At 58.2% G+C, this 57,671-nt stretch carries 57 protein-coding genes, 1 tRNA gene, 1 other RNA gene, 1 pseudogene and 1 other annotated feature (1 of these 61 running past the window's edge); of the genes and pseudogenes, 20 read left to right on the forward strand and 40 right to left on the reverse strand.

Features of this window, described 5'->3' with window-relative positions; genetic code table 11:
* Both H8K11_17330 and H8K11_17335 read right to left on the reverse strand, forming a co-directional pair.
* The coding region (locus H8K11_17330; protein ID MCS6265514.1) for a DMT family transporter at nucleotides 1-532 on the reverse strand (532 nt) is incomplete at its 3' end.
* A 59-nt stretch (nucleotides 533-591) separates the two neighbouring features.
* A complete protein-coding gene (locus H8K11_17335; protein MCS6265515.1) occupies nucleotides 592-1,296 on the reverse strand; it encodes a class I SAM-dependent methyltransferase in 705 nt (234 codons plus the stop codon).
* A 29-nt stretch (nucleotides 1,297-1,325) separates the two neighbouring features.
* Here H8K11_17335 and H8K11_17340 point away from each other — a divergent pair, with 29 nt between their 5' ends.
* The 3 genes from H8K11_17340 to H8K11_17350 all read left to right on the forward strand — a co-directional run bounded on the left by H8K11_17340 (nucleotide 1,326) and on the right by H8K11_17350 (nucleotide 4,568).
* Entirely contained in the window at nucleotides 1,326-2,849 is a 1,524-nt protein-coding gene (locus H8K11_17340) for a carboxypeptidase M32 (GenBank protein MCS6265516.1), read from the forward strand.
* A gap of 497 nt (nucleotides 2,850-3,346) precedes the next feature.
* Nucleotides 3,347-4,051, forward strand: coding sequence for a response regulator transcription factor (locus H8K11_17345; protein MCS6265517.1), 705 nt, complete (start codon nucleotides 3,347-3,349; stop codon nucleotides 4,049-4,051).
* A 130-nt stretch (nucleotides 4,052-4,181) separates the two neighbouring features.
* Complete coding sequence (locus H8K11_17350; GenBank protein MCS6265518.1) at nucleotides 4,182-4,568, forward strand: hypothetical protein; 387 nt, start codon at nucleotides 4,182-4,184, stop codon at nucleotides 4,566-4,568.
* Nucleotides 4,569-4,662: 94 nt separating this feature from the next.
* Here H8K11_17350 and H8K11_17355 read toward each other — a convergent pair whose 3' ends face one another.
* Nucleotides 4,663-5,226, reverse strand: coding sequence for a hypothetical protein (locus H8K11_17355; GenBank protein ID MCS6265519.1), 564 nt, complete (start codon nucleotides 5,224-5,226; stop codon nucleotides 4,663-4,665).
* 153 nt (nucleotides 5,227-5,379) lie between these two features.
* On the opposite strand from H8K11_17355, the gene H8K11_17360 reads away from it, so the two are divergent.
* From H8K11_17360 to H8K11_17390, 7 genes are all read left to right on the forward strand, one after another.
* Nucleotides 5,380-5,811 (forward strand): transcriptional repressor, encoded by a 432-nt coding sequence (locus H8K11_17360; protein ID MCS6265520.1) that lies wholly within the window; start codon nucleotides 5,380-5,382, stop codon nucleotides 5,809-5,811.
* 95 nt (nucleotides 5,812-5,906) lie between these two features.
* A complete protein-coding gene (locus H8K11_17365; GenBank protein MCS6265521.1) occupies nucleotides 5,907-6,938 on the forward strand; it encodes an extracellular solute-binding protein in 1,032 nt (343 codons plus the stop codon).
* An 18-nt stretch (nucleotides 6,939-6,956) separates the two neighbouring features.
* A complete protein-coding gene (locus tag H8K11_17370) occupies nucleotides 6,957-8,561 on the forward strand; it encodes an iron ABC transporter permease (protein MCS6265522.1) in 1,605 nt (534 codons plus the stop codon).
* Nucleotides 8,562-8,626: 65 nt separating this feature from the next.
* On the forward strand, nucleotides 8,627-9,736 hold the full coding sequence (locus H8K11_17375) for an ABC transporter ATP-binding protein (protein MCS6265523.1): 1,110 nt from the start codon (nucleotides 8,627-8,629) through the stop codon (nucleotides 9,734-9,736).
* An 89-nt stretch (nucleotides 9,737-9,825) separates the two neighbouring features.
* Nucleotides 9,826-10,257, forward strand: coding sequence for a TonB-system energizer ExbB (gene exbB / locus H8K11_17380; GenBank protein ID MCS6265524.1), 432 nt, complete (start codon nucleotides 9,826-9,828; stop codon nucleotides 10,255-10,257).
* Nucleotides 10,241-10,615 carry a biopolymer transporter ExbD gene (locus H8K11_17385; protein ID MCS6265525.1) on the forward strand — a complete coding sequence of 125 codons (375 nt, stop codon included), beginning with the start codon at nucleotides 10,241-10,243 and terminating at the stop codon, nucleotides 10,613-10,615. The genes exbB and H8K11_17385 overlap by 17 nt, the downstream gene beginning before the upstream one ends.
* 563 nt (nucleotides 10,616-11,178) lie before the next feature.
* A complete protein-coding gene (locus H8K11_17390) occupies nucleotides 11,179-11,571 on the forward strand; it encodes an energy transducer TonB (GenBank protein MCS6265526.1) in 393 nt (130 codons plus the stop codon).
* Between the two features lie 9 nt (nucleotides 11,572-11,580).
* Here H8K11_17390 and H8K11_17395 read toward each other — a convergent pair whose 3' ends face one another.
* Together H8K11_17395 and H8K11_17400 are read right to left on the reverse strand one after the other, a co-directional pair.
* On the reverse strand, nucleotides 11,581-11,952 hold the full coding sequence (locus H8K11_17395; GenBank protein ID MCS6265527.1) for a hypothetical protein: 372 nt from the start codon (nucleotides 11,950-11,952) through the stop codon (nucleotides 11,581-11,583).
* On the reverse strand, nucleotides 11,936-13,033 hold the full coding sequence (locus H8K11_17400) for an FAD:protein FMN transferase (protein MCS6265528.1): 1,098 nt from the start codon (nucleotides 13,031-13,033) through the stop codon (nucleotides 11,936-11,938). The genes H8K11_17395 and H8K11_17400 overlap by 17 nt, the downstream gene beginning before the upstream one ends.
* A gap of 579 nt (nucleotides 13,034-13,612) precedes the next feature.
* Between H8K11_17400 and H8K11_17405 the strand changes: the two genes are divergently transcribed.
* From H8K11_17405 to H8K11_17430, 6 genes are all read left to right on the forward strand, one after another.
* Entirely contained in the window at nucleotides 13,613-15,061 is a 1,449-nt protein-coding gene (locus H8K11_17405; GenBank protein MCS6265529.1) for a hypothetical protein, read from the forward strand.
* Between the two features lie 60 nt (nucleotides 15,062-15,121).
* Nucleotides 15,122-15,583 (forward strand): hypothetical protein, encoded by a 462-nt coding sequence (locus tag H8K11_17410; protein MCS6265530.1) that lies wholly within the window; start codon nucleotides 15,122-15,124, stop codon nucleotides 15,581-15,583.
* Entirely contained in the window at nucleotides 15,568-16,254 is a 687-nt protein-coding gene (locus tag H8K11_17415; protein ID MCS6265531.1) for an FMN-binding protein, read from the forward strand. The genes H8K11_17410 and H8K11_17415 overlap by 16 nt, the downstream gene beginning before the upstream one ends.
* A gap of 23 nt (nucleotides 16,255-16,277) precedes the next feature.
* Nucleotides 16,278-16,796: a hypothetical protein gene (locus H8K11_17420; protein MCS6265532.1), complete on the forward strand. Its 519-nt coding sequence runs from the start codon at nucleotides 16,278-16,280 to the stop codon at nucleotides 16,794-16,796.
* A gap of 104 nt (nucleotides 16,797-16,900) precedes the next feature.
* Nucleotides 16,901-17,656 (forward strand): HD domain-containing protein, encoded by a 756-nt coding sequence (locus H8K11_17425; GenBank protein ID MCS6265533.1) that lies wholly within the window; start codon nucleotides 16,901-16,903, stop codon nucleotides 17,654-17,656.
* 62 nt (nucleotides 17,657-17,718) lie between these two features.
* Nucleotides 17,719-18,282, forward strand: coding sequence for a helix-turn-helix transcriptional regulator (locus H8K11_17430; GenBank protein ID MCS6265534.1), 564 nt, complete (start codon nucleotides 17,719-17,721; stop codon nucleotides 18,280-18,282).
* Nucleotides 18,283-18,534: 252 nt separating this feature from the next.
* Here H8K11_17430 and bfr (H8K11_17435) read toward each other — a convergent pair whose 3' ends face one another.
* The 11 genes from bfr (H8K11_17435) to H8K11_17485 all read right to left on the reverse strand — a co-directional run bounded on the left by bfr (H8K11_17435) (nucleotide 18,535) and on the right by H8K11_17485 (nucleotide 31,257).
* Entirely contained in the window at nucleotides 18,535-19,014 is a 480-nt protein-coding gene (bfr, locus tag H8K11_17435; GenBank protein ID MCS6265535.1) for a bacterioferritin, read from the reverse strand.
* 35 nt (nucleotides 19,015-19,049) lie between these two features.
* Nucleotides 19,050-19,526 carry a bacterioferritin gene (gene bfr, locus H8K11_17440; GenBank protein MCS6265536.1) on the reverse strand — a complete coding sequence of 159 codons (477 nt, stop codon included), beginning with the start codon at nucleotides 19,524-19,526 and terminating at the stop codon, nucleotides 19,050-19,052.
* 323 nt (nucleotides 19,527-19,849) lie between these two features.
* The gene (gene topA / locus H8K11_17445; GenBank protein ID MCS6265537.1) at nucleotides 19,850-22,186 is read right to left on the reverse strand and encodes a type I DNA topoisomerase; all 2,337 of its coding nucleotides are present in this window, start codon (nucleotides 22,184-22,186) and stop codon (nucleotides 19,850-19,852) included.
* Nucleotides 22,187-22,268: 82 nt separating this feature from the next.
* Nucleotides 22,269-23,405, reverse strand: coding sequence for a DNA-protecting protein DprA (gene dprA / locus H8K11_17450; protein ID MCS6265538.1), 1,137 nt, complete (start codon nucleotides 23,403-23,405; stop codon nucleotides 22,269-22,271).
* A gap of 119 nt (nucleotides 23,406-23,524) precedes the next feature.
* A complete protein-coding gene (locus H8K11_17455) occupies nucleotides 23,525-25,036 on the reverse strand; it encodes an Rne/Rng family ribonuclease (protein ID MCS6265539.1) in 1,512 nt (503 codons plus the stop codon).
* 145 nt (nucleotides 25,037-25,181) lie between these two features.
* A complete protein-coding gene (rodA, locus tag H8K11_17460; GenBank protein ID MCS6265540.1) occupies nucleotides 25,182-26,303 on the reverse strand; it encodes a rod shape-determining protein RodA in 1,122 nt (373 codons plus the stop codon).
* Entirely contained in the window at nucleotides 26,300-28,171 is a 1,872-nt protein-coding gene (gene mrdA / locus H8K11_17465; GenBank protein ID MCS6265541.1) for a penicillin-binding protein 2, read from the reverse strand. Before mrdA ends, rodA begins: the two co-directional genes overlap by 4 nt.
* A gap of 45 nt (nucleotides 28,172-28,216) precedes the next feature.
* A complete protein-coding gene (locus H8K11_17470; protein MCS6265542.1) occupies nucleotides 28,217-28,717 on the reverse strand; it encodes a hypothetical protein in 501 nt (166 codons plus the stop codon).
* Nucleotides 28,714-29,595: a rod shape-determining protein MreC gene (gene mreC, locus H8K11_17475; GenBank protein MCS6265543.1), complete on the reverse strand. Its 882-nt coding sequence runs from the start codon at nucleotides 29,593-29,595 to the stop codon at nucleotides 28,714-28,716. The genes H8K11_17470 and mreC overlap by 4 nt, the downstream gene beginning before the upstream one ends.
* Nucleotides 29,596-29,613: 18 nt before the next feature.
* Nucleotides 29,614-30,645, reverse strand: a complete 1,032-nt coding sequence (locus H8K11_17480; GenBank protein ID MCS6265544.1) for a rod shape-determining protein — start codon at nucleotides 30,643-30,645, stop codon at nucleotides 29,614-29,616.
* A 66-nt stretch (nucleotides 30,646-30,711) separates the two neighbouring features.
* Nucleotides 30,712-31,257 (reverse strand): RDD family protein, encoded by a 546-nt coding sequence (locus H8K11_17485; GenBank protein ID MCS6265545.1) that lies wholly within the window; start codon nucleotides 31,255-31,257, stop codon nucleotides 30,712-30,714.
* 73 nt (nucleotides 31,258-31,330) lie between these two features.
* On the opposite strand from H8K11_17485, the gene H8K11_17490 reads away from it, so the two are divergent.
* The gene (locus H8K11_17490) at nucleotides 31,331-32,029 is read left to right on the forward strand and encodes a SurA N-terminal domain-containing protein (protein ID MCS6265546.1); all 699 of its coding nucleotides are present in this window, start codon (nucleotides 31,331-31,333) and stop codon (nucleotides 32,027-32,029) included.
* Here the strand turns inward: H8K11_17490 and queA are convergent.
* The 13 genes from queA to ilvB form a co-directional block, all read right to left on the reverse strand.
* A complete protein-coding gene (gene queA / locus H8K11_17495) occupies nucleotides 32,022-33,062 on the reverse strand; it encodes a tRNA preQ1(34) S-adenosylmethionine ribosyltransferase-isomerase QueA (protein ID MCS6265547.1) in 1,041 nt (346 codons plus the stop codon). The two genes, H8K11_17490 and queA, sit on opposite strands and share 8 nt — an antisense overlap.
* Entirely contained in the window at nucleotides 33,062-34,273 is a 1,212-nt protein-coding gene (locus tag H8K11_17500) for a SpoIID/LytB domain-containing protein (protein ID MCS6265548.1), read from the reverse strand. Before H8K11_17500 ends, queA begins: the two co-directional genes overlap by 1 nt.
* Entirely contained in the window at nucleotides 34,255-34,509 is a 255-nt protein-coding gene (locus H8K11_17505) for a DUF2905 domain-containing protein (protein ID MCS6265549.1), read from the reverse strand. Before H8K11_17505 ends, H8K11_17500 begins: the two co-directional genes overlap by 19 nt.
* A gap of 3 nt (nucleotides 34,510-34,512) precedes the next feature.
* Nucleotides 34,513-35,532, reverse strand: coding sequence for an aspartate-semialdehyde dehydrogenase (locus tag H8K11_17510; GenBank protein MCS6265550.1), 1,020 nt, complete (start codon nucleotides 35,530-35,532; stop codon nucleotides 34,513-34,515).
* 10 nt (nucleotides 35,533-35,542) lie between these two features.
* Nucleotides 35,543-36,757 carry an SMP-30/gluconolactonase/LRE family protein gene (locus tag H8K11_17515; protein MCS6265551.1) on the reverse strand — a complete coding sequence of 405 codons (1,215 nt, stop codon included), beginning with the start codon at nucleotides 36,755-36,757 and terminating at the stop codon, nucleotides 35,543-35,545.
* A gap of 3 nt (nucleotides 36,758-36,760) precedes the next feature.
* Entirely contained in the window at nucleotides 36,761-37,837 is a 1,077-nt protein-coding gene (leuB, locus tag H8K11_17520) for a 3-isopropylmalate dehydrogenase (GenBank protein ID MCS6265552.1), read from the reverse strand.
* 18 nt (nucleotides 37,838-37,855) lie between these two features.
* Nucleotides 37,856-38,218, reverse strand: coding sequence for a cupin domain-containing protein (locus H8K11_17525; protein MCS6265553.1), 363 nt, complete (start codon nucleotides 38,216-38,218; stop codon nucleotides 37,856-37,858).
* 102 nt (nucleotides 38,219-38,320) lie between these two features.
* Complete coding sequence (locus H8K11_17530; GenBank protein ID MCS6265554.1) at nucleotides 38,321-39,868, reverse strand: 2-isopropylmalate synthase; 1,548 nt, start codon at nucleotides 39,866-39,868, stop codon at nucleotides 38,321-38,323.
* Between the two features lie 171 nt (nucleotides 39,869-40,039).
* Nucleotides 40,040-40,286, reverse strand: a binding site (T-box leader).
* Nucleotides 40,286-41,086, reverse strand: coding sequence for a CDP-diacylglycerol--serine O-phosphatidyltransferase (gene pssA / locus H8K11_17535; protein ID MCS6265555.1), 801 nt, complete (start codon nucleotides 41,084-41,086; stop codon nucleotides 40,286-40,288). It overlaps the preceding feature by 1 nt.
* The gene (locus H8K11_17540; protein ID MCS6265556.1) at nucleotides 41,083-41,733 is read right to left on the reverse strand and encodes a phosphatidylserine decarboxylase family protein; all 651 of its coding nucleotides are present in this window, start codon (nucleotides 41,731-41,733) and stop codon (nucleotides 41,083-41,085) included. The genes pssA and H8K11_17540 overlap by 4 nt, the downstream gene beginning before the upstream one ends.
* 50 nt (nucleotides 41,734-41,783) lie before the next feature.
* A complete protein-coding gene (gene ilvC / locus H8K11_17545; GenBank protein MCS6265557.1) occupies nucleotides 41,784-42,797 on the reverse strand; it encodes a ketol-acid reductoisomerase in 1,014 nt (337 codons plus the stop codon).
* 71 nt (nucleotides 42,798-42,868) lie between these two features.
* The gene (gene ilvN / locus H8K11_17550) at nucleotides 42,869-43,387 is read right to left on the reverse strand and encodes an acetolactate synthase small subunit (GenBank protein MCS6265558.1); all 519 of its coding nucleotides are present in this window, start codon (nucleotides 43,385-43,387) and stop codon (nucleotides 42,869-42,871) included.
* Nucleotides 43,388-43,428: 41 nt separating this feature from the next.
* Nucleotides 43,429-45,207, reverse strand: a complete 1,779-nt coding sequence (gene ilvB, locus H8K11_17555) for a biosynthetic-type acetolactate synthase large subunit (GenBank protein MCS6265559.1) — start codon at nucleotides 45,205-45,207, stop codon at nucleotides 43,429-43,431.
* Nucleotides 45,208-45,457: 250 nt separating this feature from the next.
* On the opposite strand from ilvB, the pseudogene H8K11_17560 reads away from it, so the two are divergent.
* Nucleotides 45,458-45,691: pseudogene (locus H8K11_17560) on the forward strand (glutaredoxin family protein).
* Between the two features lie 9 nt (nucleotides 45,692-45,700).
* Here H8K11_17560 and rnpB read toward each other — a convergent pair.
* Nucleotides 45,701-46,125, reverse strand: an RNA gene (gene rnpB, locus H8K11_17565) — RNase P RNA component class A.
* Nucleotides 46,126-46,609: 484 nt separating this feature from the next.
* Here rnpB and H8K11_17570 point away from each other — a divergent pair.
* On the forward strand, nucleotides 46,610-48,043 hold the full coding sequence (locus tag H8K11_17570; GenBank protein ID MCS6265560.1) for a hypothetical protein: 1,434 nt from the start codon (nucleotides 46,610-46,612) through the stop codon (nucleotides 48,041-48,043).
* Between the two features lie 47 nt (nucleotides 48,044-48,090).
* Here H8K11_17570 and H8K11_17575 read toward each other — a convergent pair whose 3' ends face one another.
* The gene (locus H8K11_17575; protein MCS6265561.1) at nucleotides 48,091-48,981 is read right to left on the reverse strand and encodes a M48 family metalloprotease; all 891 of its coding nucleotides are present in this window, start codon (nucleotides 48,979-48,981) and stop codon (nucleotides 48,091-48,093) included.
* A gap of 33 nt (nucleotides 48,982-49,014) precedes the next feature.
* Between H8K11_17575 and rnhC the strand changes: the two genes are divergently transcribed.
* A complete protein-coding gene (gene rnhC / locus H8K11_17580; GenBank protein MCS6265562.1) occupies nucleotides 49,015-49,725 on the forward strand; it encodes a ribonuclease HIII in 711 nt (236 codons plus the stop codon).
* Here the strand turns inward: rnhC and H8K11_17585 are convergent.
* The 9 genes from H8K11_17585 to H8K11_17625 all read right to left on the reverse strand — a co-directional run.
* On the reverse strand, nucleotides 49,722-50,498 hold the full coding sequence (locus H8K11_17585; GenBank protein ID MCS6265563.1) for a hypothetical protein: 777 nt from the start codon (nucleotides 50,496-50,498) through the stop codon (nucleotides 49,722-49,724). The genes rnhC and H8K11_17585 overlap by 4 nt on opposite strands.
* Nucleotides 50,499-50,575: 77 nt before the next feature.
* A tRNA-Ile gene (locus tag H8K11_17590) sits at nucleotides 50,576-50,652 on the reverse strand.
* Nucleotides 50,653-50,805: 153 nt separating this feature from the next.
* Complete coding sequence (gene rpoD / locus H8K11_17595) at nucleotides 50,806-52,611, reverse strand: RNA polymerase sigma factor RpoD (protein MCS6265564.1); 1,806 nt, start codon at nucleotides 52,609-52,611, stop codon at nucleotides 50,806-50,808.
* 2 nt (nucleotides 52,612-52,613) lie between these two features.
* A complete protein-coding gene (locus H8K11_17600; GenBank protein ID MCS6265565.1) occupies nucleotides 52,614-54,458 on the reverse strand; it encodes a DNA primase in 1,845 nt (614 codons plus the stop codon).
* 131 nt (nucleotides 54,459-54,589) lie between these two features.
* Complete coding sequence (locus H8K11_17605) at nucleotides 54,590-54,934, reverse strand: histidine triad nucleotide-binding protein (GenBank protein ID MCS6265566.1); 345 nt, start codon at nucleotides 54,932-54,934, stop codon at nucleotides 54,590-54,592.
* Entirely contained in the window at nucleotides 54,927-55,610 is a 684-nt protein-coding gene (locus tag H8K11_17610) for a bifunctional phosphoribosyl-AMP cyclohydrolase/phosphoribosyl-ATP diphosphatase HisIE (protein MCS6265567.1), read from the reverse strand. The genes H8K11_17605 and H8K11_17610 overlap by 8 nt, the downstream gene beginning before the upstream one ends.
* A gap of 15 nt (nucleotides 55,611-55,625) precedes the next feature.
* Nucleotides 55,626-56,396, reverse strand: coding sequence for an imidazole glycerol phosphate synthase subunit HisF (gene hisF, locus H8K11_17615; protein ID MCS6265568.1), 771 nt, complete (start codon nucleotides 56,394-56,396; stop codon nucleotides 55,626-55,628).
* 74 nt (nucleotides 56,397-56,470) lie between these two features.
* On the reverse strand, nucleotides 56,471-57,196 hold the full coding sequence (gene hisA, locus H8K11_17620) for a 1-(5-phosphoribosyl)-5-[(5-phosphoribosylamino)methylideneamino]imidazole-4-carboxamide isomerase (protein MCS6265569.1): 726 nt from the start codon (nucleotides 57,194-57,196) through the stop codon (nucleotides 56,471-56,473).
* Nucleotides 57,197-57,218: 22 nt separating this feature from the next.
* Nucleotides 57,219-57,671 carry the 3' portion of a hypothetical protein gene (locus H8K11_17625; protein ID MCS6265570.1) on the reverse strand. It continues 246 nt past the right edge of the window, so only the last 453 of its 699 coding nucleotides appear in the window; its start codon lies off the right edge, out of view; it ends in the stop codon at nucleotides 57,219-57,221.

Consider the following 57,671-nt stretch of genomic DNA (forward strand, 5'->3'; position numbering starts at 1 on the left):
TCACCTGGCGACCACCGATGGAATACAACGCCCAACTGACCAATCCCAACAACACCAATGTGCCGCCCAGCCAGGGATTGTCCCCGCTCGGCGCCTCCCCTCCGACACCGGACACGAGTGCGACTCCGGCAAAGGAGACCGCACAACCGGCCGCCACCGTGTTGAATGGAATGTCTCGCACGAGCAGAGACGACAGCAACGCCGTAATGGCCGGGCTGGCGCCGATAATGACGCCGGCGGTCGCTGCGCCGATATACCGTAGGCCGAAGAGGGTCAGAAGATGATTGCCCAACACCCCGAGCCCCAGCAGCGACAACAGCCTGAGATCGCGAGCAGTCCATGTCGTACGACCGCGTTCGCTCCACCACCACAGAGGAATCAGGATCACCAGCGCGCCGAAGCCGCGCAGCAGAGACGTTTCCACTGCCGAAAACGCGCCAAGCGCCAGCTTCTGTCCCACAATGGACCCGCCCCAGACCAGCGCCGAGGTGGTCAACGCGGCATAGGCGGCGAATACCGATGGTTTCTGCATGGACGCCATTCCTCAATCGACGACACACGTGGATTGCCACGGGCCGCGAGCACCGGATGCTAGGCAGATGGTGTTGGAGTGATGATCCAAATACCGTCCCGGATGGTCGCCAATACAGCGGACACCCGCCGGTCTGTCCTGACGACCCGGTTGAGTTCCTGAATGGCCGCCGTACGCTCGTCCGGAGGCGGCTCCAGTAGCACCTCGCCGTCCCACAGGACATTGTCGATGAGAATGACCCCACGCGGAGACAGCAACTCCATCGCACGGCGGTAGTAATTCACGTAGTTCTGCTTGTCGGCGTCGATGAAGATCAGATCGAATGGAGCCGTGAGTCCCGCCATCGTCTCCAAAGCCGGCCCCATGCGAATTTCGATCTTGCGACCATGGGGGGATTGCGCAAAAAATCGCCGGGCAACCGCCGCGGATTCGTCATCGATTTCACACGTCGTGACCCGCCCTTGCTCCGGCAACGCCTCGGCAAAACACAGTGCGCTATAGCCCGTGAACATGCCGATTTCCAGCACTCGCGTGGCCTGCACCAGGCGGGTCATCATATGCAAGAACGCCCCTTCGAGGGGCCCCACCAGCATACGCGCAAACTCCATCGTCCGTTCGGTCTCCTCGCGAAGCGCGCGGCGGACGGGAGTTTCGGGCAATGAATAGGCCGCCGCGTAGGCATCAATTTTCGGCAACACGAGATCGGTCATTGGTTTCACTCCGGCAGAGAGTTGTGCGACAATTCGCACCGGCCGCGGGATCATACCATGGACGTGCCCGGAGAAGGAGCCTGATGGTGAAGACACTGACGACATTGGAACCGCTGACGACACGGTTGTTGGAAATCCGGCGCATCCAGAGCGCGGCCGCTGTTCTCTCGTGGGACCAGGAGACGTATATGCCCGCCGGCGGCGGGGCGGCACGGGCAGAGCAGATCGCGACGCTCGAAGGCCTGGCCCATCAAAAACTCGTGTCCGCTGAGCTCGAAACGCTACTCACCGAATGGATCGACCCCGCGACCGGACAGGCCGCGGATAGTTGGGATGAACCTTCCCGGTCGCTGCTGCGTGAAACCTGGCGCGATTTCAGCCGCGCCAAGAAACTTCCATCCGACTTTGTGATCCGCCTCAGCCGCGAGTGTTCCCTGGCGCAGCAGGCCTGGGTGACGGCACGGGAAGAAAGCCGGTTCTCAAAATTTCTTCCTTCACTGAAGACCATCCTCGGCCTCAAACGTGATGAGGCTCAGTACCTGGGGTATCGGAACTCGCCCTACGATGCGCTCTTGGATACGTATGAGCCGGGGTCCACCATCGCCCAACTCGCGCCGTTGTTCACACAATTGCGGGAACGCCTTGTCCCCCTCTTACGGCGCGTTCAGGGCAGTACCGTCATCATCGACGACCGTTGCCTGCACCAGAGCTTCGACCCATCCAAACAGGTGGAATTCGGTCGGCTTGTGCTGACCGCCATGGGCTACGACTTCGAGCGCGGGCGCCTCGATCTCTCCGCCCATCCCTTCACGACCTCTTTTCATCCGACCGATGTCCGGGTAACGACACGAGTCTTCGAGAAAGATCTGCCGTCGTGCCTGTTTAGTTGCATCCATGAAGGGGGCCATGGCCTGTACGATCAAGGCTTGGATCCTCGCTATTATGGCTCCCCCCTCGGCGAATCCGTGTCACTCGGCTTTCACGAAAGCCAGTCCCGCCTGTGGGAAAATTGTGTCGGCCGGTCCCGTGCGTTCTGGCACTGTTTCTACCCGCTGCTGCAGCAGACGTTCCCGCAACAGTTGGCCGACGTGCCTCTCGACCGGTTCTATGCGGCCATCAACCGGGCCACGCCCTCGCTGATCCGCGTCGAAGCCGACGAATTGACCTATAACTTGCACATCATGGTACGCGTCGAAATCGAGCAGGCTCTTATTGAGGGACGAGCAGAACCGGATGAGCTGCCCGGCCTCTGGAACGAGAAAATGCAGTCGTATTTGGGTATTGTGCCGGAACGGGATGCCGAGGGGGTTCTGCAGGATGTGCATTGGTCGATGGGTGCCTTCGGATATTTCCCGACGTACACCTTGGGCAACCTGTATTCGGTACAATTCTTCGAACAAGCCGCACTCGAACTCCCGCAGATGGAGGAGGAGATGAGGGCAGGTCACCTCATGCCGCTTCGGCGATGGCTCGAGCAAAAAATCCACCGCTGGGGACGGATGTTCACACCCGACCATCTGGCCCGACGGGTAACGGGTAGCGGAGTGAACCCCGAGCCGTTTCTCCGTTACCTCGAAACGAAATACGGGGAATTATACCGCCTTTGATCTAGGGGACGGACTCTCGCCACACTCCATGAATCCACTGCCCTCCAGCCTCTCACTCTGAAGCCTTCCTTTCAATCAACTCAATCAATGATGGCGACCGTTTAGGTATCGCTCTAGGGCCACAACAGGGCCCTTTAGCTCTACTCGACCAATCGTCGTTCATGGTAGTTCTCCAACCCACATGAATTAGGAATTCCTCTTAGTTTGTTACCCTGCTCCAGGGGATGAATCGGCTGAGCACGTGGGATTAGGAATCGAAAGACAAGTCCTCGAAGGTTTCCGCCGGCCCGAATGGGATCCGGCAATACGAGGTCTTGAGCGTCGATGTCCGAATCAGTGGCCGCCACGACTAGACGACATACAGGAGCCCATCGAGTGTTCTCTCCGCGTACGACCCAGACATTGACGGCCCCCCATGACGACGCCGACTCGAGGGCGGATCGGCCCATTTCCCCTGCTCGGCCGGGAACGCACCGAGTTGTGTTCCGGGGTGCTCCATGAGCGGAACGCTGACCGTGGGTGCATGCCAAGACCTACCCCCGGCGAAGGCCGATGTCCGGATTCTGCTCGCGGATGACCACGCCTTACTCCGTCGCGGTCTGCGAGAGTTCCTGCGGGACTTCCTCGTTGAGGACGGATTGACGCCCGACATTGTCGAAACAACCTCTGCCCGGCACGCAATCGATCACATTCGCGCAGGCACCTGGGATTTAGTCATTCTGGACTTGAATCTCCCCGATATGCCGGGTCTCGAAGTCCTGCGAATTCTCAAATCGTTGCGGCCGGCCCTGCCCGTCCTGGTGGTCAGCATTTATGCCGAAGAACATTACTCGGCTCGTGCGATTCGAGCCGGCGCAATCGGATACCTGACAAAAGAGCGGGGCCCACAGGAGCTTCGACTGGCGGTCTCACGCATTCTTCAGGGTGGACACTACCTGCCGTCTCCCGAAACCGAACACAGCCTGGACGAGGGACCGCACCGGAATGGTCCCTCCACCGACACCCTCCCGGCAACCCTCTCGGATCGCGAGATCGAAGTACTGCAGTGGATCGCACAGGGACGGCGCCTGACGGAAATCGCGGAGCATCTCAATTTGAGCATCAAAACGGTGAGCACCTACCGTTCCCGGCTCTTGATCAAATTAGGCATGAGAACCACGGCAGAATTGATCCGCTACGCCCTGGACCAGCAGTTGGTCTGACACTGAATGATGATCGAGTTGATCGACCCGCTCCAGCACTATGCTCCAAACGGACGGGCACCTGTGATCGGTCTACACAGACTCCCACGGCCGCCGGTCAGTACACCCTGCACCCTCTCATCGGAGGACTATGGCCAATATTCTGATCATCAATGCCGACGCGAATCTGAAGCGGCTTATGAAGCTGGCCTTACCGGGCATGGAACATTTTGTTCAACACAGCGCGACCCTGCAGACCGCCTGCGCTCAGTCCACATCGTCCAAGCTCGACCTGGTGATCAGTCGATTCGTCGCGGACGACGATCAAGGACCGGAAGACTTGATGGAACTTCGCAACACCTTCCCCAGCGCTCGCTTGATCGTTACAGCTGCGCTGCACGATCCCGCCTTGGAAGGCGAGAAATTTCAGCGCGTCGTCCACGAACTCCAGATCGAGTATTGTTTGCTGGAACCGATTGAGACCGGTACCCTGCTCCATACGATCCAGTCGGCACTCGCCCTTCCGAAACGGCCCTAGATCGACCGGTTTTCGTCGGTCTCCCGCCACCCCACCATCCCACCGGTGCCGCACAATGTCAGCGCCGACGACCCGGCGGCCGAGGGCTTCCGGTTCAATATCCCATGGCCGTATTGAGCTTCGCCAACCGGCTTGGAGGCAGAAGAAACTCTGCCGACGTTTCAATGCGGGCAGGAACCAGCAGCGTGGTGTGGAACACGATATCGCGGATGGGAATCTTGAAATCGGGTTGCTGCGGGGTGCTGAGTTCGACTGTTTCGACGGACTGCGTAATGGCAGTGACATCCTGCGGCCCGTAGGTGGTGATCACCGCCTGCATCAGGTCACGAATTTTTTCATTGGTTTCGTTTCCCTCGATGCCGTTCATCAGCAGAGGAAGGACCTCGTCGCGAACCTGGTCCGACGGGCTGAAGTTCTCGACCCGTTCCTTGCGTCGAAGGGACGTCAAGTCATTGTCCAGATCGCGGCTGAAGGCGCCATAGGCAAACCGGACGAACTCGAAATGAAACCCCTTCATCCCCTTTCCAAACATCTGCAGTTCGCACAGAAAACAGAGCTGCTGCAGCTTGACGTCACTCAACAAGCCATAGGGCTCGGCCAGCGATAAGGCATACAGCAGTAGCACTCGATCGATCGTCATTTCGTGAGATTTGCGCACCTATTGAATCTCCTCTGAATCGTCCATAACCGGCAGGACTATAAACAGGCAGGTTTCGGTTCGTCAATTGATGATCGTACCGGCCGGATCCCCTCTTGACCCGCCGAGGCACTTTCGTCTTTAATGGGCGTCTTTCATGCCGGTTCACGCGCCATGAGCAAGACTCTCAAAGAAATGGACGTGCTTCGCCAGCACCTGGCCAAGCATCAGTTGAAGCTGACTCGTCAACGCGAACTCATCCTGACGGCGTTCCTGCGACAAGAACACGTCACGGCAGAGACGATGTATCATCAGCTGGCGAAGAAAGATCCCCACCTCGGACTCGCCACGATTTACCGCACGCTGAATCTCTTCTGCGAAGCAGGCATCGCCCAAGCCCGCCACTTCGGCACCCAGACGCAATACGACAATATCTCGCATAAGGGCCATCACGACCATCTCATCTGCACCGGCTGTGGGACTATTGTAGAGTTCGAGAATTGCGAGATTGAACGGCTACAGGAAGAGGTCGCGACCAAGAACGGCTTTGTGATCCAAACCCACCGGCTGGAGCTGTACGGCCTCTGTGCGCGCTGCCGCCATTGACGAATCGCTTCCGCATCCAGTACTATCTTGAGACGGTTTATCAATTTCAACTAGGATGGCCATTACAGGCTGTCCCCACTCTGGAGGCACGCCGCATGACTTCATCCTGTCGCACATTTTTGGCGCTGACGCTACTCCTCGGAGCGCTGACGCTTTCGCAGTGGGCCATTGGAACCGCGGAGGCCGCCGAGAAACTTGTCGTCTATTCGGGTCGCGCAGAACGGCTCATTAAGCCGGTGCTGGATGAATTTCAGGCCAAGAGTGGCATCCAAATCGAATTGCTGTCGTCGGGCACCACCGAGTTGGTCAACCGGTTACAAGCCGAAGGCGACCATACCCCGGCCGACGTCTTCCTGACGAACGATGCCGGGAGCCTCGAGCATGCCCGGGAACTCAAACTCCTCCGGCCCATGAATATGCGCGAAGTTGAACGAGCCATCCCGTCGCAATTCCGCGCGGCCGACAACAGCTGGATCGGACTCTCAGGCCGCTTCTGGATCGTCGTCTACAACACCAATCTCGTCAAACCCGATCAGATCAAATCACTGTTCGACCTCGCCCAGCCGCAATGGAAAGACAAAATCGCCGTTCCCAATTCCGGCAGTGAATATCTTCAGGCCGGCGTTTCAGTAATCAAAGCCACCTTCGGAGACGAACGGACGAAGCAGTTTCTGCAAGGACTCAAGGCCAATGCGGGCACGCAGGTATACCAAAAGAGTTCGCAGATTGTGGACGCCGTCGCGAAGGGGCAGGTCGCGGCAGGCATTGTGAACCACTACTATATCTATCGGCACCTTGCCACGCAGCCCACCGCTCCGATCGCCGCGGTCATGACCGATCAGCAGGAAGGCGGCATGGGCGCCATCATGAACGTGACCGGAATCGGGGTCACCCGCGCGTCCAAACACGTTGAAAGTGCCAAACTCCTGATCGAATTCCTGGTTGCCCAGGCCGGGCAAAAAATGTTCGCGGATCTGGACAAGGAATACCCTCTCCATCCGGACGTGAAAGCCGATCCGACACTCATCGACCGGCGCACGTTCCGTGCGGCGCAAGTCCCCCTGGCTCGACTGGCCGAATTACGCGAGGCCACCCTCACGCTGATCGAACAGGTCGGCCTTCGCTAAGCCCTTGTGTAGCCGCGCATGCTTACCGCCACAAGAGCTCACGCCCCCTCTTCGCTGCAATGGATCAGCCTGATCACTGCCGCATTTCTGGTGCTCCCCACCTGCTACATCATCTATGTGGCGCTCACCGCCGCACCGACCGTGTGGAGCCGGCTCTGGTCGACGCGCATTCCCGAACTTCTCTGGAACACCCTCTCGCTGGCCACCGGCGTCGCTTTGACCACACTGCTGCTGGGCGTCTCCCTCGCCTGGATCACCGTTCGGTACGAATTTCCTGGTCGCCGGGTCTGGGAATGGGCACTCGCCTTGCCCCTCGCCATGCCGACCTATGTGCTGGCCTATGTGTATGCCCATCTGCTGGGAATGGGCGGCCCGGTGGAACAAGGATGGCAGACGCTCATGGGGTCCGACGCGCGACTGCTCTCCCCTCAAAGCTTTGTCGGCGTCACACTGATCATGGCCCTCGACACGTTTCCGTTTGTGTACCTGCTGGTCCGAGGAGCACTGCTGAATCTGAATATCTCCTTCGAGGAAGTGGCACGCGTCTGCGGCGTTTCTCCTTGGAGCACACTCTGGCGCGTCACGCTCCCGCTCATCCGCCCCGCCATTGCCGCAGGACTAGCGCTCGTGATTTTGTATGTGATCTCGGACTTCGGGGCGGTCTCTCTGCTCCGCTACCAGACACTCACGTATGCGGTCTATCAACAGATGACCAGCCGCTACGACCATACGTCCGCCAGCATTCTCAGCCTGCTCCTCGTCGTGATGGCAATCATCTTCCTGGTCACGGAACGATGGTTTCGCCAGCGGAGTCGCTTCTACCAAACATCCGGCCGCTATCGACAGGCGACCCGGCACCACGCCGGCCCCGCTGGAACGGCACTCATCACCGGGTACGTCGTACTGGTGTTCGGAGCCGCATTCGGGATTCCGGCTGTCATGTTGATCCAGTGGAGTATCGAAGCGATTGCACAGGGCGCCCTGGATGCGCGCTTTTTCGGCTTCATCTGGAACAGCAGCTTCCTGTCGGCACTGGCAGCCTGTGGGGCCGTGATCATCGGACTTCCGCTGGCCTACCTCGCCAGCCGCCGTCCTTCGCGACTCAATCTTGCCTGCCTCCAAGCCGCCTATGCCGGCTATGCCTTGCCCGGTCCTGTCGCCGCCCTCGCGGTCCTTGTGCTCTTTACGCACTTCGTGCCGGTCTTGTACGGTACCGTCGCGGTGTTGCTCGTTGCTTACATCCTGCATTTTCTCCCGGTCGGCCTGCAGTCGATGGAGCCGGCTCTCCAACAAGTCACCCCCAATGTGGAAGAGGTGGCACGCACTCTGGGCTGTACGACCCGCCGGACCCTCCGGCGCGTGACCCTTCCGCTCATTCGTAACGGTTTTATTGCGGCCTGGGTCCTGATGTTCCTCCAGACCATGAAGGAACTTCCGGCCACATTGCTGCTGCGGCCGGTAGGATTTGATACACTGGCGATTCGTGTATGGCTCGAAGCCAGCGAGGAGTATTATCAGCTGGCGGCGCCCGCCGCATTGTTGATCGTGCTCCTGAGCCTGCCGGCCCTGCTGCTACTGGTATCCAAAGATTGGCGTGGACGTGACCAAGAGGTCGTTACTTGAACCCCGTGAACAACTCAGATATCGGCGAGCACCAGGCACAAGGTGCGTCCACGATGCCGGACGCCATGGATCTCGCCGCCGGGCAGTCTCCCGTCCTTGAACTTCGCGGGATCTCCTGCGCCTACGAGCCTGATCGTCCGGCTGTCGAACAGATCACGCTCACGGTCCACCAGGGCGAAATTCTCTGCCTCCTGGGGCCATCCGGATGCGGCAAGACCACCATTCTCCGCGCGATTGCAGGGTTTGAGCGGGTGACCGGCGGGAGCATTTCTCTGTCCGGCCGGCTCGTGTCATCGCGAGACGTGATGGTGCCGACTGAACAGCGGCACATCGGGATGGTCTTCCAAGAATACGCACTGTTTCCTCATCTGCGCGTGGAGAAGAATATCGCCTTCGGTCTCAACCACCTCTCCCGCCCACAGCAGAAGGCCATCGTCGATGACCTCCTCACCCTCACCGGCTTGCGCGGCCTGGAACAGCGGTATCCGCATGAGCTCTCAGGGGGGCAACAGCAACGCGTCGCGCTCGCCCGCGCCCTCGCCCTGCGTCCGGTGTTGTTGCTGCTCGACGAACCGTTCAGCAATCTCGATCCCGACATGGCCAGCCGCATGCGACAAGATCTCCACGCCCTGCTGCGACAGACCAAGACCACGGCCATCCTTGTCACTCACGACCACGACGAAGCGTTTTCCATGGCCGACCGCGTCGCGGTGCTAAACCGGGGACGGCTGGAGCAATTTGATACGCCTGAAGCGATTTACCACGTCCCCACGACTCCCTTTGTGGCCGACTTCGTCGGACAGGCAGACTTTATCCCGGGGATCGTGGCCAATGATGTGGTGACCACCGAAATCGGAGACTTCCCTAACACGCAGCATCTCGCGACCGGAACCAGCGTGGTCGTGATGATTCGCCCCGACGATATTCATATCGTTCCGACAAAGGGCGCAGATGCCCATATTCTGGCACGGCAATTCAAAGGCTCCGAAAATGTGTACACGATTCAGCTTCCCTCCGGACAGATCGTCCACAGCAGCGAATCGTCTCTGAGTATTTATCAAGTCGGTACGGCGATTGCGCTTCGAGTGGTGGCAACCCATACCGTCCTCTTCCCGCAACCACCTGAATCGTCAGAAAAGAAGAAGCCCGAACACGGCAACGCCCCACCCCCGTAAAACCAGGCTCAATTCAGGCCTCCATGCCGAGAGCAGGGCAGGGGGTTGCCCCCTTAGACAACCAACAGCGAGAGGCGGAGGATCGACGAATGGATCTGCTGAAGAATGCGGTAGAATATGGAATCATCGGCTTGCTGATCGCGCTCAGCATCTGGTCGGTGGCGGTGGCGGTCGAGCGGTGGCTCTACTATCGCCGCGTGGACCTGACCCAATTCACAGACATTCAAACGTTTGAAATGGCGCTGACCAAACGCCTGGTCATCATAGGCACGGTGGCCGCCAATGCACCTTATATCGGATTACTGGGGACCGTCCTCGGTATTATGATGACCTTTCACACGATGGGAACCTCAGGCACGATGGCTGTGAATACCATTATGATCGGCCTAAGCCTGGCCCTGAAGGCGACGGCTGTCGGCCTGCTCGTCGCCATCCCCTGCGTCGTGATGAACAATATTCTCCGCCGGCGGGTCACCGAATTGCTGACGATCTATAAGGTGCAACATGGAACGCGAGGTTAATCAAATCAACGTCATTCCGCTGGTCGACGTGATGCTCGTGCTGCTCGTTATCGTTCTCACCACCGCCACCTTCATCAGCACCGGCCAGATCCCCGTGAATCTCGCCAAGGCCAAAGAGGCCGGAGATCACAAAGATGTCCCCGTCGTGGTGACCTTGACCGCGAACGGCGATCTGTTCCTCAACGACCGCCCCGTCCCGCCGGACGGCCTCAAGACCGTCATGCTGGCGCACCCTCGTGAATCGCTGGTGGTCGTACGAGCCGACAAAGTCACGTTACTGGAACGGTTTGTCTCGGTGGTAGACGAAATACGAGGTCTGGGATTTCAGTCCGTCAGTCTGGAGGTGGTACGGCTGTGAGGGCCCGCCAGCCCGACATATCGGACCCCTTCATCCGCTTCCATGCGAGCGGGTGGATCATCTCGATCGGCCTGCACGGCAGCGCCATTCTCCTGGCCGGATTCTTCGTCGCCAAAATCGGCCTGGCACCACCCTCTTCATCCTTTCAATGGGATGTGACCGTCGTCGGTTCTCAACCTCCGACGCCTGCACAGGTCGCACCCGGTGCACCACCACCTGCTGCAGCAATTGTCCGACCGGCTCAACGTAACGTTGCAGCGACAGCTCTGCGTCCTACACCTTCTCCGGCAGCGCTCCCGACCATGCCGGCCTCTACATCAAACTCTCCGGCAACAGTCGAACGTGACACAATCAAACCAGTCCTCCCCCCTCCTCAGCAGGCTCCCGCACAACTGCTTGAACGCACTCCTGCGGTCTCCAGTCCTCCCGAACCTCAGGCAACGAAGGATGACCGTCAACCTTCCCTGCACTCGACATCGGCATCGGTCGAGGCCCCCCCTGACTCCCGCTCACTGCCCCAGATGGCAAATCCTCCGGTTGCAGACGCACCTCTCGCCCCGGAAATGTCAGAAACGACATCGCAACCGCCCTCTGAGCCCGCCACCTCTCCAGCCCAAACGGCATCGCTCGCCCCATCGACCAACACGGCTCAGGTTGCCCGAAAACCGGACTATGGCTGGCTCGCAGGGCCTTTGCTCCAGCGGATTGAAGCACTCAAACAATATCCCGCCACGGCGAGGCTGCATCGCCTGGAAGGTCGGGTGATTGTACGGATCGTGATTCAGCAAGACGGACACATTACATCGGCCACCGTCGCAAGAAGCTCAGGGCACGATGTGCTCGATCAAGCCGCACTGGAAACCATTCGGCAGGCCTCACCGCTCACCTTGTCCCAGCCGCTCGAAAAATCCTCGGTCACGATGCAAATACCGCTCGGCTACTACCTGGATCGATAAGCTGCAGAGTTATCCCTGGCAGGGTTGCTGTTCCCAGCCTCGCAAGACCGCCTGCTTGTCGAACGTCAAGACATAGGCCCGGCAGCCGCCTCCCCGCACTTGACCACCGAAGCCTGCCGTTCCGCTGCCGCGTTCGAAATAGGTCCAGATTTCTCCCCCGCCGGTAGCCGCTTGTGTCTTATGCGGTGATCCATATCGTTTCCCGACCATCTCTTGCGTCGCCTCGTTGACCGCATCGTGAAAATATTTGGAACTACCGCTGCATGCGCTCAATACGAGCAGGCCGACTACTATCCCTGCGAGCATACCTTCCCAGCGCCAACCAGGGGCCAAGCCCCATCCGGAACGTCCGCCTTGGATGGAATTACTCGATGCCATCATTCATCCTCACCCTCCCCTTGAGATACGAAGAAACCCAGACTTTGCCGTCGCGATCTACGATCACCGCACCGACCCCCGGCAACCGCTCAACCAAGGCCAGTCCTCGCTCACGTCCCATCACAAAGATGCCGGTATCCAGGCCATCTGCGGTCAGTCCGTCGCGGGCGACCACGGTCACGCTTTGGCAGTCACGAGCCGGTTGCAAAGTGATCGGATCGAGAATGTGGTGATAGCGCACTCCATCCCGCTCGAAGTACCGCTCATAGTCACCGGCCGTCGAAATTGCCTCATCCTGAAGCTCAATAAAAGCCAGCACAGCCTCTTCATGCCTCGGATGCCGGACGCCGAAGGGAAATTTCATGCCGCCCGGCAGTCTGCCGAAGGTCCTGATATCCCCCGAGAGGGCCACGACCCCTGCAGTGGCTCCGGCCGTCTGCATGGCTGCGACAGCCATATCCGCGGCAAAGCCTTTGCCGATCCCGCCCACATCTACCCGCATTCCCGGCTTGGCCAAATAGACCGTCCTCTCTGCGACATTCAGATGTAGCGAACGCAACTCCGTCAGCGGGCGAACCGCCTGCAAGACCGCATCGGATGGAATGTGCTGCCGATCGAGAACACTCCAGGCCTCAACCGCCGGGCCGACGAGAATATTAAACCCTCCTTCCGTCAGCCGAGCCATTTCGAGCGAGGCCTCCAGCACCTTCATCGTGTCGCGGCTGAGCATGACGGCGTCCCTGCCAGCGGCAGCATTCACCTGCGAGAGTTCGCTGGTCGCAATCCAGGTACTGAGCAACTCTTCCAAGCGATGAATCTCCTGGAATCCAGCCGATGCCGCATCCTGCGCCCGCCGACGATCAGACGCCACCGACGTAATGGTCACGAGCGTACCCATCTGCATCTGCGTTCGCTTCACGACGACAGGAGCGGATTCAGACCTTGTAGTCGCACATCCGGACGAGAACAAGAGCAGGAAGATCCCGCTCATGACTGCAAAACGATATCCCATCTCCACCTCACCACCTCCGACGAATATGACAAACAGACTGCGCTTACCACTCAATAGATCACACAACTTCATTGGCGCAGCCCGGCGCTGATTTACGCGCACACGCGTCCATCTTCTGCGGGACGCCTGCAAAATGCAAATGTCGCCCGTCGCGCCGACCGGCAGGCAAACACTCCTTTCCCGTACCCCACTCTATCCGACAAAATCACCTGTGGCAGGCGCGCAGCGCACACAAAAAAGCGGCCAACTTTTAATTGGTCGCCAGACTTGACATTCCTCCGCTGATCGGGATATTAATAATCGTTCTCAATTTTACCAACGAGACCGACCACCCGCTATGATCACAGGAAAAAGTTTGGCATCCCCTACCTGCCAAGACAGTGAGACGCGCTGCGAGTGCGGACAACTCATTGCCAAAGTCCGTGGGCAAGGCCTTGAGCTCAAATGCAAACGCTGTAAGCGCATCGTCGTCATCCCATTCACCTCAATCGAAGGCTGGGGCACCGTCACAGCATGATTCGATATATGAAAGGAGGCCTCACCACCAGGTACACCCCAGGGCATCGATCATGTACACCTGTTTTCCCTGTAGACCAGAGACCTTTGAGTCCCGAGTCCAACCAAACCCTTACTCGCGGATGGAGGATACCCATGAAAATCAGGGCAATCCTCGGGGCTCTCGTCTTAGCCAGTCTACCGGCAATGCCGGCACTGGCGGAAAACATGACCCCGGAGGACATTAAAAAACTGGTTGATGAGGCAGTCGAAAAGCGGCTTCAGGAACACGAACGACGTGAAGGCGGCATGCAACAAGGCCAAGGTGAAGCGGCCTCTACTCCGCAATATCCTGTGGCATCCGGTCCCATAACCGAAATTCGAGTCGAGCGAAAGGGCGAGGAAAAGATTCCGTTGGGATTCGGATCAACCGGATCCGGCAAACTCATTTACGCCAAGCCCTTCTTGAGTGCTCCGAAAGCAACGGTCGGTGGATATGCCGATGTCATGTACAACTCACTGTCCCGTCAGAACCTGGACAACCCTAGTCGTAATTCATTCGGCCAGCAACGGCTGGTGCCATTTATTTATGCGGACATTACCGACCATATCAAGTTTGCAACGGAAATCGAGATCGAGCGCGGCGGCTCCAACGCGCCACAGGGCACTGACGGTTCCATGCAGATCGAGTTTGCCCAATTGGATTACCTGATTAATGAAGCGATCAATCTCCGAGCTGGTATCTTGTTGATGCCGGTCGGCAAGTTTAACTTACTGCACGACTCACCCTTGAACGATCTCGTCGATCGGCCGATGGTCTCTCGCATCGTCATCCCCAGCACCTGGTTCGAAGCCGGTGCCGGTATTTACGGAACCCTGTATCCCTCGTCACGCTCGAAGCTGGACTACGAAGTCTATGCCGTCAATGGAATGAGCCAGACGGCCGGCGGCATTACCGACCTTGGGGTGCGAAGCGCGCGAGGCAGCGTCTCTCGGGATCGCGACGACAACAAAGCCGTCGTCGGCCGCATCGCCTTCAGCCCGATGCTGGGCATTGAAATCGCCGGATCCGGCTACCATGGAGCGTACAAGCCGGCCGCCGGAGCCGTGGGGGCGGGCTATATCGATATGTTCGCATTGGACTGGACTCTCCAGAAAGGCCCGTTCGAAATCATCGGAGAGTCAGCCTGGACGAGAATCAGCAACAACAATGCGACTGGTGTCGCCAACCGGGTCATCGGACCGGCTGGCATGCAAGGCTACTACGTTCAGGGGAATTATCACTTCATGCCGGAATTCCTCAAGAAATGGGCGCCCAGCCATTTCACCGACGCCTCTACGTTTACGGCAGTCGTGCGGTGGGAACAGGTCAACACGGATACCGACGATCGCACCAAGCAGAACGCGCTGGGAGGCCAACGGAAGCTTGAGCGCTTGACCCTTGGTCTCAATTTCCGGCCGATTGAAGACACGGTGATCAAATTCGACTGGCAATTCAATACCCAGAGGGACGCAAAGGGCCTTGTAGCCGCCGGGGATCTCGGCACTGCAGGCAGCCCGATGAATGGAAACGGATTCTTAATCCAAGCAGCCACGTACTTCTAACCGGTTCCTCGTCCAGGCCGTCCCGATCGGGACGGCCTGGACGATACCGACAGAATTGATATGACACAGCACTACCGCCGACTCAGCATCCTCCTAATTCCCGCTCTTCTGACCGCCTGTGCATCCCTGGGCGGTATGCAGGAACGATTCGCCGTCTGCAGCTACGACCATGCCTGGGAAGCTGCACTTGACGCAGTCAAAGATCGTGCGATAGCGCGGCAGGATAAGACCGCAGGCCTGATCGACACCGCGTGGCTTGAAATACCCATGCCGGGACGGACCTTTGGTGCCCTTCAGCGAGACTTGGGGGACAGCAAAGATCGGTCCCGGATTTCCCTGGCAGTCAAACGACTCGACGATGTCACAAAAATCGGCTTCATCGAAGAGCGACAACGGTGGGCATTCCGTGGCGGCTCTCGCCTGTTCGGCTGGACCGACACCGAGTCCTCGGCCCAAGTCATGACCGACGTGCAGAACCGCTTAGACACCAAATTGAAGGAGCATGGATGTTCAGTACATTGAGTGCGTACCGCACCTTGACCGCAGTCGTATTGCTTCTGACCTCGTCGCTCCCGGCGCTGGCGACGGAGAAAGTCTGGGACAACGAATTGCGCCGCTTCCTGAAAGACGACGACTTCAAGTACGAAGAGTTCATGACCGAAGAGGAGGCCGTGAAGACCATCCTCCCAAAATCTCAACGTGTGCGCAAGGAACTGATCCGACTCACGCAGGACAGGAAGGAACTCATCGAACAGCGCATCGGTTGGAAGTTTCCGGAAGACTCGTTCGATCTGTATATCGGGGAGACTGGAGACAAAGTCGACGGGTATGCGATGATCCACAACACCATCGGCAAATATAAACCCATGACCTATATGGTAGGAGTGGATCCCAAAGGGAATTGCACCGACGTCGAATTGCTGGTGTTTCGGGATGCAAAGGGCAGCGAGGTCGGGAAGAAGCGATTTAACTCTCAGTATGATGGCAAGACCGTCACGGACCCCATTCGAATCAACAAAGACATTATCAACATCAGTGGAGCCACGATGTCCGTCCGGTCGATGAACGCTGGCGTCAAACGAGTGTTAGTACTGGTAGACGAATTTTACTTGAAGCCGGCCGGCTTAGGCAGCGACACGGTCGCAGTGCAGAAGGCCGAGAGAGGACTGTTGGGGACCCTATTCGGCAACTAAGGCCGTCGGGACACTGCACTGGCATGCGAAATTTTAATGCTCGATTCCGCCTGCGTGATTCGGATCGTCACATCAGGTTGTTGTATACGCAATTCCTCTTTTTGATGCTGGTGGGGTTTCTTTTTTCTTTCTTCTGGGCGCACAGCATGACCAGCTTGAGCCCACAAGGTATCGCCGACCACTACCGTGGCTCTGATGCGACCTTCGGCGAACCGATGTCGTTTCGGGAGCTGGCCGAGGTCACGCACTTTCACCTGTTCACCATGCCGGTCGTGTTTATGATTCTCGTCCATGTCCTCTATCTCACGCAGGCCAGTCATGCCACGCAAGTCTGGCTGACATGGCTTTCGTTCGGAGGCGTGGCGCTGGACCTGCTCTCCCCCTGGCTGATCAGCTACATCTCACCTATTTTTGTGCTCACAATGCTGGCCGGGGACACTCTGATGATGGGCAGCTTTCTCGCGATGATGGCTATCCCTCTCTACGAAATGTGGATTTTGAAGCAACCGCTGATGGCCGGGAAGCGAGGGGAAGAGTCATGAACGCCTAGAAGAAGTCCGTTGACTCCGTTGCGGCCAGAGGTATTCAGCCCAGAGCCCAAGATCGTGTGCAACGATCTTGGGCTCTTTTTTTTCGGAGGATTCCCATGCATCCATCGATATCGCCGATCAATGCCACAACACAGCTCATCCAGGAAATAACCCGACAGCTTGATGCCTTGGATTCACTTCAGCTTTCCAAAGAATCATTATACGCTGTTCGCCTGTTACAACTTCGACGCCTGACGCGGAGGATCGAAACCCTCATTCCTGGACACTTCGGACATGGCGAGCGCACCGCACACTATGCCCGCTTGCTGGGCAAGGCCATCAGCCTTACGGATGACCAACACATCGAGCTGCACTATGCAGCCCTGCTGCACGATATCGGACTCCTCACGTTACCCGGCAGACTGCTCGACGAGACAGCAGCGCACAGCTTGGATGACTATGCCCTGATCCAAAGCCATCCCCGGGAAGGCGCTGCGCTCCTGAGCCCCCATCGATTCCTCTCTGAGGCCGCACGCCTGATCGCTCATCATCACGAACGATGGGACGGCGCCGGATATCCTTATGGACTTCGCGGAGGCTATATCCCCTTGGCCGCCAGAATTTTGGCCATTGCGGACGTCTTCGACAGCATTGCCAATCGATCGACTTCGTTACACAGGGCCCTACGAACCCTACAAGCGTCGGCAGGCTCACAATTTGATCCGATACTGACCGCCACATTTTGTGCACAGTTTCGCCATCAAGACCAGCTCCCGCCGCTACCATTCGGTGACGCGAGTGTCACCGCTCTCACTGTTGAACCGACCCTCGACCAACCGAGTCACCAGCATATGCCCTTTTCAATGTTCTGAGGAGTCGAACGAAAACAGTCCATACCCGGCGTACGGGCTATTGGCCTCACTGATGGAGCTGAATGATGATGAACAACGCGCCCGACATCGAAATTCCAACTGATCGCCTCCGCACCCTCTCGTCCGAGCTTCGCGCACAGTCACCACACTGGGCTGATCGTCTTGAGCAGGCCACGACGGAACAGGAGCTACGCAATCTCGTGTGCGATCTCTTTAACCTGTCCCATGCCCTGCCGTCCCACAGAGAGTCCGCTAATGAGACAACCACGCTGGCCGGACGCATCACCCGCTTCATCAACGAAAATCTCCATCGTGGACTGACACTCAAAGTCCTGGCAAATTTCCTCGGCTATTCGGAGAAATATTGCTCTGATCTGTTTTACCGCATCATGGGTGAATCGTTTTCCGGGTACATGAGACGACATCGGGTCGAACGGGCTCAATCACTCCTCACCACAACCGCGCAGACGTTGGCAGAAGTTGCTACAGCGGTGGGGTTCAGCGATCAGTTTGCCTTCAGCCATTTCTTCAAACGCGCGACCGGGCATTCTCCCAGGGAGATTCGATCCCGGCAGGCACACTCACGGCATCGGCTGACGGTTCACGCCATGCAGAAAGCCCTGTAGCCAACGGCCAGACCAACCACACGGCTTCACTGCTTGGAGAACGGGAATGTCCCCTGCCCTGAATGGCCATGGAATACAGAACGATCGAGTCGCTTCGCAGTAGTGAGGGGAGAATGAATGCGCGGGTGATTCAAATTACCGGACGGAGGGGTTCAGCGAAGCATGTGCATGGGGAGAGACGACGACAGAGGAGAGAGCCGGCCAGCGGGGCCTTCGGGGATCCCACCGGCCGACCACCTGCGCACGCAAGGGCTAAGACTTCTCAGAATGAATCTGCTCGGCCAAGTATCGATCGAGACCTACTTGCCTGATGGTGCAGAGCTGAGTCTCAAACCAATCGATATGCTCTTCCGTATCGACGATCATCTCTTCGAGCCGACGACGGGTCGTGAAGTCAGCGACCTTTGTGCAATGGGCAATCCCGTCGCGAAGCATTTCCGCATCCTCACGCTCGAAGGCCAGATCGGCTTCCAGCAACTCCGAGACTTTCTTGCCAGCGGCGACGGTGTCCAGGCGATCCATCTCCGGAGCCCCCCCCAGGTACAGGATATGATCGATCAGGCCCGAGGAATGGCTGACCTCTTCCTCGGCCAAGTGACTAAAATGCTCGTGGAGTCGACCATACCCCCAATGCTTACACGAGGCCGCATGCAGGAGGTATTGATGCACCGCCGTGAGCTCAGTGACCAATACCTTATTCAGGATCTCGAGGACGCCCTCTTTCGCTTTCATGCATACCCCCGTTACAACGCCGGGACGGCGCTCGCTTAACTGTCCTTTTTGATCTGCTCTGCCAGATAATTCTCAAGACCCACTTGTTTGATCGTCTCCATCTGGGTCTCGATCCAATCAATATGCTGGTCCACATCTTTCGCCATGTCTTCGAACATGTGCCGTGTCGTAAAGTCACCTACCTTTGCACAATGCACAACTCCGTCGCTGAGCAGCGTGAGCATTTCCTGCTCCGCCTTGAGATCAAGCTTCAATTGCTCAGGAACGGTCTCTCCGACCTGCACCGTGTTCATCCGCTGAACATTCGGCACCCCTTCCAGGTACAGAATGTGGCCGATCAACTCGTCCGCATCCTTCATCTCATCGATGCTGCGCTCTCGAACCTTGTGGTGCAGCCGGTCGTAACCCCAATTGTCACACATCTTTGCATGGACAAAATACTGGTTGATGGCGGTGAGATCCGCGGTAAGCACTTTATTAAGAAGCTCAATGATACCTTGTTTGGCTTTCATACATCCCTCCTCCGGCCTTGGAGCGCCTCATTGCCTGCCTGGCCTCTTGATTGAGACAGATACGAATATGCCCTCTCTTATGATTCATCCTACACCTTACTTAGACATTCTCGAAAGGGTTGTCAAGCAGAGACATACGTATTTATGAGGACGGTTATCAACATCGCCGAGAACATTTCTCATTGTCCTCATCAGGATGCGACGGTAAACGATCTGCTATGCAAGTAGGCGGCGAGGAGTTGAAGAAAATGGAGGGGAGCAGCGGAAGGGAGAGCTTGCGCTTCAAAAGCGGAGGATAACAGCAGGCAACAAATCCACCATGGCTATCCGGCTTCACGATAGCCGCACTCTTCATTGCGGCATTGCACCGAGCGTCCGGCCTGCTTGCTGACTTTCTCAATGAGGAACGGAGCCTGGCACGTGGGACAGGGCTTGTTGATCGGACGATCCCAGAGCGCATATTCGCACTGCGGGTACCGGCTGCACGAATAAAAGTTCCGCCCTTTTTTGGTGCGCTTCTGAACCAGATCTCCACCACATCCGGGCTGCGGACATTTCACCCCCAGGGCGATGGCCTTGGTTGTCTTACATTCTGGATAGGCAGAACAAGCCAGGAACTTTCCGAAGCGTCCAGATTTCACCACCATCGGGCTGGAGCACTTTTCGCACTTCTCGTCCGTCGTCTCTTCCAGCTTGGGAACAATCTTAATCGTTCCATCCGGCAACTTTTCAAAATTTTGCGTATTTTTGCAGGGAGGATCGTCCTTATAGGCGGGGCACGCGAGGAACTTCCCATTCCGTCCCCATTTGATCTCCAACATGCGGCCGCATTTTTCACAGGGAAGGTTCGTGGGCGGCTCGACGATATCCTTCGGTCCAGGGATACCTTGAGCGAGTTCCATTTCCCTCACAAAGGGTGTGTAAAAATCGCGCACCGCTGAAACCCAGGGCTTTGTGCCCTCTTCGACTTCATCGAGCTGCTCTTCCATGTGGGATGTAAATTCCGTATCCAGCAGATCCGGAAATCCCTTCAACAGAAAGTCATTCACCGTTCTCCCGGTTTCGGTCGGGAGAAACCGCCCTTCGACCTTCTCGACATACTTCCGGTCTTGGATCGTCGAAATGATCGAAGCGTAGGTGGAGGGCCGGCCGATCCCCTTTTCTTCCAGCTCTCGAATCAGCAATGCTTCATTGTACCGGGGAGGCGGCTGAGTGAAATGCTGTTTAGAAACGAGCCCGAGCAAGGTCTGGGCTTCCTGAGCGACCAGATGCAAGGATTCACCTTCGCGCAATGCGGGCAGCTGGCGATCTGATTCGTCCTCCGCCTCTTGCTCATTCTTGGGCTTGTGCGACGGCAATTCCTTGTCGGTTCCCTCTAAGTACACCGCCGTATGGCCGGCGAACTTGACCACGGTGCCGGTCGTGCGAAACACATATCGATCCGGAGTTCCCACCGGAGACGAATCCACACGCGTCACATCCATGATTGCAGGGACCATCTGTGAGGCAATGAAACGATTCCAAATGAGCTTGTACAAATTGTACTGATCCTGCTCAAGGTATTGCCTGATGGATTCGGGGTCGCGAGCCGCGGACGTCGGCCGAATGGCTTCATGCGCCTCTTGCGCGGCTTTCTGCGTCTTGTACACGTTGGGCGTAGCAGGCAGATACTCCGCTCCGAACCGCTCTCGAATCACAATTCTGGCGTCTTCGGTCGCTTCTTGCGAAATCCTCGGCGAGTCCGTTCGCATGTAGGTAATGAGACCGGTGGGCCCTTCCGACCCGATTTCAATACCTTCATACAACTGCTGCGCCAGCGTCATCGTCTTCTTCGGGCTGAAATGCAGCTTTCTGGCGGCTTCCTGCTGCAGCCGGCTCGTGATGAAGGGTGCGACCGGATTGCGTTTCTTTTCCTTGCGCTCGATCGATTGCACGACGAACGGCTTCCCCTGCACGGCATCCAGGATCTGCTGGGCCCGCTCGCCCGTGCCGATATCGGCATCCTGGCCGTTCACGGAATGCAATTTGGCTTCGAACGCTGGTGGATTGTCCCCAGCCAACAACGCGACGATAGACCAGTATTCTTCCGCCCGGAAGGCTTCTCGCTCTTTCTCCCGGTCGCAAATCAACCGCACGGCCACGGACTGCACCCGGCCCATGCTGAGACCACGGCGCACCTTTTTCCACAGCAACTGACTGCCCTGGTACCCCACGATGCGATCGAGGACTCGTCTCGCCTGCTGAGCCTGGACCAGCTTCATATCGATTTCACCCGGCGACTTCAGTGCCCGCTTGATCGCCGATTCCGTGATCTCATTGAACAGCACACGATAGACTTTGCCGTCTTTCTTCTTTCCCTTGCCGTGCAGTTCCTGCGCAATATGCCAGGCAATCGCCTCGCCCTCGCGATCAGGGTCCGGCGCGAGAAACACGGTGTCGACTTCCTGGGCTTTCTTTTTAATGTCGGCAAGGACTTTCGACTTGCCCTTGATCGTGACGTACTGGGGTTCAAAATCGTTGTCGAGATCCACACCCAGCTTGCTGGTAGGGAGATCCTTGACGTGGCCGACGGAGGCCATGACGGAATAGCCACGACCGAGATATTTCGTGATGGTGCGCGCCTTGGTCGGCGACTCAACGATGATCAGCGATTTGGCCATGTGGCTCCACGTTCCTCAGTACCTATGCCCAGACTACCACACCCACTATAACAAATATCGAGCCCCTGTCAGCTCTAATCTCTCAATGTTGGCCCGATGTGAGACGTACATACTCGTTGCCGGGTAACTGGCGAACACAATTCTTTAATTCGAGCGATAACAGGATCGTCATCACCTGAGCAGCAGGCAATCCACTGCGCCGAATCACGTCGTCGATCGATTGCGGCAGGACCGACAAGACATCGTATACCACCGTTTCATCCGAGCTGAATGGCATCTTCGGCTGGGCGAGGGTCCCTGCTCCCCCTGTCAACCGCGCACGGAAGGCCTGATCAAGCTGCGGCAACAATTCCTCTAGAATATCCTGCGCGGACTCAACCAATCGGGCGCCATCCTTAATCAAACTGTTCGGGCCACGACTCTGCTCCGCTTTGACGAAACCCGGTACCGCAAACACTTCCCGCCCCTGCTCACCGGCCAATCTCGCCGTAATAAGTGACCCGCTCTCAATGGCCGCCTCGGTCACTACTACACCCAACGATAATCCGCTGATGATGCGGTTGCGCCGCGGGAAGTGATAGCTGTGCGGTGCCGCCCCCAGCGGGAGTTCAGACAACACGGCGCCCTGCTGTTCGATCGTCTCGCGCAAGTGCCGATGGTCGGCCGGATAGGTACGGTCCAGTCCACAGCCCATGACGGCAAGCGTTCGCCCCTTACCGGCAAGGGCCCCGCGATGCGCGGCCGCATCGACTCCACGCGCCAAACCACTGACGATCGTAAAACCCATCTTCACCAAGTCGCGCGCCAACTCCTCAGCCACGATGCGCCCGGCGGCACTGACTTTTCTCGTGCCGACAATCGCCACGGCATGCCGATCGGTTTCCAGCAGCGAGCCCTGAACGTACAACAACGGGGGCGGGTCCGGAATCGTCCTGAGTGGCGTGGGGTACTGTGCATCAAGATACGTCAGCACCGTAACCTTCCGGCGCTGCAGCTGCTCTAATTCCTTGTCGAGTTCCCGGATCGCATCCGGAGCCGGCCCTCGACGAATCGCCTCGACTAGAGGCGGCCGGCATCCAATCTCCTCCAACGCCGACTGCGGCGCCGAGAACACAGCATCCGGCGCCCCGAATGCATGCACAAGCTTGAGAAGGATGGCGTCGCCCACACCGGGAATCGCGCGCAACACCAACCAGGGACGGAGAGATCGATGACTCACTATCGTCTCAACTCATCACACGTCGTCAGTGCGATGTCATGCCCGTTGTACTGGAGAAAGACCACGTTCAGCGGCAGGATGCCCACCCGGAACAGGTACACGCCCGGTCGCTCGGCGGATTAGATCACGACCAGATCGAATTGCTCCAGATGCAACCGATCGTCGGGCGTGACCAGAATTTTTGCGCTATATCGCCGTTCGAGTTCCTCGACGCCTGGTTGCTCCTGTTCCTGCAAGAGCAGAGCAACGGCAGGATGCGCGCCGACAACCACGCGCTGCTGCTCGATCTCATGGCCGAGCCGCCGCACTTCACGGAAAATTTCGTAGGCCACCGACATCGGCGACTTGGTGTAGCCGCGCCCGTCGCAATAGTGGCAGGGCTCCGACAACGAACGCAGCAAGTCCTCTCGCACACGCTCACGGGAAATTTCGATCAACCCGAGATCGGACACCCTGGAAATTCTGGTGCGGGCTTTATCAGACGACATGGCATCCACCAGTGCATGGTAAACCTTGTCGCGATTTTTCTCCCGCTCCATGTCGATGAAATCCACGATGATGATGCCGCCGATCCCGCGCAACTTCACCTGATAGGCGATTTCGCGCGCCGCTTCCAGGTTGTTTCTGAGGATCGTTTCTTCCTGATCGCGCTTCCCGACAAACCGGCCGGTATTCACGTCGATCACCGTCATGGCCTCGGTATGGTCGATCACCAAATATCCTCCGGACTTGAGCCACACCTTGCGGCTCATCGCACGGGCGATTTCCTGCTCCACGCCCAGGTAATCGAACAGGCTTTCTTCTTTGTCATAAAAATGAATCCGCGAGGTTTGCTCCGGCGAAAACCGCTGGACGAACCCCTTGATCGCGTTGTACTCCTCGCGGGAATCGATCAATAACCGGTCCACCCGACGACCGAAAAGATCGCGCACGACGCGAAAACTCAAACTCAAGTCGCTGTGTAAGAGGCTCGGGGCCGGCTGCTGATCACGCTTCGTCAATACGTCTTGCCATAAGACGTGCAAGAACTCGACGTCCGAGCGCAACTCCTCTTCCTTGACCCCTTCACTGACGGTTCGCACGATGTAGCCGAACCCCGGGCGCCGTGCCCGTTTCATAATTTCTTTCAGGCGTGCCCGCTCCTCATCACGAGGAATGCGGCGGGAGACGCCGATATGCTCGACCGTCGGCATGAATACCAGGTACCGGCCCGGCAAGGACACATAGGTCGTCACGCGCGATCCCTTGGTGCCGATCGGACCTTTCGAGATCTGCACCATGACTTCCTGCCCCTCGGACAGCAACTCTTCAATGGGTTTCGAGCTTTGCCGCTTGGGCTTGGGGACCTCCGAATCCTTGTTGTCGTCGTCGTCGCCCTCGACGAGGGTATCCCCGGGTTCGACATCCATCGAGAGGTCGGACACATGCATGAATGCCGCTTTTTCCAACCCGATATCGATGAACGCCGCCTGCATGCCGGGCAGCACTTTCGCCACCCGGCCCTTATAAATATTCCCGACGAAATCCTGGTCTTTGGCGCGATCGCCATAGAGGTCGGTGACAACCCCGTTGTCGAGTACCGCCACGCGGGTTTCTTCCCGCGCTATACTGATTGCTATCTCCACACCCATAGACACTCCTTTACACCCAGATCGGTCGGATCGGCAGACGAACGCGGACGCAGAGTCCGGGTTCTTTCTCGTCTTACCGTCAGTCCGGTGCCAATCCGGTTCACATGGTTATTTCATACCCAGTCGGCCCCTGTCCAGGCATCGCCTAATAGAACAAGGTCAACCGACGTCGTTTGACGTTCAACAATAATCCCAACGAAGCCATGGTCATGATGGTCGCACTCCCTCCGTAACTCACCAACGGAAGCGGAATGCCGACAATGGGAAACATCCCTGCGGTCATCCCGATATTGACGACCACGCAAAAACAGAGCATCGCCACAATCCCTGCCGCGAGTAATGCCCCCAATGTATCTTTCGCACGCGCGGCAATTTCCAACGACACCCATATCAGCGCAATAAAGAGGGCCAACAGCACCAGTACGCCGACAAAGCCCCATTCCTCCGCATAGACCGCAAACACGAAGTCGGTATGGCCTTCTGGAAGGAACTTCAGCTGGCTTTGTGTGCCGCCGTACAGCCCTTTTCCCGACAATTCCCCGGAGCCGATGGCAATTCTGGACTGGAGCGCATGATAGCCTTTTCCTCCCGGATCGTAATCCGGATCGACAAATGCCATGACACGTTCCCGCTGATAATCGTGCAAGGATGCCCAGACCATTTCCCACACGAACGGGAAGAGCATGACGGAGAGCAATAAAATCACCCCCAACGTCTTCGAGCGCACGCCGACCATCAATAACATGGCCGCGTACACAGCCAGAAAACTCAGACCGCTCCCCAAATCAGGCTGCTTGAGGATCAACAGCAGGCCGGGCAACACAATCAACCCCGGCAGAACCACCCGATGGAGCCACCCCGCACGAGACACCCGGGAGTAATAGTTCGCCAGTACCAACACCAGAACCAGTTTCGCAAATTCAGATGGTTGAAAGGCGAAGGGCCCGATCGGAATCCACCGTTGGGCTCCACGGCTGGACTTACCCATGACCAACACGACCGCCAACATAATCAGAATCACCGCATAAGTCGGATAGGCCAGGCGCGCAATCTTGTGATAGTCGGACAGGTACATCACCAGGAACGCGATCGTGCCCAGCAGAATCCACACGAGCTGTTTGAGATAAAAAGGAAAGGCGGTGTCCTGAGAATGCGTGACGCTGTAGATCGACAGCACCCCGACCGACAGGATGACCGCGATCAACCCCATGAAGCGGAGGTCGAAACTATCCAATCCTCGACTGTCGATCACCCGATCAATCATCACGTCTTCGGTCGTACGTCAGCGGATTTCGTCCGCCCACCCGCAGGAACTCCATTGAGGACCTCGGGATAGGCCTTGACGTAGGCTTCAATCACATCTTTGGCCAAGGGGGCCGCGGCCGATCCGCCATGTCCCATGTGCTCAGCCAGGACCGCCACGGCAATGCGCGGAGCCTCCACGGGCGCAAAGGCGACGAACCAGGCATGGTCTCTAAGCTTTTTCGGGATATCCTTCTCCGGACCGGTGCGGAGCGCCGCCGTTTGAGCGGTCCCGGTTTTTCCTCCGATCGTCACGAGGGACGACTTCGCTCGCGTCGCGGTTCCTTTGGTCACCACATCGGCCAGCGCCTCCTTAATCAAAGCAATGGTGGCCGGCTTCACTGCCACCTTGCCGCGCACGGTCGGAGGGAATTCGGCCCGTTCTCCCGTCGCGCGATTCATCACCGCCTGCACCAGGCGCGGTTTGATCGACAGGCCGTCGTTGGCCACCGTACCGATGACGCTGGCCATCTGCAAGGGTGTCACCGTGACATATCCTTGTCCGATCGCCGCGGAAATGGTTTCACCGGGGTACCAGGGCTGATTTCTTGCTTTCTGCTTCCATGCCGTCGAAGGAACGATACCGACACGTTCCGACGGAAGCTCGACTCCGGTCTCCTGCCCGAGCCCGAACTGCTTCGCATACTCGGCGATCGTATCGATCCCCATTCGCTGGCCGACGGTATAGAAATAGACGTCGCACGAGTGGATCAAGGCCTCGTTCATATCGACTGACCCATGACCGCCTTGCTTCCAGTCGTGAAACAGCCGATTCCCGAATTGATACCCGCCGTTACACCGAACCATGGTCGAGGGAGTCACGGTGTTGGATTCAAGCGCCGCCGCCGCCATCACCACCTTGAACGTCGAGCCTGGAGGATATTGACCTTGCGTGGCGCGATTATTCAGGGGGCGCCGCTCGTTCTGAACGATTTCAACCCACTGTTTGTTCGTTAATTCTTTCGACAACATGTTCGGATCGAATCCCGGACGGCTGGCCATCGCCAGAATATCCCCGTTGGTCGGATCCAGCGCCACGATGGCGCCCGACTCCTCCCCAAGAAGATCTTCGGCGGTTTTCTGAAGCCGGGCATCGATGGTGAGATAGAGATCGTCACCCGCCACCGGCTTGTCCGACACCACGGCGCGTTTTTCGTGGCCGAGCGCATCGACTTCGACGCTCTTCTGACCCGCCCGCCCGCGGACTTGCCGGTCGAACCACTTCTCGACTCCATACTGCCCGACCACGCTGCCTTGATGGAGGTCGGCAAAATCAGCCTTTTCAAGTTGATCCGCCGACACTTCTCCCACATATCCCAGTAGATGCGCCGCAACCGGCCCGCCGGGGTAGTTCCGTTGCGACTCCACTTGAATCATCACACCGGGCAAATCCAACCGATGAGACTCGATCAATGTCGCCTCGCGCAACGTCAGCCGGTCTTTCACCTTGCGAGGCTGCAGCTTGCCGCCCTTGCCGGTCGACAGTTTCTTTTGAATCACCTCCGGCTCGAGATTGAGCAACGAGGCCAACTGCGCGACCAGAGCCGGCCGATCCTTCACGTCTTCCAGCGTGACATACAGGGCAAAACTCGGCACATTGTTCGCCAGCAACACACCGTTCCGGTCGAAGATGAGACCGCGGGCCGGCTCCAACACTACCGAGCGTGTCCGGTTGTTTTCAGACAAATCCCGGTAATAGGGGCCTTCCCGAATCTGAAGATGCCACAGACGCAAGGCGAGCAACGCCACCACCAGCAGGAGGCCCACACGGAGGATGACCAGCCGCCGCTGGAGATCGAGGAGATCCGAATCGTTAAATCCTATCGAAGCCATGGTCGCCAGATTTTTTTCGATGGATGCCCGGATACCCGCACGCGATTACAACGCCCCCTCGGTCACCATTCGATCGTCGGACCAACGCTGACGGAACAACAGATACAGGCCGGCCCCGACCAAGGCGTCGAACCCGGCCTGCACGAGCACCGTCGAACGCACACCCATCCAGACCTCATCGATACCCGCCGGATTCATCGAGTAGAGAAACACGGCACTGGACAGGCAGGAGATGATCGCTAATCCGGCAGTCAACACGGCCGGAGTGATATGGGCCATATGGCGGCCCGCCAGCCCGGCCAGAAACCCACCCCCGCCCTTGGTCACTACATTGATCCAGAGATCTCCCGCGGACAACATATCCTGAAAACACCCCAGCAGGAGCCCCAGAATCAATCCGTCCAACTCGCCGCCGAGAAACCCGACGAGACAGGCGGCCACCAGACCGAGATCGGGACGCACGCCGAAGATGCTGAAGTAGTGCAACAACGTGGTCTGAAAGGGGACCACCACCAGCGCCAGGAGCAGATACAGGAGAAACTTCATGGCTTCTTTCGATCCCCGCGAATCTCCTGCAACAGTTTTTGCGCTGAGTCGGCATCCTCATACGGAGCCGTGATGATGAGAACCTCATCGAGTTTGGAAAGGTCCACTTCCGGCTCGATTTCGGCCGATTGAAACAAATCACCCTCCGACTTCTCCACTTGGGTCAGGCCACCGATCGCCAAACCACGTGGAAAGGTCCCGGTCAATCCTGAGGTCACGACCCGGTCGCCCGCCTGAACCCGGGACAACAAGGGGATGTATTTGAGTCGCGCCCGCCCATGGCTGGTGCCCTCCACGATGCCTTCATCGCGAGTCCGTTGCACCACTCCCGCAATCGCATTGTTGGGATCAGTCACGAGGAGGACCACCGACGAAGTGGAATTGGTCTTCACGATTCGTCCCACCACACCTGCGGGAGTCACGACCCCCATCTCGACGCGAACTCCATCGCTTTCGCCCTTGTTGAGAATCATCCCGCCATACCAATTGGTGGCATCTCGGCCGATCACCTGCGCCGCCAGAGTCTGGGACGGCGACTGCTGCCTAAAATTCAGCAGGGTCTCGTACCGTTGCGTGGCCGCCACGGCTTCGCGCAGCTGATTGTTCTGGCCCTTCAGCAGCTCAAGGTCCCGATGAAGCTGGCGGTTCTCTTCGTGAACACCCTGCAGGGCAAGATACGCATTCCAGGTTTCCGAAATGCCGTGATCGACGGAAGAAAACGCGGCGAGCGGAACGCTGAGGATCTGACCAAGAGGTCCGCCGACATACTGAAGCAGCCTCTGGCTTTGACTAGGAAGAAGGAAGAGGGCGACGAGCAAGCAGGCGAACAGCACGATGGCAAGACGTCTAGTGCCGTATGTTGAGCGAGATATAGCCATCCACACTCGGGATGGAGATCATCGAGAGGTACTGCACTGCGACATAACCGATACCTTGCGAAGGAGATCCAGCTCGTCAAGAATCTTCCCCACCCCCAAGACCACGGAGGTCAGCGGGTCATCGACCGTAATGATCGGGAGATTCGTTTCTTCACGGAACCGAGTGTCCATTCCCTTCAGCAAGGATCCGCCGCCAGTCAGCACGATACCGCGATCGATGATGTCTCCGGCCAATTCAGGCGGTGTGTTTTCGAGCGCCACCTTGATGGCATTGACGATGGTTCCAATGGGTTCCTGCAACGCCTCTCTGACCTCGGCATCATCCACCACCAGCGTGCGGGGGATACCAGAAATCAGATCGCGCCCTTTGATCATCATGGTCTTGCGCTCCTCGAAGGGATAGGCCGAGCCGATCTCGAACTTGATGCGCTCGGCCATATGCTCCCCGATGAGGAGATTATACTTCTTCTTGATGTAGTTCATGATGGCGTCGTCCATCCGGTCTCCGGCCACCTTGACCGACTCGCTATACACGATGCCCCCCAGCGAGATGACCGCAATGTCCGTCGTCCCGCCACCGATGTCCACCACCATGTTCCCGGACGGTTCCGTGATCGGAAGTCCTGCACCGATTGCCGCCGCGACCGGTTCCTCGATCAGATACACTTCACGGGCGCCCGCCAGTTCGGCCGAATCACGGACAGCCCGTTGTTCCACCTGCGTGATCCGCGAGGGCACACCGATGATGATACGGGGCCGCACAAACGCCGTTCGGTTATGCGCCTTTTGAATGAAGTGGCTGAGCATCGCCTCGGCTTTTTCGAAATCGGCGATGACACCTTCCTTCATCGGGCGTACCGCAAGGATATTCCCCGGGGTCCGTCCCAGCATGCGCTTCGCGTCGGCGCCGACCGCCATCACGCGCTCCGTCTTCTTCTCCACGGCGACCACGGAAGGCTCGTTCAAGACGATGCCTTTTCCCTGGACATACACGAGAGTTGTCGCCGTCCCCAGATCGATCGCCAGATCGTTGGAGAACCACCCGAACATGTCACTCATGAAGCCCACTAGGACTCTCCCTTCAGACGATTCCTGCCTTCAGCCACACCGTCCTGCTCAATCCGACACATCCAGCTGACCACTCTCCAGCACTTGAGTTTTGGCGATCTCATCGCCCAATCGCCGCCCCTGCTCATTTCCAATGACCAACAACCCTTCCAGCGAGAGCACGGCGCCCCATCCGATCCATCCGACATACGGTATTTCAAACGCCAACTGGGCAAGGCCGCAAGGCAGATTACGAATGATCGATTCTCGGAACCCTGCCGGGTCCCTGGTACGGGGCACGATGGTCTGGAGCCCGATGAGCCGCTTCCCGACACTGCGACCGCCGCCGAATCCGTCGGCCAGCAAGAGATAGGCAAGTCCGGCCAGAGCACCGATCGGGGGAACCAACTTACTCACCGCCGCGACGATCAGGAGATCGATCATTTTGGCAATGAAGCGATTCAGCACCTGGGCCTTGGGATAAACGCCCAGTTCGAGCGGGCTGTGCCCGATTGCCTCCTCCACCACCGGAGATCTCTCCAATTCTTCGACACTATAGCAAATCTCTTTCACCTGCACAAACAAAGTCGCAATCTCGCCGCGCGCACCATCCATGCGTCTTCCTCTTGCCTTTACCCTCGTCGCCTGAGTAGAATCCGCGAAACTTTGCCGACAAGAGGCACGCTCGATGATCAAACTGTTACGCGAAGCTGCTCACGACTATCCGTGGTTCCTCAAATCCATCATGGGCCTGCTCGCCCTCGCGTTCGTCATTACGATGGGCTGGTGGGGCTTCGGCCAGAGCAGCGGCAATGTCGTCGCCTCCGTCGGGGACCAGGTCGTTCCTTTGGATGAATACCGCCGGGCCTATGAAAATACGTATCGCTTTTACAAGGACAAGGGTCAAAACGACATCAAGGATGAGTTTCTGAAACAGTTTGTGCTGGAGCAACTCATCGACAATCGCATGTGGCTGCATGTGGCGAAAGAGATGGGTCTAACGGTCTCCGACGAAGACTTGCGCAAAGCGATCATGCAACGCACGGAGTTTCAGAAGAACGGGAGTTTCGATCCCGACGCGTACAAGAGATTGCTGTCGGCGAATCGCTTGACCCCGGCTTCATTCGAGGCCATGGAGGCCAAGGATATTCTCACCAACAAAGCGCGGCTGGTCATCATGGATGCCGTCGCGCTCACGCCGGCTGAATATACGGAAGCACAGACACTCGCGGCTCGCGAAGGGGACGCCGATCCGGCCAAGGCTGCTGCGGCCAAGGAGCGGGTTTTCCAGAGCCTCCTGTTTCAGAAGCAGCAACGGGCGTTGATGGCCTACGCGGAGTCGATGAAGAGCAAAGTTCCCGTGAAAATTCACAAAGAGCTTATGTAACGGTCGCCCAGCCACTCCCGATCAGCATCGCATCCCCATAACTATAGAATCGATACCGTTGCGCCACTGCCTCTTCATAGGCGGCGCGGAGCGGTTGCACACCCACGAAGGCGGACACCAGCATCAGCAGGGTCGTCCGCGGCAAATGAAAGTTTGTCACCATCGCGTCGATCACCTGAAATTCAAACCCCGGGGTAATAAACAGTTCGGCCGGTCCCTGAAAGGGCTCAATCCCGCGCCCGCCTCGCGCCGCTGTCTCCAGGGCGCGCACGACCGTAGTGCCCACTGCCACCACACGATTCCCCCGCTCCCGCGTCAGGCGAATCTGCGCCACCGTCTGCGCCGACACCTCGATTCGTTCGGCCAGCATGCGATGGTCTTCGATTCGCTCGGTCTTCACACTGCGAAACGTGCCGGGGCCGACGTGTAACGTCACCTGTGCCAGCTCGATTCCCTTTCCCGCCAGGGCCTGCACCAACTCGCGCGTAAAATGTAGCCCGGCGGTGGGCGCCGCAATAGCCCCTTCATGTTGAGCAAACATGGTCTGGTACCATTCCTGATCGTCCGCTGACGGTTCCCGTTTGATATACGGAGGAAGCGGCATCGTGCCCGTGGCCTGCATGAGTTCGTAGACGCTTGCGACACCCGACACCTGTACGGTCGTTCGAAGCCGGCTGCGCTCCACAATCTCTCCGGTACCGCCGCCCGGAAACTCGATCACCGCGCCTGGCCGAAAGCGTCCCTTGATCAGCACCTCCCAGAGCCCCTGCCCGAGATCTTCCACAAACAGCAGGTCGAGGAGTTTTCCGTTCGACCGGACCTGCGCGGGCACACGGGCCGGCATCACCTTGGTGTTATTCACCACCACGAGATCCCCCGACTGCAGCAATGATGGAAGGTCAGCCACCTGCCGGTGCACGCGTTCGCCTCCCTGCCGATCCAGCACAAGCAAACGCGCGCGATCACGCGGGATCACCGGGTGATCGGCTACAAGTACTGGATCAAAGGGGAAATCGAACTCGCTGAGTAACATCAGGGGGTCGGTATCACCGGCATCATCAACTGCGAGAGCGCCGCGTTGTGCAACTCGGTTCCAGGATAGTAATACTGCAGAATACTGCTGTACGAATAGCCCAGCTCGGCCAACTCTTTCGCGCCCCATTGGCAGAGCCCCACGGCATGGCCTGCTCCATAGCCGGCAAACACCACCTCGGCACCGATCGATTCCACCTCGAACTGGGTGCTGGGAATGACGGTGTACCCCACGGCCTTCCGAAGATCCTCGCCACGCAATACCGTCTCTCCGCCGGAGTGCAAAATCCGCAGGCGCGAGACCCGTCCGGCCCGGCTGTAGGCAATCGGAGTGATCGTGGCAATCGTTCCCACAGAGAAACCCTGATGCCGCAGATTGTGCTCAAGTTGATCGATCTTCACACTGGCCCGCCATTGATAGTAGGGCGATTCGAGATCGAATGGGCATTCGACCCCCTTGAGGTAGGGCAGGTCTTTGTTCGCCCAGACATTCACGGCATCTTCCGTCGGGCCGGCCGCGGTGGATGAGAACGCGGCATAGATCGGCGCCTGTTGATGGGTGACGACAATGCCTCGCGTCGATTCAACCGCATCCTCCACTCGGCGGTCTACTCCTGTGCGACCTCGATACACCTGATCCTGAATGGTCGCCACCACATCATAGTCCCGTGCCGCACTGAGCATTTTGTTATACAGCGCATAGGTCCGTGCCGCCACGGCCTGCACCTTCAACATTTCCGGGTGCCAGGCCGAACTGACCTCCGACGGCACGACCCCCTTCACATACTCCTCCAAATCGACCTGGTTGACAACCGAGAGCCCGCGCCCTTTGCGCGACAGACGCACAACCCCGCTGAGCGCCAATGGAGCTCCCGCGGTTGCGCCCCCCTCTTTGCCGATCACCAGCGAGAGGTTGTTCCGCAGCGGACGGATGAGGACCTGCCCGCCCATGCTGCGCCGGCCATCGACATGCACGCCGTCTCCTCGGGCCGTGAGATGGATCGGCGCTTGCAGGATTTTCGTGTCGCCCGTCTCCGTCACAAGAGCGAGAGCGCCCTCTGATCGCACTTCCACCAACGGCGCCTCTTGGGCCAAGAGGACGCGAATGGATTCGGCAAAGACGGCCGGTACGCAGAACAGCGCGAGCAGCAACATGCCCCCCGCTGCGGCCAGGCTGGATGACTGATGTCGAATCAGCGGCGAAAGAGCCATGAAAGGAAGTAGAACACCAGGCTCAGCAGGATGCTGAACACGAGACTGGTCGCGATCGGGACATACAGACTGAATCGCTCTCGCGTGACCGAGAAGTCGCCCGGTAATTTACCGATCCACGCGAACGCAGAGCCAAGGCCTGGCCATTTTTCCGCCAGCGTGAGCAGCAGCCCGACGGCGACCAACACCAGGCCCGCCACAATCAACGATCGACCGATACCAGTCCACGCTGCCATCGTTCATTGTATCAGACATTCGGCGATCTGCACGGCGTTGAGGGCGGCGCCCTTCCGCAGGTTGTCGCTCACAACCCAGAGATTCAACCCGTTGGTAATCGACTCGTCCACTCGCACCCGACCGACATACACGTCATCCTTACCGGACACATCGAACGGCATCGGATACAGCTTCTTCACGGGATCGTCGTACACAATCACGCCGGGCATCTCCGCCAGCGCAGCCCGCGCATCGTTCGCCTTCAACGGACGATCCAGTTCAACGTTGATCGCCTCGGAGTGACAACGCAACACCGGCACCCGCACCGTGGTCGCCGTGACCCGCAACGACGGCATCTCCAGAATCTTCCTGGTCTCCTGAACGATCTTCACCTCTTCCGAACAGTCGCCGCCGTCACCGAACGATCCCACCTGCGGCAACAGGTTGAACGCGATCTGATAGGGATAGACCTGCACCTTCACATCCTGGAAGGCCATTAAAGCCTTGGTCTGATCGACCAACTCGTCCATCGCCGCAGAACCGGTGCCCGATACCGACTGAAAGGTGGTCACGACCACCCGCTTGATGCCGGCAATATCGCGCAGCGGCTTCAGCGCCATGACCAGGGGGGTTGTGGTGCAGTTCGGAATGGCCACGATCCCGCGCTTCATCGAGCGCAACGCTGCCGCATTGACCTCCGGAACGACCAGCGGCACATCGGGATCCATCCGGAAGACCGCGCTGTCATCGATGACGACGACACCGGCCGCGCCCAACCGTGCCCCGTAGTCCCGACTGATGGCATCGGTCGCGGAGACGAATGCGATGTCGACTCCGGCAAAGGACGAGGCCTCCGTCAACTCCTCCACCTTGTACTCCTTGCCCTGGCACGACAACACGTCGCCGGCCGACCGCTTGGAGGAGAACAGGCGCAACGTCTCGATTGGAAAGTTGCGTTCTTCCAGAATCTCCAGACTTTCTTTTCCCACGGCCCCGGTCGCACCGAGAATCGCCACCGTATAGGCCTGTTTTTTCTTCAACATGATGCTGTCCTTACGCAGTCGCGGTCAGAACCCTGATGCGGTGATTGAATGTATCCGCAACATAGACGGTCCCGGACGCGTCCACCGCTACACCGAATGGATAACTGAGACTTCCTGCCAAGGCATCGCCGCCGTCGCCGCCGAACTGCGCGACACCGGTACCGGACAGACGAGCGATCGTCTTGGTCTGCCCGTTCCACACCCGAATCAAGTGGCTGTCTGAATCCGTCATATACACGTTTCCATCGGACCCGACGGCAATCCCCGCAGGCCTGGAGAGGCTCGGCGAACTGGGCTCAGCCGATCCCTGGTATCGATAGGTCCCGCCGTCTCCCGCTACCGTCGCAATCTGCCCGGTTGCCGGATCAACGGACCGTATCCGGCTGTTAAACGTATCGGCCACATAGACGACGCCGTCCCCGCCTAACGCCACGCCGCTGGGGCCGGCCAGACTCGCTTGAACGGCCGAAACCTGGTCTCCGCTATAGGCCGCCGTTCCATCTCCGGCCACCGTGGTGATGACTCCTGTTGCCAGGTCGACCCGACGCACACGATTGTTGCTTTGATCCGCGATGTACAACGCCTCGTCGCTGACGGCCAACCCGGTCGGTTCATTGATCGCGGCCGACACCGCCGGTCCGCCATCGCCGGAATACCGCGCCTGGCCTGTGCCGGCCACGTTGGTGATGATCCCGGTCGCCGCATCGACCTTTCTCACCCGGTGATTCATCGTATCGGCAATATACAGGTTGCCTGCGCGATCGACGGCCACAGCACTGGGGAAATTCAGTCGCGCTTTCCTGGCGGGGCCGCCGTCGCCCGAATCGTGCTCAACCGTCAACCGCCCTCCGGTCACATACCGGACGGTGCCACTCAGATCGGTCACTTGCGTGTAGGCCTTGGTGCTGTCGCCGGAATGATCGGCAAAGGGATCCTCGTCGTCACCAGTCTCCGCCGCCACAGGCGGTTCAGGCACTGACGGTCCGGTCGTTCCTGACGGACAAACTCCGGCCACGGTCGTAATGATGCCTGTGGCCCGATCGACGCGGCGGACGACATGGTTTTCGGAATCAGCGATATAGAGGTTGCCCTCGCGATCAACGCACAAGCCTTTCGGCTCGTTGAGTGAGGCGGCACCGGCAAGCCCACCGTCACCGGCGTACCCCGGCTCGCCGTTGCCTGCCAGAGTCTCGATGAGTCCGGATTGTGTCGTGCGTGTCGTCATGACTTACGAAGGAAGGTTGCGCACGATCGCATCGCCCATCTCCACGGTGCCGACCAGCTGCATGCCTTCGGCATGAATATCCTTGGTGCGGAACCCAAGCTCCAGCGTCTTGACGATGGCCTGCTCGATCGCCGCCGCTTCTTTGTCGAGCTGAAACGCATAGGACAACATCATCGCGGCCGAAGCGATCGTTGCAATCGGATTGGCGATATTTTTGCCGGCAATATCCGGCGCACTGCCGTGGATCGGCTCGAACAACCCCACCTTGGCGCCGACACTGGCGGACGGCAACATGCCGATCGACCCGGTCAGCATCGCGGCTTCGTCGCTCAGAATATCGCCGAAAATGTTGTTACACAGCAACACATCGAACTGCCGCGGGTTGCGCACCAACTGCATCGCGCAATTGTCGACATAGATGTGACTCAAGGCCACATCGGGATACCCTTTGTGGACGTCCGTCACCACTCGCCGCCACAGTTCCGAGGACTCCAGCACATTGGCTTTATCCACCGAGGTGACCTTTCTGCGGCGTTTGCGGGCCGCGTCGAACGCCACCACGGCAATGCGGCGAATTTCCTCGGTCGTATAGACTTCGGTATTGAAGCCACGCTCTCCGCCCCCTGGCAAGGGCTCGATGCCCTTCGGCTTGCCGAAATAGATGCCTCCGGTCAGCTCCCGGATCACCAGCATATCGATGCCTTCGATCACGTCACGCCGTAACGTAGACGCATCGGCCAGCATGGGATACAGCTTGGCGGGTCGTAGGTTGGCATAGAGCCCGAGTTGCTCCCGCAGTCCCAGCAAGGCACGCTCGGGGCGAAGGCTATATTCCAAACCTTCCCATTTAGGCCCGCCGACGGCGCCGAGCAGCACGGCGTCGCTCTGCTTTGCGATGGCGAGCGTCTCAGCCGGAAGCGGCACGCCGACTTTATCGATCGCATGGCCGCCGACATCGCCCGGGATAAATTCAAACGTATGCCCGTGGCGTTCTGCAACGACCTTCAATACCTTGACCGCTTGCGGGACGATTTCACGGCCGACTCCATCACCGGCCAGGACTGCAATTTTCGCGTTCACGTGCGAATCTCCTCTCGACTATTCACCAACGGCCTCATCCTCCGCGGTCCAGGCTGGATCGACCAGGCAGAGAAACTCAATCGGGACTGTTCCATTGTTCACTAACGATTGCTTGGCCCCCGGGGGCACATAAACCACGGAGCCCGCCTCAACAGGAACCGACTCTTCCTCCACCTTCATCACGCCGTGGCCGCCAATGAAGTAATACACTTCGGAGGATTGTAAGCGATGCCAGAGGCTCTGCTGGCCAGGGTCGAGCAATCCGTGCGCCAGGCTATATCCAAGCGCGAGCGATGCCTTCGCCGGGTGCAGCAATTCCCGCAGCCTGGTGTGATCGCCCGCCAAGAACTCCGGGCATCGTTGAAGATGCGTGTTTACCATCGTGTCCCGACATTCGTAGTAGGAATGACAGACGATGTCGCTCCGTCCAGTCCGATACGAACGCATCGGCCCGGACGGAGGAATCTACCCCGCAGGTTGCGCTCAAATCAAGCTGACCTTCTGAATCCCTTCTGCCTGTTTCGCAGCGAAGTAGGCCAATTTATTGAGCGCATTCAAATAGGCCCGCGCAGCCGCCGTGATGATGTCGGTATCGGCGCCATGGCCGGACACGGTTCGGCCATCCTCTTCGAGCCGCACCGACACTTCCCCTTGCGCATCGGTTCCACCGGTGATGGCATTGACCCCGAACATCAGCAACTTGCTTTTCGTCTGAGTCATCGCGGCAATGGTCCGATAGACCGCATCGACCGGGCCGTCGCCTGTTCCGCTGTGAGAGACCAGCTTCCCGTCAATTTCCAATTCCACCGTGGCCTTCGGAGTCTTGTTGGTTCCGCTTTCGACCTGAAACGATTTCAACACCACCCGCTCAGACATTTTCGCGACTTCTTCGGACACAATGACTTCGAGGTCTTCCTCGTAAATCTCTTTCTTTTGATCCGCCAGCCGCTTGAATCGCTCGAACGCATGGTTCGTTTCGTCTTCGGTCAACTTGTAGCCCAACTCCTCCAGCCGCTGACGAAACGCATGGCGCCCGGACAACTTGCCCATCACCAGCTTGACCTGCTCAAGACCGACGGATTCCGGCCGCATGATCTCGTACGTCGTCTTATCTTTCAGCAACCCATCCTGATGGATGCCCGACGTATGGGCGAACGCATTCGCACCGACAATGGCCTTGTTCGGTTGAATGACCATACCGGTAATCTTGCTCACCAGGCGACTGGTCTTGGAAATCTCCTCCGTCACGACCTTGGTATCGGCCCCGTACCAGTCTCTGCGCGTGCGGAGTCCCATGACGATCTCCTCCAGCGAGGTGTTGCCGGCCCGCTCGCCGATACCGTTGATCGTACACTCCACCTGCCCGGCCCCTGCTACCACCGCCGCCAGACTGTTGGCCACCGCCAACCCTAAATCGTTGTGGCAATGGACGGAAATGACGGCTTGTCCGCTGTTCGGCACCGTGTCTTTGATTCGCTTGATCAGACCGCCGAACTCCTGGGGAACAGCATAGCCCACCGTATCGGGAATATTGATCGTTCCCGCCCCGGCCGCAATCACCGCCTCGATTACTTCACACAGATAGGCCGGATCGGACCGGCTGGCGTCCATCGGTGAAAATTCGACGTCATCGACATAGGTACGAGCCAACTGGACCATCTCCACGGCGCGCTTCTTCGCTTCTTCTCGCGTCATCCGGAACTGGTGCTTGAGGTGGATGTCCGACGTCGAGAGAAACGTATGGATTCGCACACGGGGCGCACCTTTCAATGCCTCCGACGCCCTCGTGATGTCTTCCGGCCTGGCCCGCGCCAGGCTGCACACCACTGGGCCTTCGACTTCCAAAGCGATCCGTCTGACCGCTTCGAAATCTCCGGGCGAACTATAGGCGAAGCCAGCTTCAATGATATCCACGCCGAGGCGCGCCAGCTGCTTGGCGATCATAAGTTTCTCTTCGACGTTCATGCTCGCCCCCGGTGACTGCTCACCGTCCCGCAACGTCGTATCGAATATTCTGATCATCCTGGTCATGGCTTACCCTCCTCCTGTCCCGCAGCTTGCTCAAACGGATCTTCCAACGCGGCCGCAGGCGAGACAACCCCGGCGGCGTACCCGCTGGGGTACGTTGAGGATGTTGTCGAGCCGAGAACACAGTTGGAAGGCCGTTTCAACATGCTGCCAATAAAAAAGCCTCCGCCCCGGGACAGGGACGAAGGCCTTGCGAGCTTCGTGGTACCACCCTGATTCAGCGAGGGATGAAGCTTGGCCTTCATCCGAACGCCCTTCATTCAATCCGTGACGAGGATGATTCGGGACCCACTACCCCCCACCGGGGGGTTCACAAGTCCAGCTCAGAGGCGAGTTCGGCAGGTCACCGGCTGGTTCGCACCATCCACCAGCTCTCTCAGTTCGGTCAGCGCTGCCTACTACTCCTCGTCGTCGCTGTTGCTACTCTCTCGAATCGAGTACCGGTACGTCCGTCTTCGTCACCGGCTTCCCTGCCCCCTTAGAAACCATCGTCCAGAGACGCGCCAAAGGACCGGACGCAGCGTACCCGGTGAACGTCACAAACAACATCGCCTGGGGCCAGGCGACAATCAACATCAAGGCAAGAATTCCCCACACCAGATAGGTGAAATGATCCCCACGCCGGAACTTCATGTCCTTAAAGCTTCGGTACTTGATCGTACTGACCATCAAGAACGCCAGCGCGAACGTGATCACGAGGATCAATAACGGCTTCACTTCCGACCCCATCTGGGTGATGTGCAGATCGAAGATCACCAACGACGCAATGACACCGGCTGCAGCAGGAATAGCCAAACCCGTGAAGTATTTGCTGTCGGAGGTGCTCACCGTCGCATTGAACCGGGCCAACCGAACGGCCCCCATGGCCACATAGGCAAACATCACCGCCACGCCGAACATCCCCTGCCCGCTCAATGCGTACGAATAAATCAAGACACCGGGTGCAACCCCGAACGACACCACGTCGGAAAGAGAATCATACTCGATGCCGAACTGGCCGGTACTGTTCGTCAGGCGGGCCAACTTCCCGTCCAGCATGTCGAAAATCATGCCGACCAGGATGGCGATCGCGGCCACCAGATGCTGACCGTTAAAGACCGACAGGATCGCGAACACGCCGCAGAACAGATTCCCCGTCGTGCAGAGGTTCGGGATCAGGTACATCGCCTGTCGCTTTCGATTGCCCTTCGCAAACGGAGCTCGCATGGCCGGTGATTTCATCGGAGTTCCCCCACGATGGTTTCGCCTCCCTTGACGCGGTCGCCCAAGGAGACACAAATCTTGGAGCCGAGCGGAAGGAACGTATCCATCCGCGACCCAAACCGAATCAGCCCGAACCGCTCTCCCCGCTGCACCCGATCACCCTGCCCGACCCAGCACACGATCCGGCGGGCAATCAGTCCGGCAACCTGCACACACAGCACTTTCGCCCCTGACTCCGTCTTCAACATCACCGCATTTTGCTCGTTGCGGAGCGTCGCCTCCGGCTTACTCGCCACCAGAAACTGGCCGGGCTGGTAACTCACACCCTCAACCGTTCCCGTGCAGGGCATCCGGTTCACATGCACATCGAAGACGTTCAAGAACACCGTCACCCGAATGCTCTTTTCTTTCAAGTAGCGCGGCTCGAACTCTTCCTCGATCGCAATGACTTTGCCATCCCCCGACGACACCACCACATTCGGCTGCTGTGGAATCGTCCGACTGGGGTTGCGAAAAAACCACGCCGTAAACAGCGTGAACCCGCCCGCAATCACGGCCGGAATGATCCAACCGGCCGCCCCGAATAGCAGCGTCGCGCCCACAAGACCACCGACAAACGGCAGGCCTTCTTTTACAATCGGTATCCCGACGGCTCGATCAGCCATACACCTCCAGGCCTTCTTGTTATGCTATCACGAAGAGCCCGGTCGCAGGGTTAGTTTTTGTTCTTATCGACGAGTTGATCCTTTTTCAACCAGGGCATCATCGAGCGCAGTCGGGCGCCGACTTCCTCAATCGGATGGCCCTCGCCCTTTTTCAGCAGCGCGTTATAGACCGGCCGGTTCGCCTGGTTCTCCAAGACCCATTCTTTCGCGAACTGCCCGCTCTGGATCTCGCCGAGAATCTTCTTCATTTCCTGCTTGGTCTGATCCGTCACCACACGCGGCCCGCGGGTGATATCGCCGTACTTCGCCGTGGTGCTGATCGAATAGCGCATGTTGGCGATGCCGCCTTGATAGATCAGATCCACGATCAATTTCACTTCATGCAAACACTCGAAGTAAGCCATTTCAGGCGAATACCCCGCCTCCACGAGCGTCTCGAACCCGGCCTGGATCAGGGAAGTCAACCCTCCGCACAAGACCGCCTGTTCGCCGAACAAATCCGTTTCAGTTTCTTCGCGGAAGTTCGTCTCAATGATGCCGGCGCGTCCGCCGCCGATGGCGCTGGCATAGGCCAACCCCACCTGGCGCGTGTTGCCGCTGGGATCCTGATGCAATGCCAGCAAACAGGGGACGCCGCTGCCCTTTGTATATTCCGACCGCACGAGGTGACCTGGCCCCTTGGGCGCCACCATGAAGACGTTGATGTCCGCGGGCGGCACAATCTGGCCGAAATGGATATTGAATCCGTGACCGAAGGCCAGATAGGACCCGGGCTTCAGATTCGGGGCAATCTCCTGGCGGTAGATGGCGGCCTGTGCCTCATCCGGAGCCAGAATCATGATGACATCGGAGGCTTTGACGGCATCGGCCACCGGCATGACCTTCAGTCCGCTCGCTTCGGCCTTCTTCCAGGAACTGCCTTCACGCAACCCCACGACGACATTGGCGCCGCTTTCCTTGAGATTGAGCGAATGGGCATGCCCCTGGCTGCCATAGCCGATCACGGCCACTTTCTTTCCGCGAATGAGCTGTAAATCGGCATCTTTGTCGTAATAGATCTTCATACATCACTCCTGAAGGTTCATAGGGCACATGGGTGGAAACGACAGCTAGCTGCACACAGGGGATGAGCGAATTATTCCCGGGCGATCTTTTTGGGTTGGCTGAGGGCCGGTCGGATCGCTTCACGCGCAATCGCCACTCGCCCCGTTCGAATCAGTTCCTTGATGCCAAGCGGTTGGAGCAGATTAATGATGGCCTCAAGTTTCTTTGGATCACCCGTCACCTCGATGGTGTAGGTCGACGGCGTCGAGTCGATCACGTTGGCCCGGAAGATATCCGCGATCCGGAGCGCCTCGGCCCGGTCTTCCGCCTTGGTATGAACCTTGATGAGCGCTGTCTCCCGCGAAACGAAGTCACTCTCATTGAGATCCACAACCTTGATCACATCGATCAGCTTATTCAGCTGTTTAACGATTTGCTCCACGATCCGTTCGTCCCCGGACGTAACGATGGTCATCTGCGACATCGAGGGATCCAGCGTGGGGGCAACCGACAAGCTTTCGATATTGAAGCCGCGGCCGCTGAACAACCCGGCCACGCGGGATAACACGCCGAACTTATTTTCTACCGTCACTGAAATGATATGTTCCATCGGAAAACTCTATCCTGATAGCTGTCGGCTGACAGCGTGATTTAGGCTGTTAAGATCGTGTCCTTATTTTCGTCAGACCCGGTGCTGGGCGCGCCGGCCATTCGTCGCTTCAGTTCAGGCGGATCTTCCAGAATCATCTCGTGATTGCACCCGCCCGCGGGAATCATCGGATAACAATTCTCGTACGGATAGGTCGGCACATCGACGACGACGGGCTTGTCGATCGCGATCGCTTCCCTCAGCACGGCATCCAGATCCCCGACCTTGCTTGCGCGTAAGCCGACCGCGCCATAGGCTTCGGCCAGCTTTACGAAATCCGGGGTGGTGTCGAGATAGCTCGACGCGTACCGTCCTTCATAAAACAGATCCTGCCACTGCCGGACCATGCCGTGAAAACGATTGTTCAGAATGATCACCTTCACCGGCAGCTTCGACACCACCGCGGCGGCCATTTCCTGCATATTCATTTGTATGCTGCCGTCGCCGGCCACACAGAGCACCAATCGATCTCTGAACGCAGCCTGCGCCCCCATGGCCGCGGGAAATCCGAACCCCATGGTTCCCAAACCGCCCGAGGTCAACCAGCGATTCGGACGGGCGAGCTTGAAGTACTGCGCCGTCCACATCTGATGCTGGCCCACGTCGGTTGCCACAATCGGGTCCCGATCCTTGGTCAGTTCGTACAAACGCTTCACGACATGCTGCGGCTTAATCGCCCCATCCGGCTCCTGCTGATAGGCCAGCGGATGCGCCTGCTGCCATTCGCGAATCTGATCCCACCAGGGCTTGCGCAGATCCTTTTGGTTTCCGTTCACAGTGGCCCGGAGAATTTGATTCAACTCCCGCAAAACGGCCTTACAATCGCCCACGATGGGAATGTCGACATGGATATTCTTCCGGATGGAGGTCGGATCGATATCGATGTGGATGACTTTGGCAAACGGGCAGAACTCAGACACCTTCCCCGTCACGCGATCGTCGAAACGAGCCCCCACCGCGATGACCAGATCCGAATAGTGAACGGCCATATTGGCACAATAGGTGCCGTGCATACCCATCATGCCCATGGACTGCGGATGTTCGCCCGGAAACGCCCCGAGGCCCATCAAGGTCATATCCACGGGGATCTGAGTCATCTCCGCCAATTCGAGCAATTCTTTGGAGGCCTGCGAAAAGACAACGCCCCCGCCCACATACAGAATGGGCTTCTTCGCCTTCATGATGGCTTCGGCAGCCTGCTTGATCTGCCACTTATTGCCTTCGTAGGTCGGATTGTATCCGCGAATCGAGACCGAGCTGGGATAGGTATACTCCGTCTTGGCCATCGACACGTCTTTAGGAATGTCCACTAGCACCGGGCCGGGACGGCCCGTCGTGGCGATATAGAACGCTTCCTTGATGGTCGTCGCCAGGTCGTTCACGTCCTTCACGAGGAAATTGTATTTTGTGCAAGGCCGGCTGAGACCGATGTTGTCGGCTTCCTGAAACGCGTCATTGCCGATCAAACTCGTCGAGACCTGCCCGCTGATGCAGACGAGCGGCACGGAATCCATATAGGCATCGGCCAGAGCCGTAATCACGTTGGTCATGCCAGGGCCGGACGTCACCAAACACACACCGGCCCTGCCGGTCGCCTTGGCATACCCTTCAGCCATATGCCCTGCGCCCTGTTCGTGCCGAGTCAAGACGACTTCAATGTCTTTCTGTTGGTGCAGCATGTCGAAAATCTTCAACACCACACCGCCCGGCAAGGCAAAAATCGTCTTCACGCCTTCCGCTTTTAAGCATTCGATCAGGATTTCGGACCCTGTAAGCTTCATATCACCCTCCCCTTCGCACGTCGTGACGAAGGACGCGATGCCTTAACTGCGAAACACTCGGCTCTCTGCGTCACTCACGCGACACAGATTGATACAATCTTTCTGGAAAATCAACGGGTAAGATGGCGGATCGTATCACCAGCTCTCAAGCGAGGTCAAGAGAGTCGAAGTGCGTCCCGTCGCCAAGCAGACTGGTGTCGGCTCATGCCACGTGATATAGGAGTTTCGCGATCCATTGATCCCGTTGCCTATGAATTCTCTACGCGTCACGATCATGTCCCGCCATGAATGCCATCTTTGTCGGGTGGTCACTCGGCTGGCCAGGCAAGTGCAACAAGACCTTCCCTTCGAGCTCATCATAGTCGATATCGACAGTGACGAGCGCCTCCGCCAGCAATACAGCGACCGCGTGCCGGTGCTGTTGATCAATGATCGGGAAACGTTCTCCGGCAAGGTGACCGGTGGCGAGCTGCGCGAAGCGATTAAAAAAGCGCGTTGGAGAAACCCTATAAGCCGGATTCTGTCCCGCGTGAAGCTTGCGCTCACACGGGGGTGATCATTTCTCTGGGACTCGAGTTACCTCGAGCCTCAAGCAACCTACCCGGGAACCTCGGCCGGGCCGGCCTTTCTGCCGAGCTCTCGCGAGCCCACAGGCGTTCCCCTATTTGGTCTTGCTCCGGACGACGCTTACCGTGCCGTTGATGTCGCCATCACCGCGGTGGGCTCTTACCCCACCGTTTCACCCTTACCTGAGCCGGCGCACTCGACCGAAGTCTCCCGCGCCGGCCATCGGCGGTTTGTTCTCTGTGGTGCTGGTGTCGGATCGCTCCGCCTGGACGTTATCCAGCGTCCTTGCCCTTGGAGTCCGGACTTTCCTCCCGTCGAGCAAGCTCAACGGGCGAGCACCCGTGTCCCCCCAGCGCGCAACTGCAGTATAAAATCGATTCCCCCCTGATTCAAGGTCGCGTTCTGGAGTCCCACCCTCGCATGGCGAGCAATCTCGCACAGGGCGCACTGAGCAAAATCGCACCCCAGGCCTTGCAGGCGTCTGATCCCGCGCATCATTCCACCACTGATGCAGCCGCACAGTGAGCGATGACGGGCGCGACCGCAGCCGTCGCGCCTGCGCGATTTTTGCAGAGGATTCCCTCTTCAGTTCGTCCCTTACGCGAGACCGGCCTACCGAAACCACAAAATCGGTTTCATAAACGAGCGCCATGATGCGAACAATGCCTCGCTACATGAACAGAAAGGAGGTGTAGCCAACACAGAACACTCACCTGCTCGACATTCAGACCAGAGACCAGTGAGTCCCGAGTCACACCATTCAAATTTAACGGAGGGAATGATGATGAAGAGGACTCAACTATTGTTCTGGGGTTGTTTGCTATGCATAGCGCTCGTGACGCCGACTCACGCAGAGGATCTCACGGTCGAAGAACGTATGCATAAATTGGAGCAGCGGTTACATGAGATGGAACAGCGGAACCGCCAGCTTCAGGGAGCCACCCCTACCGGACACGAACCACCGACCACAGACCCGACAGCAGAACCGCCGCCTACGCCAGGGGGCACAATCCTCCCTGACATCGGCAAGGATTCGCGCCGAGCCAAGCAAGCCCCGCTTTCCTTCAGCACGTCCGGCTCCGGAACGATGATCTATGCCAAGCCGTTTGTGAACGCACCAAAAGCCTTCGTGGGCGGCTACTTCGACCTTCAATACCGTAATCACAGAAAGGATGTCATCGACAATGGCGCCGGCGCTCCCGGCAGCAATCCCGGCATCGGCGCCACGAACAGTTCGTTCGATCAACAACGCTTCGTCCCCTTCATTTATGCGGATATTACCGAGCATGTGAAATTTGCGTCCGAACTCGAAATCGAACATGGCATTCGCGAAGGGACGGAAACCGAGGTCAGTCTGGAGTTTGCCCACGTCGACTACCGGTTCAACGAGCCGGTCAACCTTCGCGCGGGGATCATTCTCCTACCGGTCGGCAAATTTAATCTTCTCCACGATTCACCTTTGAACGACCTGACCGACCGTCCGCTGGTCAACCAATTCATCATTCCAACGACCATGTCAGAGGCCGGAGCCGGCTTCTACGGAACATTTTATCCGGGCCGCTACTCCAAGATGGATTACGAGTTCTATGTGACCCAGGGCCCCAATGGGTACCAGCCGGACGGAACGGCCAGAATCGGGGAGGCCAGCGGACTGAAAAACTCCCGGCAACGGAAATCCCTAACGGATGACGGATTCGATAACAACCGAGGGAAAGCCGTGGTCGGACGAGTCGCCTACAGCCCCATGTTGGGGGTCGAAATTGCCGGTTCTGGCTACCATGGCACCTATGACCCGGAGAGCAAACGGTCGCTCTCGATCGTCGTGCTGGATTGGACGCTGCAGCGCGGCCCTTTCGAATTAATCGGTGAAGCTGCCTGGGCCTACGTGAAAAACAACTCACGCAATCTGGACGGCGCGCCTGCCATCGATCCCGACACAGGACGCTTACGACCGCAGCGGATGAACGGCTATTACATCCAAGGGAACTATCATTTCATGCCGGAGTTGTTGCGCCGCCTCTTGCCACAACGCTTTTCGGAAGGGTCGACCCTGACCGCGGTGGTCCGGTGGGACAAGATTAACACCAACCAGGATGTGAGGGGAGGTTTCGGCGATCTTGAGCAACTGAGTCTGGGATTGAACTTTCGCCCGATCGAGGACACGGTCTTCAAAGTGTCGTATCAGTTCGGAACGCGAGCGTTCAACCCGAACACCAACCAACGCATTCACGACAATGCGGTGGTATTATCGGCGGCGACCTACTTTTAAGACAGATGGGGCATACGCTACGCGTATGCCCCATTGCAATCGAGCATTCAACGCAACTGGGGCAATTCGCTATTCGGCGCCGGTGGCTTTGACTGATAGATCGGCATGGCCTCCGCCATCCATTCCTCCAGCTGCTCGATTCTCGTCTCGTGGCTGGGGTGGGTCGACATGAATTCAGACGCCGATTTGCCGCCGGAGAGTTCGCCCATTCGCGTCCAAAGCTGAATCGATTCCCGTGGGTCATATCCGGCATCTGCCGCGAGCAACACGCCGACATAGTCGGCCTCGGACTCGTGTTTCCGGCTGAACGGAAGCAACACCCCGACTTGTGCACCGACACCCAATGCCGCCATCGCTCCTTGCGAGACCACTGGGTTGGCGCCGCTGACGCCCAGCGCGATTCCGATCGCCTGCAGTGTGGTCTGCGCCAGGGTATTTTGACTCATTCGTTCCCCGCCGTGCCGTGCCAACGCATGCACGACCTCATGGCCCATCACGGCCGCAAGTCCGGCCTCGGTCTTGGCCACCGGAAAAATACCGGTGTAGACGGCGATCTTTCCGCCCGGCAACGCAAACGCGTTCATCGTCTTGTCATCCTTGATGACGGTCACTTCCCATTCGAATTGATTCGCCATCTCGCTGTACTTGGACCGCTTGGCAGCCTCGATCACCCGCGCCGCCACCCGTTTGACCGGTTCAATCTCACGCGGATCGGTCGATTGTTTCATCTTCGGATCATTCTTCACTTCGGCATAGGCCTGGGCCCCCATCTGCGTTTCCTGAGACATCGGCATCATCATCAACTGCCAACGCCCAGTGTAAGGGTTGGTCTGGCAACCTGTGGTCACCAGCATCCCGAGCACAACCCCTGCCAGGCACAGCATGTTCGATCGCATCATGAACGTCCGTATCCTGACCGTCTTCCGTTGAGCCTCCATCACGCCTCCACAAATTGACCAGTCCGATGAGCTCTGTTAGATTACCGCGCCGCCCGGCCAGTTGCTACATGGGAGTTTCACCGAGTGCCTGCCGCCACCAACCTCTCATCGCTCAGTCGCATCGGAATCGACGAGTCAGGCAAGGGGGACTACTTCGGCCCGCTGGTCATCGCCGCAGTGTTCGTCACACCGGCCTTGGAACAGGACCTGGCCCTGATGCAGGTCCGGGACAGCAAGAAAATCTCCGACGGGCGGATCCTCGAAATGGCGCCCGACATCCGCCTGCTCTGCCCCCATAGTCTCGTAGCCATCGGGCCGCAGCGATACAACGAGCTGTATGCCAAGATCAAAAATTTGAATCGTCTCCTGGCCTGGGGACATGCCCGCGCGCTGGAAAATCTGCTCCAGCAAGTCGACTGTGACCTGGCCATCGCGGACCAGTTCGGAGACGAGCGATTGATCTTGAATGCACTGCAGGAAAAGGGGAAACAGATACGGCTGGTTCAACGTACGAAAGCGGAGTCCGACCTGGCTGTGGCAGCGGCCTCGATCCTGGCTCGAGCGGAGTTTCTTCAGCGCCTCGATCGACTCTCTCAAGAGCTGAGCACCACACTGCCCAAGGGCGCGTCGGCGGCCGTGGAACTGGCCGGGCGAATGGTGGTCAAGAAATACGGACGTGACCGGTTGGAGACCGTCGCCAAGCTGCACTTCAAGACAACGAAGCAGGTCCTGGGAGAAACCTAGAAGGATTCACCGATTTCCAGGTTCTTGGCCTGATCGTGATCCACGGCCCCTTTCACCTCAGTTGCCGGATCCCCTTCCCAATACAGCATCCGATAGCAATAGGGGCAGGTATGGACATCTTCCCCGCGCTTAACCTGCGAGACCAACTGCGGCGGCAATTGGAGACGGCACCCTACGCAAATGCCGTCCTTGATGAGTGCCAGCGCCTGCTCTTTCCTCGTGGTTTTGAGCTTGTTGTATCGAGCCAGGAGTGATTTGTCGACTTGTCCCGAGAGCTGCTTCTGCTTGACCTCTAATTCGGCCAGCTCGGTTGCAAGCACCTGATCCTTCTCGTCCAACTTTGCCTTCTCTTTGATGAAGAGGGCTTCGGATTCCTTCAGCTTTGCCTGCACATCGACAATGGTTCGCTGCGTCTGCTCGATCTGCTCCATCGCCAGCAGAATTTTTTCTTCAATCTCGCCCCTCTTCTTGTTGGCAAGTTCCACTTCGAAGAGATGCGCCTGATATTCCTGATTCGTTTTTAACTGGGCGGCGCGGTCCTTCATCTTACCGATACGGTCTTCGTGCGCCTCAAGATCCTTCTCGTGGCCACGGCGTTCCTTGACGAGAGCGTCGACAGAAGCCGAAGCCTCCTGAAACACACGCTTCGCCTCGCGAAGCGGCGCCTCATTTTCTTCAAGCCGCTCGGGGATTTTTCGCCGCTGCTCCTTGAGATCGGCGATTCGAAGGTCGAGCTTCTGCAATTCAATAAGGGGGGAAAGCTGTAGGTTCAACGGGCTCCTTGTGGGTTATGCGATACCGATGTCGACCGGACACCGTTCGCACGGAATTCATCGTGCGGCACTCAGGTTGGTGGGCCCACTAGGACTTGAACCTAGGACCAGCTGATTATGAGTCAGCCGCTCTAACCACCTGAGCTATGGGCCCAGCCCTACGAGCCAGTCGCCTGGACACAGATTGCATGAGGGCATCCCTCATGCCGGCCGGTCATCAGGCATACACACGCCGCCGGCACCTGATTCGAGCGGGCTCGATTCTAGGCTGCCGATCAGGCAGAGTCAAACCAGCCGGACAGCGCGACTAGAGGCTCTCCACAAAGCTGCGCAACTTCTTGCTGCGACTCGGGTGTCGAAGCTTGCGCAACGCTTTCGCTTCGATCTGCCGGATGCGCTCGCGAGTCACTTCGAAATCCTGCCCCACCTCCTCGAGAGTATGATCGGTGGCCTCGCCAATCCCGAACCGTTTGCGCAACACCTTTTCCTCTCGAGGCGTGAGGGTTTCCAGCGCGCCGTTGATCTGGCGTTGCAAATCATACCGGATCGCGGCTTCCAGTGGCGAGACCGCCTTCTTGTCCTCGATAAAGTCCCCCAAGTGACTGTCTTCTTCCTCACCAATCGGGGTTTCGAGCGAAATCGGTTCGCGCGCGATTTTCAGAATTTTTCGCACCTTGTCGAGCGGCAAGTCCATGCGCTCGGCGATCTCTTCCGGCGTCGGTTCGCGGCCGAGCTTTTGCACCAGATGGCGCGAGGTCCGGATCAGCTTGTTGATCGTTTCGATCATATGGACCGGGATGCGGATGGTCCGGGCCTGGTCGGCAATGGCACGAGTGATCGCCTGCCGGATCCACCAGGTGGCGTAGGTGCTGAATTTGTACCCGCGCTTGTACTCAAATTTATCGACTGCCTTCATGAGGCCGATGTTGCCCTCCTGGATCAGATCCAGGAACTGCAGACCCCGGTTCGTGTACTTCTTGGCGATACTCACGACCAATCGCAGGTTGGCTTCAACAAGCTCCGCCTTTCCGCGCTTCACTTTTTCTTCGGCCACATCGAGATGCTTGACCGCGTCCTTAATTTCTTCGGCAGAAATCAGCGCCTCTTCCGTCTCAAGCTGGCGAATCCGTCCCTTGGCCGCCTGATAGTGCTTCTTGATGTCCTGTAGTACCTCTTCGGAGAGGCTGGTCCGCCGTTTGACCGCGAGAAGATCCTTGTGTGTCCGACACAAGCGCCGCAAGAGCTCCGCACCGGCTTCACCGCCGACACCCAGACGACGTTGGCAGCTCGTGACCTCACGCTCTGCTTGGCGGAACAACAGATTGAGGTCACGAACCCGCTGCGTCATCCGGTCTTTCAACACGCCGTGCAGATTGACCGACTCCATCTTGTCGACGACCTGCCCGCGTACCGTATCGATCTGTTTGCGCAGTCTCTTCTGCTTCTCCGGATCGGCGCCCACATGGCGAGCCTTGTCGTACAAGTCTTTCAGCGAGGCCGAGACCTTGCGAACCGCGTTGAGAGAATCCAGCGTCTTGACCCGCAACTCTTCGTAGTCCTTCTCGACGGCTTCTTCTTCAAAGTCTTCTTCCGTCTCGACCACCGGCACAATCTCTCGCACATCGATCTTGCCGTTCTTCAGCTGATCCCGCAGATTAAGCACGAACTCCAGAGTCATCGGGAGGCCGTAGACGACCGTGGCGATATCTTTCTTGCCCTCCTCGATCCGCTTGGCAATCTCGATTTCGCCTTCGCGGCTCAGCAGCGCGACGCTTCCCATCTCTTTCAAGTAGAGCCTGACGGGATCGTCGGTTCGGCTTAGGGCCCCAGGTGTCAGATCGATCTCTTTTTCATTTTCCTCGGACGCCTCGGATTCTTCGCTCTCCTCGATGGCCTCTTCGCCTTCCGCAGCCTTCGGGGCGCGCTCGGTGTCAGCGGACTCCACAATCTCAATGTCCATTTCGCCGAACATCGTCATGATCGTGCTGAACTGGTCCGATGACACGACATCGGCCGGCAACGTGCTGTTGAGATCGTCGTAAGTGAGAAAGCCCTTCTCTTTGCCGAGATTGATGAGCTTCTTCACTTCGCCGAGTAATTCTTGTTTCGGCATACCTACTCCTTCACCGCAGACGTCAGCGCAGCCGGCATCACGCCGGCTTTCCGAATCCGCATCTCGTTAATCAATCCGTTCAGGCGGTGCACATCCGCTTCACGCCGCTCCCGTTCGGCGGCCTTCAACTCCTGAATCAGCGCACCCATGGTCCGCTCACGACCTCTCCGCTCGAGCGTGTCCAAACATCCGGCAATATGTGCAGGGACATCATCATAATGCTGCTCCAGCATCGACAACTCAGACACCAACGAGCCACAATCCTCGTCATTGATCAGCGCATCCAACAGGCCCCGGACGGATACCCGCCCATCCTGCTCAAGATGCTGCATCGCGCATTCAATCAGTCGGCGATAAGCCGGTGCGGAAAAGGCGTCCGGCGACAACTTCCGAAGATCCTCGGCCGACAGACTTCCCTGCACCAGGAGATGTGCCAGATCACGCTCCTCCGGGTTGCCCTTCGGTTTCGACGCCGCCGCAGTTGGCGGGGCCGTGGGACGGGAAGAAGGCCGGCGTGTCTCCTCGGATGCCAACGTCGGATAGCGATCGATCAATCGTTGCTGACTGAGTCCCAACCGTTCCGCGACTAGACGGATCCGTTCCTCTCGTTCGATAGGATGGGCGCTTTTCTGCAGAATCCGTAACACCGCATCCACGGCGCGGATCCGGTCTTCCACGGTCCCGGACTCAGCCGTCCGCAGACTATGCTCTACGGCAAAATCCAGCAGACTCGGGGCCGCTCCGTGTAAAGCCGTAAACCCTTCGGCTCCGTATTTCCTCACGTATGTATCGGGATCATCTCCCTCCGGAAGCGAGACAACCTTAACGCTCAACCCACTGTTGACGAATAAGTCCAACGTTCGCAGTGCAGCCCGTACCCCGGCCTGATCAGGATCGAACAACAGCACGACATTGGAAGCAAATCGCCTGATCACAGCAATGTGTTCGGCGGTCAGGGCTGTACCCAATGTGGCGGCCACATGACGGATGCCGGCCTGGTGCAACGCGACGGCATCGAAATACCCTTCCACAATAATTAATGTGTGTTGCTGCCCCGCCGCCTCACGGCCCGCTTCCAGGGCGAACAAGGTCTGCCCTTTCTTAAAGAGCGGCGTCTCGGGGGAGTTCAAATACTTGGGCATCCCCTCTCCAAGAATCCGTCCGCCGAACGCCACGACCCGTTTGCGCAAATCCACGATGGGAAACATGACCCGGGAACGGAACCGATCGTAGTGGCCTGACACGGCGGTTTTCTGTTGTCCGCTCTGATCTCGCGGAATGGACAGGCCCGCGGCAACCAGATCCGCAGGAGTGAAGCCCTCTTTCAACATGGCTTTGGTCAATCCATCCCATTCCTGCGGAGCATAGCCGATTTGAAACTGGGCAATCGTGTGGTGCTGAATGCCGCGCCCATCGAGATACGCACGGGCAGGAGCACCGGCGGTGTGATCCAGTAACATGCGCTGATAATAGGCCCCGGCGGCAGCATTGAGCCGTTCCAGCCGACCCAGCTGCGTGCGCGCCTCGCTGGAATATCCACCGGCCGACTCCGGCACATCCACCCCTACCTTGCGGCCCAGATCACGAACAATCTCAGGAAAGCCGGCCCCGGTCAATTTCATCAGAAACGTAAACACGTTGCCGCCGGCGCCGCAGCCGAAGCAGTGAAAGATCTGTCGCGAAGAGCTGACCGTAAAGGAGGGAGACTTTTCTTGATGGAACGGACAGAGCCCCTTGAGATTCTGGCCGGCTCGGGTCAATGCCACGTGGTGACCCACGATCTCCGCGATGTCCACTCGGTCTCTGATTTGGTTGATGACGTCGTCCGAAATCAGGCCTTGGCCCACGGCGGTCCTCGCTTATGCCCGCAGGAATCCAACCAGGCTGCAGCCGGCTGGAGTGCATTGAGCGCGATTGAAAGTTGACCGTTCACCCTAACAAACGGTCCGTATGAGTGTCAATCGAGGAGAGGAGCGGATTATCCCGGAGGCCAGGCCATGTGCCTTCCGCCGAGCACATGAAGATGGAGATGAAACACGGTCTGCCCGCTCTCCGCTCCAGTGTTCGTCACAATCCGATAGCCGGATTCAGCCAGGTTTTTCATGCCTGCAATTTTTGAGCAGGTCAACAAAAGATGCCCTAGGAGAGCCTGGTCTCCCTCTCGACAGTCCTGCACCGCGGCCACATGGCGTTTCGGAATCACCAGGATATGGACCGGGGCCTGGGCATTGATGTCATCGAATGCCAGAACCTGATCATCCTGGTACACAATTTTGGCAGGAATACCGCCTTCGACAATGCGACAAAAAATACAGTTATCCACGTGATCCCTCCTCAGGCGAGGGCCGGATCCCGGACTTTCCGAATCGAGTCCCGAGTTCACGATACACCTCGTTCAGCGTCACATCGTGGTACCCCAGCACCAGCAAGGTGTGAAAGAGCAGATCGGCTGTCTCGTAGATGATCTCATCCCGCTTTTGATTCTTTGCGGCAATGATCACTTCTCCCGCCTCTTCTGCCACCTTCTTGAGAATGCGATCAGCTCCGCCCTGCAAGAGTTTCGACACATAGGAGTCGGGCTGCGGACTGGCCTTCCGGCTCAAAATGGTCTGATACACCCGATCCAAGATCCCGCCACCGGCATCCTGGGTTTTCTCCTCACCGGCCTGCCCCTCTTGCGTCATACGGGCGAAAAAGCAGGCACGTTCACCGGTATGGCAGGTCGGTCCGACAGGTTCCGCTTTCACGAGGATCGTGTCACGATCACAATCGACAAAGAGGTCCTTCACCTTGAGGAAATGCCCGGACGTCTCGCCCTTCTCCCACAACTTCCGGCGAGACCGGCTCCAAAAGTGAACGGACCGCGTCTGAAGTGTCTTGGCAATGGCATCTTGATTCATATACCCGACCATCAGCACGGTACCATCCAGCCAATCTTGAATCACAGCAGGGATCAACCCCTGCCCGTCAAACGTCATGGCCCGACTTTCTTTCGACATCACCTTCTGCTCCATCTAGGCTGGGCTCAGTCTCACCGGGACCCCGCGGTCTCGCAGATAGGCCTTCGCCTGCTGAATGGTATGGGTTCGATAATGAAAGATCGAGGCGGCCAGGACGGCGTCCGCCTTCCCTTTCACCAACCCTTCGTAGAGATGCTCCAAGGTCCCCACCCCGCCCGAGGCAATCACCGGAATCGAGAGACGCTCCGAAATCGCCGCAGTCAGCGCCAAATCATACCCGTTCTGGCGACCATCCTGGTCCATACTGGTCAGGAGGATCTCTCCGGCCCCGTACCCTTCCATCCGTTGCGCCCACTCGACTGCGTCCAGACCGGTTGGTTTTCTTCCACCGTGGGTAAATACTTCCCAGCGACCCGCCTGGCCGGACTGTTTGGCGTCGATCGCCACCACGATGCACTGGGTACCGAATCGCTGGGCAGCCTCGCGAACAAATTCCGGTTGCTGCACCGCCGTCGTATTGATACTCACTTTGTCGGCCCCGGCGTTCAGCAAGGTCCGAATATCATCCAACGTACGCACCCCGCCTCCGACCGTAAGCGGCATAAACACACGAGCGGCGGTTTGCTCCACTACATCGATGATGGTCTTGCGGTTTTCGTGTGAGGCGGTGATATCCAAAAAGCACAATTCGTCCGCGCCTTCGCGATCATAGATGGTCGCTACCTCGACCGGATCGCCGGCATCCCGCAAATTCACAAAGCTCACGCCTTTGACGACTCGACCATCCTTCACATCCAAGCAGGGAATAATGCGTTTGGTCAGCATAGAGGTTTGTGGCGTGTGACATGTGGAATCTGAAGGGAGCCGGTTCTTGTTGCGCGCAGCCTCATGCAAGCTCCTCAACGTATTCCGATGGCTGCAACCGCTGCCGCATAATCCAATTTCCCGTCGTAGAGGGCCTTGCCGACGATGGCCCCCTCCACGCGAGGACCGAGCGCATGCACCGCCTGCAGATCTTCCACACGCGTGATGCCACCGGACGCGATGACGGGAAATGACGAACAATCAACGACTTCTCGCAACGCCGTCAGGTTCGGCCCATTGAGCATTCCATCCCGGGCGATATCGGTGTAAATGACGGCCCCCAGTTCAAGGCCGGCAAGTTCTTTGAGGAGATCGATGGCCTTGGTTTCGGACACTGCCGTCCAGCCCTTCACCGCGACCTTCCCGTCTCGCGCGTCGAGTCCCAACAAAATACGCCGAGGGAACTCCTGACAGGCCTGCGCCAGAAACGTTCGATCCATAAGGGCAGCCGTGCCGAGCACCACGCGCGCCACACCCGCATGGAGATATCGCCGCACGGTCTCAATGGTCCGGATTCCACCTCCCACCTGCACCTTCACGCTGACTGTCTTCATGACCGCTTCGATCTGGGTAAGATTCTTCGGCTCCCCATCGACGGCGCCGTTCAGATCGACGACATGAATAAGATCGGCGCCTTGCTGCTGCCAGCGGCCGGCCACCGAGGGCACGTCTTCGGAATACACCGTTTCAGCGGCCATGTCGCCCTGCCGCAATCGGACGCAACGGCCGTCTTTGAGATCAATTGCCGGAATTACACGCATACCACCACCTGTCGCAACACGTTCATTTTGCCTCACCCGCTGCGCCACCATAGGGAAACGCGTCCGCCAATTCGGCCGCTCCATAGGCGGCTAGCTCCTCGGCAGTGACAAACGCGCCATAGCGCTGCACGAAGCCTAGGAAGTCTTCCGTCATCGGCCGCTGCTTCTCATAGTAGTTGCCCTCCCACAGGACCGTACCGTCCGGCGCGACCAGGTTCACCTCGAATCCTACGGCGGCGGGCGGGTCCGCGCCCAGTCGACTACCGACACGTTCCTGATAGACGAGCACCTTGCCGCTGAGTGCCGCATCGGCTCCGAGCCGTTGCGCGATCTTGTGGGCCGGCATCGGTTCCGTCGCAGTCCCCGCGGAAATTTCCCGCGCAACTCTTACGGATTCGTTGGGGGAAAGCAGTCGCAACCCTGATCGGGCTTTGAGTTTTGTCCACATCAAATCCGTGACTTTCTCACCTGCAGA

Source organism: Nitrospira sp. (assembly GCA_024998565.1).
Taxonomy (GTDB): domain Bacteria; phylum Nitrospirota; class Nitrospiria; order Nitrospirales; family Nitrospiraceae; genus Nitrospira_A.

Coding starts and splice junctions, on each gene's coding strand:
- H8K11_17335 (MCS6265515.1), bottom strand. CDS start 1,296: ATGATCCCGCGGCCGGTGCGAATTGTCGCACAACTCTCTGCCGGAGTG.
- H8K11_17340 (MCS6265516.1), top strand. CDS start 1,326: ATGGTGAAGACACTGACGACATTGGAACCGCTGACGACACGGTTGTTG.
- H8K11_17345 (MCS6265517.1), top strand. CDS start 3,347: ATGAGCGGAACGCTGACCGTGGGTGCATGCCAAGACCTACCCCCGGCG.
- H8K11_17350 (MCS6265518.1), top strand. CDS start 4,182: ATGGCCAATATTCTGATCATCAATGCCGACGCGAATCTGAAGCGGCTT.
- H8K11_17360 (MCS6265520.1), top strand. CDS start 5,380: ATGAGCAAGACTCTCAAAGAAATGGACGTGCTTCGCCAGCACCTGGCC.
- H8K11_17365 (MCS6265521.1), top strand. CDS start 5,907: ATGACTTCATCCTGTCGCACATTTTTGGCGCTGACGCTACTCCTCGGA.
- H8K11_17370 (MCS6265522.1), top strand. CDS start 6,957: ATGCTTACCGCCACAAGAGCTCACGCCCCCTCTTCGCTGCAATGGATC.
- H8K11_17375 (MCS6265523.1), top strand. CDS start 8,627: ATGGATCTCGCCGCCGGGCAGTCTCCCGTCCTTGAACTTCGCGGGATC.
- exbB (MCS6265524.1), top strand. CDS start 9,826: ATGGATCTGCTGAAGAATGCGGTAGAATATGGAATCATCGGCTTGCTG.
- H8K11_17385 (MCS6265525.1), top strand. CDS start 10,241: ATGGAACGCGAGGTTAATCAAATCAACGTCATTCCGCTGGTCGACGTG.
- H8K11_17390 (MCS6265526.1), top strand. CDS start 11,179: ATGTCAGAAACGACATCGCAACCGCCCTCTGAGCCCGCCACCTCTCCA.
- H8K11_17395 (MCS6265527.1), bottom strand. CDS start 11,952: ATGATGGCATCGAGTAATTCCATCCAAGGCGGACGTTCCGGATGGGGC.
- H8K11_17400 (MCS6265528.1), bottom strand. CDS start 13,033: ATGAAGTTGTGTGATCTATTGAGTGGTAAGCGCAGTCTGTTTGTCATA.
- H8K11_17405 (MCS6265529.1), top strand. CDS start 13,613: ATGAAAATCAGGGCAATCCTCGGGGCTCTCGTCTTAGCCAGTCTACCG.
- H8K11_17410 (MCS6265530.1), top strand. CDS start 15,122: ATGACACAGCACTACCGCCGACTCAGCATCCTCCTAATTCCCGCTCTT.
- H8K11_17415 (MCS6265531.1), top strand. CDS start 15,568: ATGTTCAGTACATTGAGTGCGTACCGCACCTTGACCGCAGTCGTATTG.
- H8K11_17420 (MCS6265532.1), top strand. CDS start 16,278: ATGCGAAATTTTAATGCTCGATTCCGCCTGCGTGATTCGGATCGTCAC.
- H8K11_17425 (MCS6265533.1), top strand. CDS start 16,901: ATGCATCCATCGATATCGCCGATCAATGCCACAACACAGCTCATCCAG.
- H8K11_17430 (MCS6265534.1), top strand. CDS start 17,719: ATGATGATGAACAACGCGCCCGACATCGAAATTCCAACTGATCGCCTC.
- bfr (MCS6265535.1), bottom strand. CDS start 19,014: ATGAAAGCGAAAGAGGGCGTCCTCGAGATCCTGAATAAGGTATTGGTC.
- bfr (MCS6265536.1), bottom strand. CDS start 19,526: ATGAAAGCCAAACAAGGTATCATTGAGCTTCTTAATAAAGTGCTTACC.
- topA (MCS6265537.1), bottom strand. CDS start 22,186: ATGGCCAAATCGCTGATCATCGTTGAGTCGCCGACCAAGGCGCGCACC.
- H8K11_17455 (MCS6265539.1), bottom strand. CDS start 25,036: ATGGGTGTGGAGATAGCAATCAGTATAGCGCGGGAAGAAACCCGCGTG.
- mrdA (MCS6265541.1), bottom strand. CDS start 28,171: ATGGCTTCGATAGGATTTAACGATTCGGATCTCCTCGATCTCCAGCGG.
- H8K11_17470 (MCS6265542.1), bottom strand. CDS start 28,717: ATGAAGTTTCTCCTGTATCTGCTCCTGGCGCTGGTGGTGGTCCCCTTT.
- mreC (MCS6265543.1), bottom strand. CDS start 29,595: ATGGCTATATCTCGCTCAACATACGGCACTAGACGTCTTGCCATCGTG.
- H8K11_17480 (MCS6265544.1), bottom strand. CDS start 30,645: ATGTTCGGGTGGTTCTCCAACGATCTGGCGATCGATCTGGGGACGGCG.
- H8K11_17485 (MCS6265545.1), bottom strand. CDS start 31,257: ATGGATGGTGCGCGCGGCGAGATTGCGACTTTGTTTGTGCAGGTGAAA.
- H8K11_17490 (MCS6265546.1), top strand. CDS start 31,331: ATGATCAAACTGTTACGCGAAGCTGCTCACGACTATCCGTGGTTCCTC.
- queA (MCS6265547.1), bottom strand. CDS start 33,062: ATGTTACTCAGCGAGTTCGATTTCCCCTTTGATCCAGTACTTGTAGCC.
- H8K11_17500 (MCS6265548.1), bottom strand. CDS start 34,273: ATGGCTCTTTCGCCGCTGATTCGACATCAGTCATCCAGCCTGGCCGCA.
- H8K11_17505 (MCS6265549.1), bottom strand. CDS start 34,509: ATGGCAGCGTGGACTGGTATCGGTCGATCGTTGATTGTGGCGGGCCTG.
- H8K11_17510 (MCS6265550.1), bottom strand. CDS start 35,532: ATGTTGAAGAAAAAACAGGCCTATACGGTGGCGATTCTCGGTGCGACC.
- H8K11_17515 (MCS6265551.1), bottom strand. CDS start 36,757: ATGACGACACGCACGACACAATCCGGACTCATCGAGACTCTGGCAGGC.
- H8K11_17525 (MCS6265553.1), bottom strand. CDS start 38,218: ATGGTAAACACGCATCTTCAACGATGCCCGGAGTTCTTGGCGGGCGAT.
- H8K11_17530 (MCS6265554.1), bottom strand. CDS start 39,868: ATGACCAGGATGATCAGAATATTCGATACGACGTTGCGGGACGGTGAG.
- pssA (MCS6265555.1), bottom strand. CDS start 41,086: ATGAAATCACCGGCCATGCGAGCTCCGTTTGCGAAGGGCAATCGAAAG.
- H8K11_17540 (MCS6265556.1), bottom strand. CDS start 41,733: ATGGCTGATCGAGCCGTCGGGATACCGATTGTAAAAGAAGGCCTGCCG.
- ilvC (MCS6265557.1), bottom strand. CDS start 42,797: ATGAAGATCTATTACGACAAAGATGCCGATTTACAGCTCATTCGCGGA.
- ilvN (MCS6265558.1), bottom strand. CDS start 43,387: ATGGAACATATCATTTCAGTGACGGTAGAAAATAAGTTCGGCGTGTTA.
- ilvB (MCS6265559.1), bottom strand. CDS start 45,207: ATGAAGCTTACAGGGTCCGAAATCCTGATCGAATGCTTAAAAGCGGAA.
- H8K11_17575 (MCS6265561.1), bottom strand. CDS start 48,981: ATGGAGGCTCAACGGAAGACGGTCAGGATACGGACGTTCATGATGCGA.
- rpoD (MCS6265564.1), bottom strand. CDS start 52,611: ATGCCGAAACAAGAATTACTCGGCGAAGTGAAGAAGCTCATCAATCTC.
- H8K11_17610 (MCS6265567.1), bottom strand. CDS start 55,610: ATGTCGAAAGAAAGTCGGGCCATGACGTTTGACGGGCAGGGGTTGATC.
- hisF (MCS6265568.1), bottom strand. CDS start 56,396: ATGCTGACCAAACGCATTATTCCCTGCTTGGATGTGAAGGATGGTCGA.
- hisA (MCS6265569.1), bottom strand. CDS start 57,196: ATGCGTGTAATTCCGGCAATTGATCTCAAAGACGGCCGTTGCGTCCGA.